At 58.3% G+C, this 57,009-nt stretch carries 55 protein-coding genes, 4 tRNA genes, 1 other RNA gene and 1 pseudogene (2 of these 61 running past the window's edge); 33 read left to right on the top strand and 28 right to left on the bottom strand.

What is annotated here, in order from left to right:
* The 14 genes from OKC44_RS07630 to hypA all read left to right on the top strand — a co-directional run.
* Positions 1–475, top strand: partial view of a respiratory chain complex I subunit 1 family protein gene (locus tag OKC44_RS07630; protein WP_270812007.1) — the 3' end only. It extends 479 nt beyond the left edge of the window; 475 of the gene's 954 nt are visible here — the last part of the coding sequence; its start codon lies beyond the left edge, outside the window; its stop codon occupies positions 473–475.
* 80 nt (positions 476–555) lie between these two features.
* Positions 556–2,274: a hydrogenase large subunit gene (locus OKC44_RS07625; protein ID WP_270812004.1), complete on the top strand. Its 1,719-nt coding sequence runs from the start codon at positions 556–558 to the stop codon at positions 2,272–2,274.
* Positions 2,275–2,283: 9 nt separating this feature from the next.
* A complete protein-coding gene (locus OKC44_RS07620) occupies positions 2,284–2,841 on the top strand; it encodes a formate hydrogenlyase complex iron-sulfur subunit (RefSeq protein ID WP_043168357.1) in 558 nt (185 codons plus the stop codon).
* Positions 2,841–3,656: an NADH-quinone oxidoreductase subunit B family protein gene (locus OKC44_RS07615; RefSeq protein ID WP_005301886.1), complete on the top strand. Its 816-nt coding sequence runs from the start codon at positions 2,841–2,843 to the stop codon at positions 3,654–3,656. The genes OKC44_RS07620 and OKC44_RS07615 overlap by 1 nt, the downstream gene beginning before the upstream one ends.
* A complete protein-coding gene (locus tag OKC44_RS07610; RefSeq protein WP_270812000.1) occupies positions 3,649–4,062 on the top strand; it encodes a formate hydrogenlyase maturation HycH family protein in 414 nt (137 codons plus the stop codon). The genes OKC44_RS07615 and OKC44_RS07610 overlap by 8 nt, the downstream gene beginning before the upstream one ends.
* The gene (gene hycI, locus OKC44_RS07605; RefSeq protein ID WP_049047273.1) at positions 4,062–4,571 is read left to right on the top strand and encodes a hydrogenase maturation peptidase HycI; all 510 of its coding nucleotides are present in this window, start codon (positions 4,062–4,064) and stop codon (positions 4,569–4,571) included. Before OKC44_RS07610 ends, hycI begins: the two co-directional genes overlap by 1 nt.
* Before the next feature lie 193 nt (positions 4,572–4,764).
* Positions 4,765–4,856, top strand: a tRNA-Sec gene (locus tag OKC44_RS07600).
* Positions 4,857–5,125: 269 nt separating this feature from the next.
* Positions 5,126–6,562 (top strand): L-seryl-tRNA(Sec) selenium transferase, encoded by a 1,437-nt coding sequence (selA, locus tag OKC44_RS07595; RefSeq protein WP_270811998.1) that lies wholly within the window; start codon positions 5,126–5,128, stop codon positions 6,560–6,562.
* A 4-nt stretch (positions 6,563–6,566) separates the two neighbouring features.
* On the top strand, positions 6,567–8,477 hold the full coding sequence (gene selB / locus OKC44_RS07590) for a selenocysteine-specific translation elongation factor (RefSeq protein ID WP_270811996.1): 1,911 nt from the start codon (positions 6,567–6,569) through the stop codon (positions 8,475–8,477).
* Positions 8,474–10,912: a carbamoyltransferase HypF gene (gene hypF, locus OKC44_RS07585; RefSeq protein WP_270811994.1), complete on the top strand. Its 2,439-nt coding sequence runs from the start codon at positions 8,474–8,476 to the stop codon at positions 10,910–10,912. Before selB ends, hypF begins: the two co-directional genes overlap by 4 nt.
* 5 nt (positions 10,913–10,917) lie before the next feature.
* On the top strand, positions 10,918–11,169 hold the full coding sequence (locus OKC44_RS07580; protein WP_005333341.1) for a HypC/HybG/HupF family hydrogenase formation chaperone: 252 nt from the start codon (positions 10,918–10,920) through the stop codon (positions 11,167–11,169).
* The gene (hypD, locus tag OKC44_RS07575) at positions 11,163–12,281 is read left to right on the top strand and encodes a hydrogenase formation protein HypD (RefSeq protein ID WP_270811992.1); all 1,119 of its coding nucleotides are present in this window, start codon (positions 11,163–11,165) and stop codon (positions 12,279–12,281) included. Before OKC44_RS07580 ends, hypD begins: the two co-directional genes overlap by 7 nt.
* Positions 12,278–13,282: a hydrogenase expression/formation protein HypE gene (gene hypE, locus OKC44_RS07570; RefSeq protein ID WP_270811989.1), complete on the top strand. Its 1,005-nt coding sequence runs from the start codon at positions 12,278–12,280 to the stop codon at positions 13,280–13,282. The genes hypD and hypE overlap by 4 nt, the downstream gene beginning before the upstream one ends.
* Positions 13,283–13,348: 66 nt before the next feature.
* On the top strand, positions 13,349–13,690 hold the full coding sequence (gene hypA, locus OKC44_RS07565) for a hydrogenase maturation nickel metallochaperone HypA (RefSeq protein WP_166463837.1): 342 nt from the start codon (positions 13,349–13,351) through the stop codon (positions 13,688–13,690).
* Here the strand turns inward: hypA and OKC44_RS07560 are convergent.
* Complete coding sequence (locus OKC44_RS07560; protein ID WP_270811985.1) at positions 13,668–14,042, bottom strand: hypothetical protein; 375 nt, start codon at positions 14,040–14,042, stop codon at positions 13,668–13,670. The genes hypA and OKC44_RS07560 overlap by 23 nt on opposite strands.
* On the opposite strand from OKC44_RS07560, the gene hypB reads away from it, so the two are divergent.
* Positions 13,929–14,801, top strand: a complete 873-nt coding sequence (gene hypB / locus OKC44_RS07555) for a hydrogenase nickel incorporation protein HypB (protein ID WP_270811983.1) — start codon at positions 13,929–13,931, stop codon at positions 14,799–14,801. The genes OKC44_RS07560 and hypB overlap by 114 nt on opposite strands.
* 381 nt (positions 14,802–15,182) lie before the next feature.
* On the opposite strand, the gene OKC44_RS07550 is transcribed toward hypB, so the two are convergent.
* The 11 genes from OKC44_RS07550 to hybO all read right to left on the bottom strand — a co-directional run bounded on the left by OKC44_RS07550 (position 15,183) and on the right by hybO (position 26,344).
* Positions 15,183–15,824, bottom strand: coding sequence for an ATP-binding cassette domain-containing protein (locus OKC44_RS07550; RefSeq protein ID WP_270811980.1), 642 nt, complete (start codon positions 15,822–15,824; stop codon positions 15,183–15,185).
* Positions 15,824–16,612, bottom strand: a complete 789-nt coding sequence (locus tag OKC44_RS07545) for an ATP-binding cassette domain-containing protein (RefSeq protein ID WP_270811977.1) — start codon at positions 16,610–16,612, stop codon at positions 15,824–15,826. The genes OKC44_RS07550 and OKC44_RS07545 overlap by 1 nt, the downstream gene beginning before the upstream one ends.
* A 100-nt stretch (positions 16,613–16,712) precedes the next feature.
* Entirely contained in the window at positions 16,713–17,525 is an 813-nt protein-coding gene (locus tag OKC44_RS07540) for an ABC transporter permease (protein ID WP_270811975.1), read from the bottom strand.
* A complete protein-coding gene (locus OKC44_RS07535; protein WP_442865708.1) occupies positions 17,515–18,519 on the bottom strand; it encodes an ABC transporter permease in 1,005 nt (334 codons plus the stop codon). The genes OKC44_RS07540 and OKC44_RS07535 overlap by 11 nt, the downstream gene beginning before the upstream one ends.
* Positions 18,504–20,135, bottom strand: coding sequence for an ABC transporter substrate-binding protein (locus tag OKC44_RS07530; protein ID WP_270811970.1), 1,632 nt, complete (start codon positions 20,133–20,135; stop codon positions 18,504–18,506). Before OKC44_RS07530 ends, OKC44_RS07535 begins: the two co-directional genes overlap by 16 nt.
* 107 nt (positions 20,136–20,242) lie before the next feature.
* On the bottom strand, positions 20,243–20,791 hold the full coding sequence (hybE, locus tag OKC44_RS07525; RefSeq protein WP_270811967.1) for a hydrogenase-2 assembly chaperone: 549 nt from the start codon (positions 20,789–20,791) through the stop codon (positions 20,243–20,245).
* A complete protein-coding gene (locus tag OKC44_RS07520) occupies positions 20,773–21,303 on the bottom strand; it encodes a HyaD/HybD family hydrogenase maturation endopeptidase (RefSeq protein WP_270811965.1) in 531 nt (176 codons plus the stop codon). The genes hybE and OKC44_RS07520 overlap by 19 nt, the downstream gene beginning before the upstream one ends.
* Entirely contained in the window at positions 21,303–23,006 is a 1,704-nt protein-coding gene (gene hybC / locus OKC44_RS07515; protein WP_130632195.1) for a hydrogenase 2 large subunit, read from the bottom strand. The genes OKC44_RS07520 and hybC overlap by 1 nt, the downstream gene beginning before the upstream one ends.
* The gene (gene hybB, locus OKC44_RS07510; protein ID WP_016351002.1) at positions 23,003–24,190 is read right to left on the bottom strand and encodes a Ni/Fe-hydrogenase cytochrome b subunit; all 1,188 of its coding nucleotides are present in this window, start codon (positions 24,188–24,190) and stop codon (positions 23,003–23,005) included. The genes hybC and hybB overlap by 4 nt, the downstream gene beginning before the upstream one ends.
* Positions 24,183–25,208, bottom strand: coding sequence for a hydrogenase 2 operon protein HybA (hybA, locus tag OKC44_RS07505; RefSeq protein WP_270811960.1), 1,026 nt, complete (start codon positions 25,206–25,208; stop codon positions 24,183–24,185). The genes hybB and hybA overlap by 8 nt, the downstream gene beginning before the upstream one ends.
* A 2-nt stretch (positions 25,209–25,210) precedes the next feature.
* Positions 25,211–26,344, bottom strand: a complete 1,134-nt coding sequence (gene hybO, locus OKC44_RS07500; protein WP_011706350.1) for a hydrogenase 2 small subunit — start codon at positions 26,342–26,344, stop codon at positions 25,211–25,213.
* Between the two features lie 721 nt (positions 26,345–27,065).
* Here hybO and OKC44_RS07495 point away from each other — a divergent pair.
* The 11 genes from OKC44_RS07495 (at position 27,066) to alr (ending at position 38,623) form a co-directional block, all read left to right on the top strand.
* The gene (locus tag OKC44_RS07495; RefSeq protein WP_043123505.1) at positions 27,066–27,434 is read left to right on the top strand and encodes a response regulator; all 369 of its coding nucleotides are present in this window, start codon (positions 27,066–27,068) and stop codon (positions 27,432–27,434) included.
* Positions 27,431–27,751: an STAS domain-containing protein gene (locus tag OKC44_RS07490; RefSeq protein ID WP_041217640.1), complete on the top strand. Its 321-nt coding sequence runs from the start codon at positions 27,431–27,433 to the stop codon at positions 27,749–27,751. The genes OKC44_RS07495 and OKC44_RS07490 overlap by 4 nt, the downstream gene beginning before the upstream one ends.
* Complete coding sequence (locus OKC44_RS07485) at positions 27,738–28,310, top strand: Hpt domain-containing protein (RefSeq protein ID WP_270811958.1); 573 nt, start codon at positions 27,738–27,740, stop codon at positions 28,308–28,310. The genes OKC44_RS07490 and OKC44_RS07485 overlap by 14 nt, the downstream gene beginning before the upstream one ends.
* A gap of 225 nt (positions 28,311–28,535) precedes the next feature.
* Positions 28,536–29,894, top strand: a complete 1,359-nt coding sequence (locus tag OKC44_RS07480) for a chemotaxis protein CheA (protein WP_270811955.1) — start codon at positions 28,536–28,538, stop codon at positions 29,892–29,894.
* 43 nt (positions 29,895–29,937) lie between these two features.
* A complete protein-coding gene (locus OKC44_RS07475) occupies positions 29,938–31,614 on the top strand; it encodes a methyl-accepting chemotaxis protein (RefSeq protein ID WP_442865707.1) in 1,677 nt (558 codons plus the stop codon).
* Between the two features lie 9 nt (positions 31,615–31,623).
* Complete coding sequence (locus OKC44_RS07470) at positions 31,624–32,151, top strand: chemotaxis protein CheW (RefSeq protein WP_139393645.1); 528 nt, start codon at positions 31,624–31,626, stop codon at positions 32,149–32,151.
* A gap of 2 nt (positions 32,152–32,153) precedes the next feature.
* On the top strand, positions 32,154–33,017 hold the full coding sequence (locus tag OKC44_RS07465; protein ID WP_270811950.1) for a CheR family methyltransferase: 864 nt from the start codon (positions 32,154–32,156) through the stop codon (positions 33,015–33,017).
* Complete coding sequence (locus OKC44_RS07460; RefSeq protein WP_130632193.1) at positions 33,014–34,090, top strand: protein-glutamate methylesterase/protein-glutamine glutaminase; 1,077 nt, start codon at positions 33,014–33,016, stop codon at positions 34,088–34,090. The genes OKC44_RS07465 and OKC44_RS07460 overlap by 4 nt, the downstream gene beginning before the upstream one ends.
* 2 nt (positions 34,091–34,092) lie before the next feature.
* Entirely contained in the window at positions 34,093–35,301 is a 1,209-nt protein-coding gene (locus tag OKC44_RS07455; protein WP_270811946.1) for an EAL domain-containing response regulator, read from the top strand.
* 111 nt (positions 35,302–35,412) lie between these two features.
* Positions 35,413–37,044: a methyl-accepting chemotaxis protein gene (locus OKC44_RS07450; RefSeq protein ID WP_270811945.1), complete on the top strand. Its 1,632-nt coding sequence runs from the start codon at positions 35,413–35,415 to the stop codon at positions 37,042–37,044.
* Positions 37,045–37,510: 466 nt separating this feature from the next.
* On the top strand, positions 37,511–38,623 hold the full coding sequence (gene alr, locus OKC44_RS07445) for an alanine racemase (protein WP_270811942.1): 1,113 nt from the start codon (positions 37,511–37,513) through the stop codon (positions 38,621–38,623).
* Between the two features lie 146 nt (positions 38,624–38,769).
* Here alr and OKC44_RS07440 read toward each other — a convergent pair whose 3' ends face one another.
* Positions 38,770–39,465 carry a B3/B4 domain-containing protein gene (locus OKC44_RS07440; RefSeq protein WP_270811940.1) on the bottom strand — a complete coding sequence of 232 codons (696 nt, stop codon included), beginning with the start codon at positions 39,463–39,465 and terminating at the stop codon, positions 38,770–38,772.
* Between the two features lie 43 nt (positions 39,466–39,508).
* Here OKC44_RS07440 and OKC44_RS07435 point away from each other — a divergent pair, with 43 nt between their 5' ends.
* Positions 39,509–40,111 (top strand): helix-turn-helix domain-containing protein, encoded by a 603-nt coding sequence (locus OKC44_RS07435; RefSeq protein WP_270811937.1) that lies wholly within the window; start codon positions 39,509–39,511, stop codon positions 40,109–40,111.
* Between the two features lie 331 nt (positions 40,112–40,442).
* Here OKC44_RS07435 and OKC44_RS07430 read toward each other — a convergent pair.
* From OKC44_RS07430 to dauA, 3 genes are all read right to left on the bottom strand, one after another.
* A non-coding RNA gene (locus OKC44_RS07430) (RtT sRNA) lies at positions 40,443–40,571 on the bottom strand.
* Positions 40,572–40,626: 55 nt separating this feature from the next.
* Positions 40,627–40,714, bottom strand: a tRNA-Ser gene (locus OKC44_RS07425).
* A 183-nt stretch (positions 40,715–40,897) separates the two neighbouring features.
* Positions 40,898–42,694, bottom strand: coding sequence for a C4-dicarboxylic acid transporter DauA (dauA, locus tag OKC44_RS07420; RefSeq protein WP_270811935.1), 1,797 nt, complete (start codon positions 42,692–42,694; stop codon positions 40,898–40,900).
* 495 nt (positions 42,695–43,189) lie between these two features.
* Here dauA and OKC44_RS07415 point away from each other — a divergent pair.
* From OKC44_RS07415 to OKC44_RS07405, 3 genes are all read left to right on the top strand, one after another.
* Positions 43,190–43,265, top strand: a tRNA-Asn gene (locus OKC44_RS07415).
* A gap of 2 nt (positions 43,266–43,267) precedes the next feature.
* Positions 43,268–43,343: transfer RNA gene (locus tag OKC44_RS07410), tRNA-Asn, on the top strand.
* Positions 43,344–43,646: 303 nt separating this feature from the next.
* Complete coding sequence (locus tag OKC44_RS07405; RefSeq protein ID WP_158653300.1) at positions 43,647–44,948, top strand: tyrosine-type recombinase/integrase; 1,302 nt, start codon at positions 43,647–43,649, stop codon at positions 44,946–44,948.
* Positions 44,949–45,459: 511 nt separating this feature from the next.
* Here OKC44_RS07405 and OKC44_RS07400 read toward each other — a convergent pair.
* From OKC44_RS07400 to OKC44_RS07365, 8 genes are all read right to left on the bottom strand, one after another.
* Positions 45,460–47,904 carry a DotA/TraY family protein gene (locus OKC44_RS07400; protein WP_100645648.1) on the bottom strand — a complete coding sequence of 815 codons (2,445 nt, stop codon included), beginning with the start codon at positions 47,902–47,904 and terminating at the stop codon, positions 45,460–45,462.
* 44 nt (positions 47,905–47,948) lie between these two features.
* Positions 47,949–48,401: a hypothetical protein gene (locus OKC44_RS07395; protein ID WP_041212895.1), complete on the bottom strand. Its 453-nt coding sequence runs from the start codon at positions 48,399–48,401 to the stop codon at positions 47,949–47,951.
* Positions 48,367–48,657, bottom strand: a complete 291-nt coding sequence (locus OKC44_RS07390) for a hypothetical protein (protein WP_129146665.1) — start codon at positions 48,655–48,657, stop codon at positions 48,367–48,369. The genes OKC44_RS07395 and OKC44_RS07390 overlap by 35 nt, the downstream gene beginning before the upstream one ends.
* Before the next feature lie 118 nt (positions 48,658–48,775).
* Positions 48,776–50,221, bottom strand: coding sequence for a relaxase/mobilization nuclease domain-containing protein (locus OKC44_RS07385; RefSeq protein WP_100645646.1), 1,446 nt, complete (start codon positions 50,219–50,221; stop codon positions 48,776–48,778).
* A gap of 2 nt (positions 50,222–50,223) precedes the next feature.
* A complete protein-coding gene (locus OKC44_RS07380) occupies positions 50,224–50,637 on the bottom strand; it encodes a plasmid mobilization protein (RefSeq protein WP_158653298.1) in 414 nt (137 codons plus the stop codon).
* A gap of 120 nt (positions 50,638–50,757) precedes the next feature.
* Entirely contained in the window at positions 50,758–51,192 is a 435-nt protein-coding gene (locus tag OKC44_RS07375) for a hypothetical protein (protein ID WP_100645645.1), read from the bottom strand.
* A gap of 59 nt (positions 51,193–51,251) precedes the next feature.
* Positions 51,252–51,608 carry a hypothetical protein gene (locus OKC44_RS07370; RefSeq protein ID WP_270811928.1) on the bottom strand — a complete coding sequence of 119 codons (357 nt, stop codon included), beginning with the start codon at positions 51,606–51,608 and terminating at the stop codon, positions 51,252–51,254.
* A 1,139-nt stretch (positions 51,609–52,747) separates the two neighbouring features.
* On the bottom strand, positions 52,748–53,245 hold the full coding sequence (locus tag OKC44_RS07365) for a PBECR2 nuclease fold domain-containing protein (RefSeq protein ID WP_227096358.1): 498 nt from the start codon (positions 53,243–53,245) through the stop codon (positions 52,748–52,750).
* A gap of 96 nt (positions 53,246–53,341) precedes the next feature.
* Here OKC44_RS07365 and OKC44_RS07360 point away from each other — a divergent pair.
* Positions 53,342–53,614, top strand: a pseudogene (locus OKC44_RS07360) (ISAs1 family transposase); the annotation flags it as partial.
* A 215-nt stretch (positions 53,615–53,829) separates the two neighbouring features.
* Here the strand turns inward: OKC44_RS07360 and OKC44_RS07355 are convergent.
* The 4 genes from OKC44_RS07355 to OKC44_RS22140 all read right to left on the bottom strand — a co-directional run bounded on the left by OKC44_RS07355 (position 53,830) and on the right by OKC44_RS22140 (position 55,646).
* The gene (locus tag OKC44_RS07355; protein ID WP_270811926.1) at positions 53,830–54,771 is read right to left on the bottom strand and encodes a hypothetical protein; all 942 of its coding nucleotides are present in this window, start codon (positions 54,769–54,771) and stop codon (positions 53,830–53,832) included.
* Positions 54,772–54,848: 77 nt separating this feature from the next.
* Positions 54,849–55,181, bottom strand: coding sequence for a transposase (locus OKC44_RS22150; protein WP_333563240.1), 333 nt, complete (start codon positions 55,179–55,181; stop codon positions 54,849–54,851).
* Positions 55,108–55,341, bottom strand: a complete 234-nt coding sequence (locus tag OKC44_RS22145; protein WP_333563239.1) for a transposase — start codon at positions 55,339–55,341, stop codon at positions 55,108–55,110. The genes OKC44_RS22150 and OKC44_RS22145 overlap by 74 nt, the downstream gene beginning before the upstream one ends.
* Positions 55,248–55,646: an IS5 family transposase gene (locus OKC44_RS22140; protein ID WP_333563238.1), complete on the bottom strand. Its 399-nt coding sequence runs from the start codon at positions 55,644–55,646 to the stop codon at positions 55,248–55,250. The genes OKC44_RS22145 and OKC44_RS22140 overlap by 94 nt, the downstream gene beginning before the upstream one ends.
* A 318-nt stretch (positions 55,647–55,964) precedes the next feature.
* Here OKC44_RS22140 and OKC44_RS07345 point away from each other — a divergent pair, with 318 nt between their 5' ends.
* Positions 55,965–56,627 (top strand): site-specific integrase, encoded by a 663-nt coding sequence (locus OKC44_RS07345; RefSeq protein WP_182927744.1) that lies wholly within the window; start codon positions 55,965–55,967, stop codon positions 56,625–56,627.
* Positions 56,627–57,009, top strand: partial view of a tetratricopeptide repeat protein gene (locus tag OKC44_RS07340; RefSeq protein ID WP_270811924.1) — the 5' portion only. It continues 532 nt past the right edge of the window; 383 of the gene's 915 nt are visible here — the first part of the coding sequence; it begins with the start codon at positions 56,627–56,629; the stop codon falls past the right edge of the window. Before OKC44_RS07345 ends, OKC44_RS07340 begins: the two co-directional genes overlap by 1 nt.

The following is a 57,009-nucleotide window of genomic DNA, read 5'->3' as shown; positions in this document are numbered from 1 at the left end:
GGTGGGCAGCTCGGATCTGGGCAACATCAGCAACTATGTGGCGACCCAGCCGCTGGCCGCGCCGGTCGCTACCCTTCTGGCTGGCGCCGCCTGTGCCTTTGCGGTGTTTGTCGAGATGGGCAAGCTGCCCTTTGACTGCGCCGAAGCCGAGCAAGAGCTGCAGGAAGGGCCGATCACCGAGTATTCCGGTGCGGGTCTTGCCCTGCTCAAGCTCTCCATCGGCCTCAAGCAACTGGTGGTGGTGCAGCTCTTTCTGGTGATTTTCCTCCCCTTCGGCAAGGCGGCTAACTGGAGTCTGCCCGCGCTCATCGGCGCGGCGCTGATCCTCGCCTGCAAGCTGCTGGTGGCCTTTTTGCTGGCTGGCATCATCGAAAACGCCATGGCCCGCACCCAGTTCGTGCGCACCCACAAGCTCACCCGCTACGGGTTGGGGCTGGCTCTGCTGGCGCTGCTCGCCTATCTGGTCGGGATCTGAATCATGCCCGCCAGCACAGCGACTTTTTCCGATTTCATCATTTTCGAATGCTCATTCCCGAACATTAAAGTGAGAACTGCATGACCATCGCCATTTCGGATCGCATCGGCTGCGACTACATCCAGCAGGTGCGAGCACAACTGCCCCACGCCATCGTCGACGAGGAGTGGCAAACCGCCGATCAGGCCACCATTACCGTCAAGCCCACCAGTCTGGTCGAAACGGCCAGCCTGATCTTCCATAAGTTGGGGGGCTGGCTTCCGCTCTCCTTTGCCAATGACGAGCGCAGCCTCAACGGCCACTTCGCCGTCTACCACGTCTTCTCCATGGAGGGCGACACCAAGTGCTGGATCACCGTCAAGGTGCTGGTGGATGCCGATACCCAGGAGTACCCCTCCATCACCCCCACCATTCCGGCGGCGGTGTGGGGCGAGCGGGAGATCCGCGACATGTACGGCCTGCGCGCCATCGGCCTGCCGGACGAACGCCGTCTGGTGCTGCCGGATGACTGGCCGGAGGATATCCATCCCCTGCGCAAGGACGCCATGGATTATCGCCAGCGCCCGATGCCCACCACCGACACCGAGACCTACCCCTTCGTCAACGAGCTCGGCAGTGATGCCAACCGCATCGTGCCGGTCGGCCCGCTGCACATCACCTCGGACGAGCCGGGCCACTTTCGTCTGTTCGTCGATGGCGAAGACATCATCGATGCCGACTACCGCCTCTTCTATGTCCATCGCGGCATGGAGAAGCTGGCGGAAACCCGCATGGGCTACAACGAAGTGGCCTTCCTGACCGACCGGGTCTGTGGCATCTGCGGCTTTACCCACAGCGTCGCCTACACCACCTCGGTGGAGAACGCCATGGGTATTGTGGTACCCGAGCGGGCCAAGATGATCCGCGCCGTGCTGCTGGAGGTGGAGCGCCTGCACAGCCATATCCTCAACATCGGCCTGTCGAGCCACTTCACCGGTTTCGACACCGGCTTCATGCAGTTCTTCCGGGTGCGGGAGAAATCCATGACCCTGGCCGAGCTGCTCACCGGTGCCCGCAAGACCTATGGCCTCAACCTGATTGGCGGGGTGCGCCGCGACATCTTCAAGGAAGATCGCATCAAGGGTGCCCAGCTGGTACGGGAGCTGCGTGATGAGTTGAAACCGCTGGTGGCTATGCTGCTGGATACCGCCAACATCTCCTCCCGCCTGATCGGTATCGGCAAGCTCGACCCGCAAATTGCCCGCGATTTCAGCTGCGTCGGCCCCATGGTGCGGGCGAGCGGCTTCAAGCGCGACGTGCGCCGGGTCCACGACTTTGCCGGTTACCGCGAGCTGCCGATGGAGATCCAGACCAAGGCGGGTTGCGACGTGCAATCCCGGGTGCTGGTACGGATCCACGAGCTCTACGACTCCCTCGACATGATTGAGTTCGGCCTGGAGCACCTGCCGGAAGGGCCGCTTTTGACCGAAGGCTTCACCTACCAGCCGGGCAAGTTTGCGCTGGGCTTTACCGAAGCGCCCCGCGGCGAGAACGTCCACTGGAGCATGACCGGGGACAACCAGAAGCTGTTCCGCTGGCGCTGCCGCGCCGCCACCTACGCCAACTGGCCTGCTCTGCGCTACATGCTGCGCGGCAATACCGTGGCGGATGCGCCGCTCATCATCGGCAGTCTGGATCCCTGCTACTCCTGCACCGACCGGGTCACCCTGGTCGACCCCAAGAAGGGCAAATCCACCGTGGTCTCCTACAAGGAGATCGAGCGCTACGGCATCGATCGCAAAAACTCTCCGCTGAAATAAGGGGTCATCATGATCAAGCTGTTCAAGACCATCCTCAAGGCGGGCACCCCGACCGCCAAGTACCCCTTCGCACCCATTGATGTGAACCGGGATTTTCGCGGCAAACCGAAATATCAGGCGGATCAGTGCATCGCCTGCGCCGCCTGCACCAAGGCCTGCCCGGCCAACGCGCTGGTGATGGAAGTGGACATGGAGACCGGCGAACGGCGCTGGGAGATCTCCATGGCGCGCTGCATCTTCTGCGGCCGCTGCGAGGAGGTCTGCCCGACCCGCGCCATCGCGCTCTCACCCGAGTTCGAACTGGCGGTGACCAACAAGGCCGATCTCTATGAGGAGGCCCGCTTCGCGCTGGCCCCCTGCACGCTGTGCGGCACCTATTTTGCCCCGAGCAAGCTGGTGGCGCTGGTGGAGGACACCCTCAAGCAGGCAGGCACGCCGCTGGCCACCCCGGAGCGACTGCACCACTGCCCCGACTGCAAACGAAAACAGAGCATGCTGAGCCAGCCTGACTCGGCCCTGATCGCACCGGTAGCCACACCGATGGCCGCACAACAGGAGTGGATGTGATGAGCAAGATCAAAGGCATAGAACCGGTTGTCGGCCATGCCCATACCCGCGCCGTGCCGCTGGCACAAGATCCCGAGATCACCAAACTTAAAAAAACTCTGCTCAAGGACATTCGCCGCTCGGCCTATGTCTACCGGGTCGATTGCGGCGGCTGCAACGCCTGCGAGATCGAGATCTTCGCCACCATCACCCCGCTGTTCGATGCCGAGCGTTTCGGCATCAAGGTGGTCGCCTCTCCCCGTCACGCCGACATCCTGCTCTTTACCGGCGCGGTGACCCGGGCGATGCGGGTACCGGCCCTGCGCGCCTACGAGGCGGCGCCCGATCCCAAGATCTGCATCGCCTACGGCGCCTGCGGCTGTGACGGCGGCATCTTCCACGATCTCTATTGCGTCTGGGGCGGCACCGACAAGATCGTACCGGTGGATGTCTATATCCCGGGCTGCCCTCCGACACCGGCGGCTACCATCTACGGCTTTGCCGTGGCGCTCGGTCTGCTTGAGCAGAAACTCAAAGCCACCAGCCACGAGGTGCAACCGGGTGAGCGGGTCGAGCTGCGCCACACCGGCATCCCCAATGAAATCCGGGTGATGATCGAGCGTGAAGCGCGCCGCATGGCCGGTTACCGGCAGGGGCGGATCATCGCCGACGAGTTCATGGCCCTGCTCGAAGGGGCGACCCAGCAGGATGTGGATCTGCGCATCCAGAGCTACCTCGATCAGCACGACGATCCGCGCCTGGCGGAGATCGTCAACAACCTCGCAAACGCCTGTCTCAACCGGGCGGCCGGCAAGGGAGAGGCGGTGCATGGCTGACAAGGTTTTCTTCTATCGCCTCTCGCGCAAGTTCGTCGACGAGCAGTTCGACGTGCCGGAAGAGGCAAAGGAGGTGATGTACTACAGCCTCGCCATCGGCCATCACCTCGGCATCGTCGATTGCCTGCGAGCAGACCTGGTCTGCTCGCTGACCGGTTATCGCGACTGGGTAGCCAAGCTGCCAGAGGGGAGCGAGGCACGCCGCAAGATGGAGGGTTTTCTCACCTTTGGCGAGATCACCATCTATCGCGAGCACTGCCATATGCTGGCCTGCGCCTTCGACCGGCTGCGCAAAGCCGACAACGTGCTCGATGAGCAGGAGCTGGGCTGGACCAACACCTTTATGGATCAGCTCACCGCCCTCTTTAACGACCCCCATATGTACCTGATGGTAAGGAGCCGCTGATGGGCTGCAATCTCGTGTTGACCGTGGGCAATGCCATGATGGGGGACGACGGTGCCGGCCCCTATCTCGCCGACAAACTGCAGGCCGCCCCCCTGCCCGGCTGGATCCATATCGACGGCGGCATCGCCCCGGAAAATGTGGTCTACAAGGTGCGGGAGCTGCAACCGGCGCGGGTGGTGCTGGTGGATGCCGCCGAGATCGGCGAGAAGGCGGGCACCCTGCAGGTTATCCCCCCCGAGACCATCGCCGAGATGTTTATCTTCTCGACCCACAACATGCCGCTCAATTTTTTGATCGACGAGCTCAAGACCTTTGTCCCCGAGGTGATCTTTGTCGGGGTGCAACCCGCCATCGTGGCGTTCTCCTTCCCGATGACCGAGATGGTAAGTGGGGCCATGGATTATCTCTACGATCATCTGGAAGAGGCCAAAGATAGCGAGTTGTTAATAAACCGGCTGGCCCAGTGGAATATCACCAATGCGGCCACCGATTATTTGCCGGCTTGTTAACGGCAGCAGTCTGCGCTCCCTCTAAAGGCATATATAAACGCCCGATGTTAAATTAAAAACATCGGGCTAATTGCCATGAAATTGATATAAATCAACGCGCGGACATTTTTCAGAAAATCGGCCAACTCGCTATTTTTAAACATAAAAAAGCGTTGCCAGTCACAGAAAATTGCCACAAAATGGTGGCCATTGCGGAAGCTGATGGGGTCTGGTGGCCTCCTCGGTCTTCAAAACCGATGAGAGCCGAGAAGGCTTTGGCAGGTTCGATTCCTGCCTCTTCCGCCAAATTTCATATATTGGAGAGAAACCGTCAATTATGTTTCACGCTGGTTGGCGACTGTTTCACATATTGTTCTAAAAAGGCGCCTGTCGCATTGCCAATATAATCTGAATGCGCTCCGACCACCTTATTTATCTGCTCGAACATTAATTTATCCATTCGCCTTTTTTATTAATTCATGAATGGCAAAAAGCAGCAAATAAGCAGCGTCGCAGCGGCCTTCCCCCGGCAAGGCGGCGTGCATGTCACTCCCACGCACAGCCCGGGTCATCCCATGCCAACTCCGTCTGACGTATCCTCCCTCGCCCCCAGCGCCTCTTATGCCGCGACTCCAGCAAATCAGCGTCGCTTGCCGCAAGTGGAACAGCTGCTGCAGCAACCTTTTCTCGCTGGGTTTATCGATGAACTGAGCCGCCCGCTGGTGACCCAGGCGGTGCGCGACACCCTGAGTGAACTGCGCCAGAGCGAGGCGTTTCGCCAGCATGGCGTTGCTCCCGAGCACATTGAGGCGCTGATTGCCAAACGCTGCCAACAGCAGTTGCGCCAGCGTCAGACCCGGGTGATCAACGCCACCGGCACCCTGGTGCACACCAATCTGGGGCGCTCGCCGTTAAGTGCCGATCTGTGGGACGAGGTGCGCGACCTCAACACCGGCTACAACAATCTGGAGCTGGATCTCGCCACCGGCAAGCGCGGCGGGCGCAAGGGGCTGATCGCCCCCCTGCTCCGTTGCCTCACCCAGGCCGAGGATTCGCTGGTGGTCAACAACAATGCCGCGTCCCTCTTCCTGCTGCTGCAAGAGATAGCCAAGGGGCGCGAGGTGATCGTCTCGCGCGGCGAACAGATCCAGATTGGCGGCGGCTTTCGCATTCCCGACATTCTGGCCCTCTCCGGCGCCAAGCTGGTGGAGGTGGGCACCACCAATATCACGACCGCCAAAGATTACCTCGATGCCATCACGGATCAGACCGCGCTGGTGCTGATGGTACACAGATCCAATTTCGCCATTCGCGGCTTTACCGAATCTGCCGACATCGGCGAGCTGGCCCGCGCCCTGCCCGAGCACGTGGTGCTGGCGGTGGATCAGGGCTCGGGCTTGACCACCGAAGAGTTTGCACCGGATGAAACCTCGGTGCGCCAGTACATCAAGGCGGGAGCGGATCTGGTCTGCTACTCCGGCGACAAGCTCTTGGGTGGCCCGCAAGCGGGCATCATCAGCGGCCGCAGCGACCTTATCAAGCGGCTGGAAAAACACCCCATGATGCGCACCTTCCGCTCGAGCCGCATCATTCACTCCCTGCTCGAACGCCTGCTCATCCACAAGCTCAACAAATCCCCCGTCGGCGAGGGCATAGCCCAGCAAGTCTTAAGCAACCCGGCCGCCATGCAGGCCAGGGCCGATCAGCTGATGGCCACCTTGCCCGGCTGCTTTGTGCCGGTCCCCGCCCAGCTGGTGGTGGGCGGCGGCACCTTGCCGGACGAATTCTACCCGGCGCCTGCGCTTGAATGCACCGACCCGCGCCCGGCCCAGCAACTGCTCGACGCCCTGCGGGAATTGCCGGTGCCGGTCATCGCCACCGTGCGCCAGCAGAAGGTGCTGCTCAATATGGCGACCCTGCTGCCGGCGGAGATGGAACTGCTGATAGCCCAACTCAATGAGCTGCTGCTGCCCAGCCCGTTCAATGCAACAAATGCGACCGAGGAGCCCTGATCCCATGACCCACTATCGCGCCGTTATCGGTCTTGCCGGCCACGTGGATCACGGCAAGACCTTGCTGATCAAGGCGCTCACCGGCATCACCACCGCCCGCGCCCACGAGCAGGCCATCGGCATGACCCAGGATCTCGGCTTTGCCCACTTTGACGACGGTCAGGGCAACACCATAGGCGTCATCGACGTGCCCGGCCACGAGCGCTATATCCGCAACATGGTGGCGGGGCTCTGGAGTCTGGATCTGGTGCTGCTGGTGATCGCCGCCGACGAGGGGTGGATGCCGATGACCGGCGATCACCTGCGCCTGCTCAAGGCGATGGGGGTACCACGCCTCTTGGTCTGCATCAACAAGTGCGATCTGGTCAGCGCCGACGAGCTGGCCCTGCTGGAAGAGAGCCTGCTGGAGCGGGTGATGGACGAGAGCGGCATGGTGCCCGACATCGTCAGCGTCAGCGCCAAGACCGGTGAGAATATGGCCGCCCTGCACACCGCCATCGTGCGCCAGCTTGCCGATCTGCCTGAATCACATATAACCCGCGAACAGGGCGCCCCGCGCCGCTCTCGTGAAGAGGCGCCACCGCGACTGTATGTAGACAGGGTCTTTACCGCCAACGGCACCGGCACAGTGCTCACCGGCACCCTGCAACAGGGCCGCCTCAAGGTGGGGGACAAGCTGCGCCTCTACCCCGCCGATCGGGAAGTGCAGGTGCGCTCCCTGCAGGCCTATCACCAGAGCGTCGACGAGATCGGCGCCGTCTGCCGGGTGGCGGTGGGATTGAAAAAAGTGCCCCACAAGGAGGTGGCACGCGGCCACTGCCTCACCAGCGCTGCCGGTCAGTGCGAGGCGGCGACCCACCTTATTGTGCGACTCAACGCCGAGAGCCTGAGCGGCAAGGCACTGCGCACGCAGGAGGTGGAAGTGGCCCTCGGCAGCTGGCATGGCCGGGCCCGTTTTGTGCCCATCAAGGACACCCGGCTGGCACGGCTGATCTTTGCCAGCCCCATCCCCTGCTTCTTCGGCCAGCCGCTCGCCATCATTCGCCACGGCAGCAGCGAACTGCTGCACGGCGCCCGCATCGTCTGGTGCGGTGACATCCACCCCGCCAGACGCAAGGCGCTGCACGCCCTGCTGAGCGAGCTGCCAGATGAGCTCGAGTACTACAACCCGGCCACCCTGCAGTTGGGGCTCAATGGCTATGTGCTGGCCAGCCGCTTTGACCAGCGGCCCGATCAGGTCACCCCCCTCGCTGACTGGCTGCTGGACAACCACTGGCTGGCCCAGAGCCGCGACCAGCTGCTCGCCACGCTGGCCAGCGAACCGCTTAGCGCCGCAGAGCTGGCGACCCGCTTTGGCATCGCCCTGCCGGTCACTCAAGCCCTACTCCAGCAGCTCAAAAGCGAGCAGCTTGTTCGCCTGCACCATGACAAGTGGCAACCGGGCAGCGGCGAGTCGGAAGATGATTTGGGGGAAGAGGCGCAGCTGGTGCTCAAGGTGGTGCGAGATCAAGGCAAGGAAGGTTACGAGCCCGGTAAACTGGGCCCCGGCGGCGTTGAGCTGGATCCCTTTATCACCCGCAAGCTGCCCGCAGCCCTGCAGCAGGGCTTGCAACAAAAAGGCGCCCTGCAAAAGCAGCTGCGCAATCTGGCGCGACTCAAGTATCTGGTGCAGCTCGATGGCCCCATCTACTACGACGCCGCCCTTTACAACCAGATGGTCGCCGCCGTGCTGGCGGGCCAGCAGGTGGGAGATCTGATCGACATGGCATCCTTCAAGGAGATCACCGGTTTGTCGCGCAAATACGCCATTCCGTTCTGCCTGCGCATGGAGATGGATGGCTGGGTGCGGCGCGAGGAGAACGAGCGCCGGGTGCTGCGTCTGCCAGCCACTCAAGATGAGATGGAACCGGCATGAGCGCTGCCACCGCCCCCTCTAGCTCCCCCAATCCTGTGGCCAGCCGGCTGCGCCGCGAATTTCATATCGACGGCATCGTACAGGGGGTCGGCTTTCGCCCCTTCGTCTATGGACTGGCACTGCACCACGGCCTTGCCGGCTATGTGTTGAACGATGCCAATGGCGTCACCATAGGCGCAGAAGGTTCCCCCGAGCAGCTCGCCGCCTTTGCCCGCGAACTGCGGGAATTGGCGCCGCCGCTGAGCCGCATCGATCATTTCAGCGAACGGGAACTGCCCCTTGCTCATGATCCCGACTACGACGGCCAGTTCCATGGCCAATTTCGAATTAAAGCCAGCCAGCAGCAGAGCGCGGCCACGGTCGCCATCTCGCCAGATCAGGGGATGTGCAAGGCGTGCGCCATGGATGTGGCCAACCCCGCGGATCGCCACCACCGCTACCCCTTTACCAACTGCACCCACTGCGGCCCGCGCTACACCATCATCCGCCGCCTCCCCTACGACCGCCCCCACACCGCCATGGCGGGCTTTGCCATGTGCCCGCGCTGCGCGGCGGCCTATGAAAACCCGCTGGACAGACGCTACCACGCCCAGCCGGTGAGCTGCCCCGAGTGCGGGCCCCATCTCAGCTGGCGCAGTGGCCGCGGCGATGTGCTGGCCGAGCGCGAGGATGCGCTGCAAGCTGCAGCAAGCGCTCTGCAAGCGGGGGCGCTGATTGCGGTCAAGGGCATGGGGGGTTATCACCTGATGTGTGATGCCCGCAATAAACAGAGTGTCGCCAGATTGCGAACACTCAAGCGGCGCGAGCGCAAGCCGCTGGCGGTGATGATGGGCTCCCTTGCCGAGGCCAAACTGCATGTCACCGGCTGCGAGGCAGAGTGGCAGCTGCTCGCCTCTCAGGCCAGACCCATCACCTTGCTGCGCAAGCGCAAAAACGATGATCGACCGTCAAAATCCCAACTGACAACCGCGCCGCTGGCCGAGGGGATCGCCCCCGGCATCCCCTACCTCGGGGTCATGCTCCCCTATACCCCGCTCCATCAGCTGCTGCTGGATGCCTGCGCCATGCCGCTGGTAGCCACCAGCGCCAATGGTCGCGGCAGCCCAATCCTTATCGAGTGCGAGGCGGTGATCAGGGAACTCGGCCGCGAGATTGACGGCATTCTGGATCACAACCGCCCCATACTGCACCCCTGCGACGACAGTCTGGTGCAGTGGGCGGGGGGACGGCGCCAGACGTTGCGCCTCGCCCGGGGCTATGCCCCCAGCACCCCCAGCCTGCAAGAGGCGGTCAAGGTGCCGCTCTTGGCTGTCGGGGCGCAACAGAAGAACCAGCTGGCGCTCGCCTTCGGCCGCCAGCGCATCTACAGCCCCTATATCGGCGATCTGCACAGCCTGCCGATGCAGGAGCACTTCGAGCAGACCCTGGCGACCTTTCGCGATCTCTACGATCTCAAGCCAGAGCTGCTGGTCTCGGACTGCCACCCCGGCTACCTCAGCCACCAGTGGGCCAAAAGCTATTGCCAGGAGCAGGGTGCAACCCATCTCGAGGTGCAGCACCATCACGCCCACCTGTTGGGGGTGATGGCCGAGCACGACATTATGGGCCCGGTGCTGGGTGTTGCCTTCGATGGCACCGGCCTTGGCGATGACGGCACCCTCTGGGGCGGCGAGCTGCTGCTCGCAGACGTTAAGGGATTTGAGCGGGTTGCCCACCTTGCCCCCTTCAAGCTGATCGGCGGCGAGGCGGCCATTCGCGAGCCGGTACGTCAGCTGCTGGGGCTGCTGTTTGAATCGCACAGCCCTGAAGAGATCAGCGCCCTTGATATTCCGGCGATCAGGCAACTGCCCGCTGAGCGGATCCGCAATCTGCACCAGCTCTGGCATCTCGGTCGCAACGCCCCCTACACCAGCTCCATCGGTCGGCTGTTCGATGCGGTGGCGGCGCTGCTGGGGGTGATCAACACCCCGGATTACGAGGGCGAAGCCGGGCTCCTGCTGGAGGCGGCTGCCTTGCAACTGGCCCCCGATGAACAGCCCTTCCCCCTCGCCTTTGACCTCAGCCAATCAGCGGAAGGGCCACTGCAGATCGAGTGGGCCGAGCTGCTCAACACCCTTGTCAGCGAGCGGCGTCAAGGCACCTCAACCGCCAGCCTGGCCGCCGGTTTTATCCGCGCCATCAGTCATCTGGTGGTTGCCCTTGCCGAGCGCTTCCCCGGCTATCCGGTGGTACTCGGGGGCGGCGTCTTTCAAAACCGGGTGCTGATGGATCAGCTGGTGCCCGCTCTCGAAGCAGCCGATCGGCAGGTATTGACCAGCGAAACCCTGCCGCTCAATGACGGTGGCATCGCCGCCGGTCAGCTCTGGTTTGCCATCCACCATCTTGCCACGCACCGCCCAACCACAGCCGGCTGTGCCACCTTGTCGGAGTCCTGAAATCCATGTGTCTATCCATCCCCTCTCAGGTGGTGCAACTGCACCCCGAAGATAACTGCGTCACCGTCGACACCCTGGGGGTGCAGCGGCGCGTCAGCTGCATGCTGCTCGAAGAGCCTCTCAACATTGGCGACTATGTGCTGCTCCATATCGGCTTTGTGATGAGCAAGATTGACCAAGAGGAGGCGCAGGCCAGCCTCGAGAGCTTCCGCCAGATGGTGGCCCTGATGCCCAAACAGGATATCTTGCCATGCTGACCTTGAATGACCTGTTCCAGGGCTTTCGCCAGCCCGAGGTGATCCGCGCCCTCGCCGCCCAGATCACCGAACTTGCCAAAGATCTCCCCGAACCGCTGCGGGTGATGGAGGTGTGCGGCGGCCATACCCACACCATCATGAAGTACGGCCTGCACCAGCTGCTGCCGGCCAGCATCGAGTTCGTTCACGGCCCCGGCTGCCCGGTCTGCATCATGCCCAAAGAGCGCATCGATCAGGCCATCGAGCTGGCGAGTCAACCGAATGTCATTCTGGTCACCCTGGGAGACATGATCCGGGTGCCGGGCTCCAAGGGTACGCTGGCACAGCAGCGGGCCAAGGGGAGCGATATCCGCCCGGTCTATGACCCCCTAGACGCCCTGCGTATCGCCAAAGAGAATCCGGAGAAAACCGTGGTCTTCTTCGCCATCGGTTTCGAGACCTCTACCCCGATGACGGCCGCCTTGCTGGCTGCCGCTGAAGAAGAAGGGGCCCTGAACCTGCTGTTTCATATCAACCATGTGCTGGTGCCCCCCGCCATTCATGCGGTGATGGCCGACGGGGTGGCCAAGGTAAACGCCTTTATCGGCCCCTCCCACGTCAGCGTCATCACCGGCGCCGATATCTACCTGCCCATCGTCGATCGCTATCAGGTGCCGGTGGTGGTGAGTGGTTTCGAGCCGGTGGATGTGATGGAGGCGCTCTTGATGATGGTGCGCCAGAAGGTGGAGGGTCGCTACGCGCTGGAGGTGCAATACAGCCGCGCCGTCACCGCCAGCGGCAATAAAGCCGCCCAGCGGCTGGTTGAGCGCTTTTTCGAAACCCGCGAGCACTTTCGCTGGCGAGGTCTGGGGGATATCAACGCCTCCGCCCTGCGCCTGCGCGATGCGTTTGCCAAGCGCGATGCGGAACGTCACTTTCAACTCAGTGAGACCCCCATCGATGACCACAAGGCGTGCCAGTGCGCCGATATCCTGCGCGGCTTGGCCAAGCCGAACCAGTGCAAGGTCTTTGGCCGGGGCTGCACCCCGACCCAGCCCATGGGCAGCTGCATGGTCAGCTCCGAGGGGGCCTGCAATGCCTACTACCGATATATGGGGATCCAGGAACGATGAGAGAAATCCAACTTAGCCACGGTGGTGGCGGTGTGGAGATGAATCAGCTGATCAACCAGCTCTTCTTTCGCCACTTTGGCAACGAGATCCTGCTACGCGGTGAAGATGCCGCCCTGCTGCCGGTAAACGGCCCCGTCGCCTTCACCACCGACAGCTTTACCGTCTCGCCGCTCTTCTTCGAGGGGGGCGATATCGGCAAGCTGGCCATCGCCGGCACGGTCAACGATCTCGCCATGATGGGGGCCAAGCCCGAGTATCTGAGCTGCAGCTTTATCATCGAGGAGGGCTTCCCCTACGCCGATCTGGCCCGCATCGTCGAATCGATGGCGGCCGAGCTTGCCAACAGCGGCGCCCGCATCGTCTGCGGCGACACCAAGGTGGTGCCCAAGGGGGCCGCTGACAAGATCTTTATCAACACCAGCGGAGTCGGCACTTTCCCGCTGCCTGAGCAGAGCCGGGGCATCTCGGTGCGCAACCTCAAGGCCGGTGACGTCATTCTGGTGTCGCGGGATATCGGCAGCCACGGCGCCTGCATCTTGATGGCCCGTGACGCCCTGCAACTGGGATCTGATCTCAAGAGCGACTGCACCACCCTCTGGCCGCAGGTAGAAGCGCTGCTAAAAGCTGGCATTACCCCTCACGCCCTGCGCGATGCCACCCGCGGTGGCCTCGCCGCCGTGCTCAACGAGTGGAGCAGCGCCTCCGGCGTTGCCATCGAGCTGGAGGAGTCCGCCATTCCGGTCTGCGATCCGGTGCGGGGCCTGTGCGAGCTCTACGGTTTCGAGCCCCATGATCTCGCCAACGAAGGGACCATGGTGCTGGCTCTGCCCGCCGAACAGGCGCAGGACGCGCTGGGCATCTTGCGGCAGTTCAACCCAGCCGCCAGCCAGATCGGCGTGGTGCAGGCAAGCGATCGCCACAAGGTGATCCTCAATAACCCCTGGGGCAGCCGCCGTTATCTGGAACTGCCGCAAGGGGAACTGCTGCCGCGGATCTGTTGAGCGGCCATGCCGTTCCGTCAATTACAGGGGGGAGTCACTCCTCCCCATAACGGTTAAGGAGCCACCATGCACGAAATGTCTCTGGCCATGGCCGCCATCGATCTGGCGGCCGAGCAGGCCACCCAGCGGGGCTTTACCAAGGTGACCGCCCTCTGGCTCGAGGTCGGCAGCTTCTCCTGCGTCGACCCGGACACCATTGCCTTCTGTTTCGAGGCGGCCGCCAAGGGCACCGCCGTCGAAGGGGCCCAGCTGCACTTTCAGCACCAGGTGGCAGAGGCCTGGTGTTACGACTGCAACCAGACGATCACCCTCACCGAGCGCGGGCAGGCCTGTCCCGAGTGTGGCGGATACAAATTACGAGTCGCGCAGGGTGATAGCCTGCGCATCACCGACATCGAGGTAAGTTGATATGTGTAGCGTATGCGGATGCGGTCAGGCGCGGATCGCCGGCCATGAGCACGATCATGAGCATCATCACGAGCATGAACATCACCATGAACATGGTCATGAGCACGACCATCATCATGCTCATGACGCCCATCACCATCATGACCACGAGCAAAGCGCGCCGCGCACCCTGATCATTCACCACCACTACCACCATCAGGGGGATGTCCATCACCACTACCACGGGGTGCGGGCTCCCATGAGCCATGAGGGGCATGATCACCCACACGATCACCACCATGATCACCCCCACGACCATCATCATGAACATGGCCACTCTCATGATCACGGCCATTCCCATTCGCATCCCCATGATCACAGCCATGACCATGACCATGACCATGACCATGACCATGACCATGACCATCAGCAGGGTGATCTGCACTACGGCAAAGGGGAAGCGGGATTGTCGGTGCCCGGCATGGGGCAGCGCCAGCTGATCGCCATCGAGATGGATGTGCTGGCCAAGAACAACGCGCTGGCGGCCCACAACCGCGAACACTTCGACGAAGCGGCCCAGCTGGTGCTCAACCTGGTGTCGAGCCCGGGTTCAGGCAAGACCACCCTGCTGTGCGAAACCCTGCGCCAGCTGGCCGACAAACGCCCCTGCGCGGTGATCGAAGGGGATCAGCAGACCAGCGCCGATGCGGATCGCATTCGTGCCACCGGCGTCCCTGCCGTGCAGATCAACACCGGCAAGGGCTGCCATCTGGACGCCAAGATGGTTCACGACGCCTGCCACCAGCTGCCTGCCAATGAAGGGGGCATCCTCTTTATCGAGAACGTGGGCAATCTGGTCTGCCCCGCCAGCTTCGATCTCGGCGAGAAGTACAAGGTGGCGATCCTCTCCGTTACCGAGGGGGAAGAGAAGCCGCTGAAATACCCGGACATGTTTGCCGCCGCCCAGCTGATGGTGATCAACAAGATTGATCTGCTGCCCTACGTCAGCTTTGACGTGGCACGCTGCATCGAGAACGCCAAACGGGTCAACCCCTATATCCAGGTGATCCAGGTCAGCGCCACCACAGGCGAAGGGATGGATGCCTGGCTTAACTGGCTCGCCAGTGCCTGAACCGGTTAAACGCCGCTGATAACGGTAGAAAACAAAAGAGGGAGGCTGATGCCTCCCTCATCTTTATCTGCGAAATCTGCGAACCTTGTCAGCCGTTCTATCTGCCCAGAATGGGCAGCGTCGCACACTCGCGTCCCCTCACCCTGGCCCTCTCCCCAGGGAGAGGGAACCCATTTGTGGATGCTGCACTCCTCCCCTGTTTCAACAGAAAAAGGGGAGCCTGTTCATGGATGCAGGCAATATGCTCGAAGTACGCGCAGCCCCCCGGAGAGTCTGCGAGCATAACAACCAGCATTGTGCCCCCCCAAGCTTGGGGAGAGGTACCTTCCGCCCCCTTCTCCCCTTGCGGGAGAAGGGTTGGGGATGAGGGGGAACCAACTCTCAAGCTGCGCTTTCGGTCAGCTCCCCAGATTCGGGCTGCATCTCACCAAAGCGCAGCACCCGATGACAGATCTGGCGCAATAATGCCTGCTGGTGACTGAAGACAAGCATGCCAAGCCCGCGCTGCTCGCATTCAACCATCAGCTCCCGCCAGAGTTGACGCTGAATTTGCGGATCCAGCTGGGCGGTCACCTCGTCGGCAATCAACAGACGGGTCCGGGGATCGAGGGCGCGCAGCAACGCGATGCGGGCCAGCTCGCCGCCGGAGAGCTGGCCGGGTTTACGACCAAGCCACGCAGGCTTGACCATAAAGCGGGCCAGCATGGCGTCATCGGGGCACCATACATCCCACAGCGCCTGTCCGGTAGTGCGATAGGGATTGAAGGTGAGCTCCGGGTGCTGGGGCACCAGCTGGATGGGGTTATAACCTTTTACCCGTTCAGGCACAGGCTGCCCATCGAGCAGGATCTGCCCACCCGTCCGAACCGGTTGCCAACCAGCCAATACCCGCCCCAGGGTGGTTTTGCCATAACCGCTCGGCGCAGAGATGCCGAGCCGCTCGCCCGCTTTCACCGTCAGTGACAACCCCTGCCAGAGGGGACGTTCCCCCTGGGCGATGGTGAGATTTCGTACTTCCAGCATCAGGAAACCTCCGGCATAGAGAAAAGCGCGTTGAACTCCGGCAGCGCCTGCCAGTGGGCTCTGAGCATCTCGCTCCCCTGCCCCTGGCGCAGATGGTGACAGCTCAAGGTGTCGCTCACCTGCCCCTGATGCAGCGCCACGATGCGATCGGCAAAGCGGGCAGCCAGCGCCAGATCGTGGGTCACCCAGAGGATACCGCTGCCCTGACTGGCCAATTCACGCAACTGGCTGAGCAGCTGGCAGGCCAGCCCCTCGTCGAGCCAGGCGGTGATCTCGTCCGCCAGAATGTAGCGGGCACCGCCAAGGGCCGCGGTGCAGGCCAGAATGCGCTTGGCCATGCCGCCGGAGAGCTGGCGCGGATAGCTGTCCAGGGTGGTGGCGGGCAGCTGGTAGCGCAGCAGTTGCTGGCCGAGCCGCTCGCGAGAACCATTCTGGCCGCACAGACGCGCCGCACGGCCCAGCTGACGCTCCACCGTCAGCAACGGATTGAGGGCGCTCACCCCCTGCGGCACATAGCAGAGGGTATGACCGCGCAGTCCGGCACGGCTTGCATCGCACAGAGGCGTGCCATCGAGGGAGATGGCGCCGCGCATGCGCAGATTGTCCGGCAGCAGGGTCAGGGCGCTTTGCAGCAGCAGGCTCTTGCCCTCACCGCTCCCCCCCACCAGCGCCACGATTTCGCCGGGCGCCAGTTGCAGGCTGATATCGGTCAGCAGGGGCTGCCAGCTGCGCCGTCCCAGCCAGGAGTAGTGAGCCGCCTCTATGGTCACCTGGTCGAAGCTCAGCATGCTTCACCTCCAAACCAGAGTTGTTGCAGGGCGCGCGAGTCACCTGATCGAACAGCGGCGCCAGCCAGACTGTGCTGACGCCAGATGGCGCTTTCAAAACTCAGCATGGTTCTCCCCCAAACCAGAGTTGTTGCAGTGCTCGGGTAGCCTGATCAAACAGTAAAACCAAGGTCAGCAGCATCAGACCGGGGAAGAGAGCCAGCCACCAGCCGCCGCCGGCCAGATAACGCAGGGCATCGGCCAGCAGCAGACCCAGCGAGGCCTCGTGGGCCGCCAGGCCAAAGCCGAGAAAGCTCAGCGCCGCGCTGTGCAGCACCGCGTGGGGGAACATCAGCAGGGTGCCGATAAACCACTGGGGCAACAGCCCCGGCAACAGGTGGGTGCGCCAGCGGCGCAGCGCCCCCATCCCCTGACAGCGGGCCAGCACCACATAGTCGCTGCTGGCGATCCGCCGCGCCTCGGCGCAGAGAATGAGCGCCAGCTTGGGCCAGTGGGTGAGCGCCACCGCCAGGATCACCCCGCGTATGCCGCCCCCCACGGTGAAGCAGATCAGGATCAGCAGCAGCATATGGGGCAGCGCCAGCATGGCGTCGATCACGAGGCGCACCGCCGCATCACATCTGGGGTGAATGAGCGAGACACTGGCCGCCACCATGGCCAGCAGGCCACTGCACAGGGCCGTGCTGATGCCCAGCTCCAGACTGGTGAGGGTGCCCTGAAAGGCCCGCAGCCAGAGATCCCGCCCCATCTGATCGGTGCCGAACCAGTGAATCAGCGAGGGGGGTTGCTGGCGCGCCAGCAGATCCATTGGCACATCCTGAGCCGACAAGCTCCAGCCGTAAGCGGCCAGCAGCGCCAATCCAAGCAGGGCAAAAACCAGCCGCAGTATGGAGGGGAACGGATTAAACAGCATGCTCACCCTCCCAGCCCCGATTGATGCGCGCCAGCAGCAGGCTGGCCACCGTATTGCCAATAAAGACCAGCAGGGTACAGAAGAGCACTATGCCCATCAGCAGGGGGATATCCCCCCGCAGCCCCGCATCCACGGTGGCCTGCCCGAGCCCCGGATAGGAGAAGACCTTCTCTGCCAAGAGCGATCCGCCGATCAGCTCACCGAGCGAGGCAAACTGCAGACAGATGGCCGGGGTCAGGGCATGACGCAGCACGTGAAAGCGCAGCATGGGCCAGCCGCCATCCCCCTGGGCGCGGGCGTAGCGAATAAAATCGCTTGCCAGCACCTCGGCCACCCGCTCCCGGGTGTGCAGCGCGATATTGCCAAGCCCCAGCAGGGTCAGGGTTGCCACCGGCAGCAGCAGATGACGCAAGCGCATGGCCCAATCCGCCTCATCGGCAGCCAGTCCCGGTGTCCAGGCACAGCAGACCGGCAGCAGTGGCAAGTGCACCGCAAACAGCGCCAGCAGCAAGAGGCCGACCCAGAAGGTGGGCAAGGAGGCGAGCAGGTAGGCAAAGCGGCAGATCAGGCGATCGGGCCAGCGGTTGAGATAGCGACCGGCGCAGAGCCCAAGCAGGATGCCGAAAAAACCGGAGAGCAGCCAGGCTCCCGCCAGCAGCAGGAAGGAGGCAGCAAAGCGCTGGCCAATGACCTCACCCACAGGCGCGTTGTAGAGCATGGAGTAGCCGAGATCCCCCCGCAGCACCTGGCTAAACCAGTGCCAGTAACGCAGCCAGAGCGGCTGATCCAGCCCCCAGCGGGCGGCTATGCGGGCGTACTGCTCGGGCGGCACATGGAGCAGATCGTTGCCGATATAGGCCTTGATGGGATCGATGGGGGAGTAGCTCAGCAACACAAAGGTGGCAACAGAGACCAGACAGAGCAGCCCTGCCAGACGCAGCAGGGCTTTCAGAGTGGCAGTCATCATGGTGGACGAACTTAACGGCACGTCCACCGCCAATCCTGCAGGTTGTTGAGCAGTGACCAGCTGCCGTGAATTTCCGGCACCCCCTTGCCAAGGTCGATGCAGCGGTTGGCGAGATAAGTGTGCTGCACGTTGAGCAGCCAGGCCCAGGCTGCATCCCCCTGCACTCCGGCGCCACGCTTGCCATCCCACTCCACCTGCTGCCAGAACGGCACGGCCGCCTGCCAGTCGGGGGCATCCAGCGCCTGCTTGAGGTAGCCATCCACCACCGGATTGCTGTAATAACCCGGGTTGTAGAACTCCACGCCGGCGGATCCGCTCTGGTAGTGGTGATAGAGCTCCATGGGATCCAGACTCCCCCACCCCATCAGCACCGGGTTGGCGTGCATCTCGCGCTCCACCTGCTCCCAGCTGCCGGACTTGAGGCTCACCTCAAGGCCGATGGGCTTGAGCATGGCCCGCACCGCTTCCGCCAGATCCCGGCGGGTGCTGTCACCGCTGGTGTACCAGAGGGTAAAGGCGGCGCGCAGGTCGCCCTTGTGGCGAACCCCGTCACTGCCCATCTTCCAGCCGGCCTCATCGAGCAGGGCGTTGGCGTGGGCCGCATCCCCGTCCTTGAAAGCGGTGGCTTTATTCAGCCAGGGCAAGCCTTCTACCGCGCTGTAAGCGGGGATGGCGTGCCCTTCCAGCAGTTGATCAGCCAACAGTGTGCGGTCGATGGCGTAGTTGATGGCGCGACGCACCGCCACATCCGAGGTCACGTCGTTGCCGATGGGATAACCCTTGGCATCTTTTTTACCCGCTGGAGGAATGGGGAAGACGATGCCACGATTCTCCACGCTTGGCCGCACCCACAGCTTGAGGGAGGCAGGGACTGTGGGTGCCAGCGACGGAGCGATGCGCACCAGGTCGAGCTGGCTGCTCTGGGCGGCGGCATAGGCGCTCTCTTCATCGATAAAGACAAACACCAGCCGTTTGAAGTCATTGCTGCCACCGGCGTAATGGGGGTTGGCCTCCACCACCAGCTGCTGACCGGGCAGGAAGCTCACCAGCCGGTAAGGGCCGGCACCAACCGGTTTTTGGGCATAACGCTTGGGATCGTAATCCCGCTTCGACACTATCCCGAGCGATCCCAGCACGTTGACGAAGGTACTCTGGGGGGCGCTTAAAGATATGGCAACCTCGGTGGGCGAGAGCACCTTGGCCGAGACAAAGTTGCCCATGTCGATCTTGCCGCCACCCTGGGCTGCGCTGTTGTAGGTAAAGGCGACGTCTTCGGCGGTGAGCGGCGCGCCGTTGGAGAATGTCAGATCCGGCTTGAGGCGGATAAGCCACCCCTTGCCATCCTGGTTCGGAGTCACCGCTTGGGTGAGCAGGTTCTGCCAGCTGAGGTCGGCGTTTTGCTTGAGCAGCGGGCTGTGCAGCAGCAGGTAGCTGCCGTGGCTCCAGCCAAGCAGCGGGTCGAACCCTTCGGTGGGCTCACTGCCGATGGCAAGCTTGAGTTCGGCGGGGACGGGCTGGGCCGCCAGCGCCATGGAAGAGAAACCGCCCGAGAGCAGGGCCAGCAAGGCGGCCGCCGTGACAGAGAGGCCTTTGCGGCGGCCGGCGTTGCTGCCCGAGTGGCAGCCAAAGCATTGAATGGTCATAAGATCCCTTGTTCGTTTTACCACTCACTACCCAAAAAACAGGGGCACGACAGAAGCGAGTGAGGGGCCAAAACGGCCCCTATTCTAAACCTGATTGCAGATGAGACCTAGCGCTGGGTGTCGCCCAGAGCGTCACCGCGCCGGCCGCTGAACAGGCGGCGCCGGCTCAAGTTCACGCCGCCCTCCCCCTGCTGCACCGGAAGCGAAAGCAACATCTTGAGAGTGCTGCTCACCAGCGCGCGCCCCTCGTCGGCCACCAGATGCGGGTCGATGGGGGACATGAGCGAGCAAGCCAGCAACTGCCCAGCCTCGGGCAACTCCCCCACCATAAAGGTCAGGTTGCCGCAGGGGAGTTGCAGGGCGAGCCGATCGCTGCTGCTGCGCACCGGCCAGAGCTGATCCGGCCCCGGCAACACCACCACGCTCAGCATCCAGGGGGTGAGCACGCAGCCAAGCCACTGCCCTTCAAACAGGGTGCACTCGGCCACGATGGGCATGGCCGGGTGGTAGAACGGCAGGGCCTGCATCTCTTCTCTGGCGATCCGCTCGTACTGGGCTACCAGCAATGGCGCGGGATTCGCGGCAAAACCGGCAAATTCCAGCACCGACTCTTGCGCGGCTTCGTTCACAGCTTCTTTCACAATGGATTGCGCCATACGCCCTCCCGCGCTCGCTCGGCCTTCTCCTGCTCAGAGAGCGGGATGGCCGGAGATCCCAGGCTGGCCAGCAGGGTCAGGATCCGATCCGTCGCCTCCCCCAACGCCGCCGCCACCACCGGAGTGAGGCCGATGCGGGGCTCGAGGGATTCAGGCTCGACCCCGATCAGAGTGAGCCGCCTGGGGGATTCCCCCGTCATGTGCAGCGCCGAGAGCACGTCCGCCAGCCCCAGCTGATGGGGGGAGATCTTGCGGCCGAACAGGGTCGGGATCTCCTCATCTTTCAGGGTCACCACGGTACCCGGCGGATTGCCGCTGCGCACCGCGTCCGCCAGTATGATGTGGTCGCGACTGGCCATCGCTTCGAGCAGCTCCATGCCGGCAGTACCGCCATCGAGCAGCTCGATGCCGGGGGCGAAGCGGTAGTCGCGCTCCAGCCCCTCGACGATACGCACGCCGACGGCCTCATCGCTCAACAGCAGGTTGCCCACGCCCAGGATCAGGGTGTTCATCACAGCACCTTCACCTGAGTTGTTTCACCGCTCTGGGTATCCACCACGTGCACCGCGCAGGACATGCAGGGGTCGAACGAGTGGATGGTGCGCACCACCTCCAGCGGCTTGGCCGGGTCGGCCACCGGGGTGCCCACCAGGGATTGCTCGTAGGGGCCGGGTTCGTCGTTGAAGTTGCGCGGGCCCGAGTTCCAGGTCGATGGCACCACCGCCTGATAGTTCTCGATCTTGCCGCCCTTGATGACGATCCAGTGGGAGAGCATGCCGCGCGGCGCCTCTTCAAAGCCCACCCCGCGAAACTCTTTGTCCGCCGGGATCTCGGTCTTGATGTAGGCGCTGAAATCACCCTTGCCGATGTTGTCGACCAGCGCCTTCCACTGATGGGACAAGGTGTCTTTGAGCACGCAGCAGCGTACCGCCCGGCCGATGATGCGGCCCAGGGTGGAGTGCAGCTGTTCGGTCTTGATGGCCGAACCGGTGAGCGTTTTATAGAGACCGTTCAGCTGATCGAAGTGCGCCACCGTCTCCGGGTGCTTGGCGGCGAGCTTGACCAGAAGGTCTGCGAGCGGCCCCACCTCCACCACCTTGCCGTAGAAGGTGGGGGATTTGACCCAGGAGTACTTGCCGTCATCCTGCCAGCCGGTGTAGTTGGGCTCGGTCTTGCCCTCCCAGGGTTTGAGGGGTTCGTCATCCTTGTACCAGGCGTGCTTGTTGCTCTCGGCGATGCCATCCATCAGCCAGGCATCCTGATGGCTCTCGATGGGGCGATAGCCGGCCAGATCGCCGTTCTCGATGTAGCCACCAGGCATCAGGAAGCTGCCGCCGTCACCGTCGGTGGGCAGCTCCGGCACGCTCAGGTAGTGCTTGGCCCCCTGCCCCAGGTTCAGCCACTCGGGGTAGTGCGCGGCTATGATGGCGGCATCCACCTTGTAGACCTGCTCGATAAACTCGCCGAGCCGGTCGATGAAGCTCTTCACGTAGAGCAGCCGCTCCAGGTTGAGCACGCTCGGCGCATCCAGGTTGATGGGGTTGGCCACGCCGCCCACCGCCAGGTTCTGGATGTGGGGGGTCTTGCCGCCGAGGATGGCGACGATGCGGTTGGCATCGCGCTGGCACTCCAGTGCCTGCAGATAGTGGGCCACGGCGATGAGGTTCACCTCCGGGCTCAGTTTCATCGCCTTGTGGCCCCAGTAGCCGTTGGCAAAGATGCCGAGCTGGCCGCTCGCCACCAGGGCGCGGATCTTGTCCTGCACCTTGGTCAGCTCGTCGGCGCTGTTGAGGGACCAGGTCGATACCCCCTTGAGCAGGTCGGCCGCTTTTTGCGGATTGGCCTGCAGGGCGGCGGTGATGTCCACCCAGTCCAGCGCGGAGAGCTGATAGAAGTGGACGATGTGATCGTGGATGTTGTGGGCCGCAATGATCAGGTTGCGGATGTACTGGGCGTTGACCGGCACCTTGGCGCCGATGGCATTCTCCACCGCCCGCACCGAGGCGATGGCGTGAATGGAGGTGCACACCCCGCAGATGCGCTGCACTATCATCCAGGCATCGCGCGGGTCGTTGCCCTTGACGATCTCCTCCATCCCGCGCCACATGGTGCCGGACGACCAGGCCTTGGTGACGACGCCGCCTTCGATTTCACAGTCGATACGCAGGTGACCCTCGATGCGGGTGATGGGGTCTATGGTGATACGTTGGCTCATACGTTGGCTTTCCCTCGGGCCTGATAATCTTGGTGAACACGTTCAAGTGATGGCAGTACCGGCAGCAGCCGGATCAGCAGCAAATAGGCACACACCTCGATGGCGACGAAGCCCAAGGAGATCAGCACTTCCGCCGCGGAGGGGAAGTAGTGGTAGCCATTGCCGGGGTTGAAGGCGAGCAGGGAGTAGTCCAGTCGCCAGAGGGCGGCGCCCAGCAGCATGCTGAGAGCCCCCAGGAACAACATGCGCGAATCGCGGCGGCTCTTGTCCCAGTGGAACACCAGCAGCGGGAAGATCATCAGCGCGATCTCGCTCCAGAACATCAAGGCGTAGCGATTCCACTGGGAGAGGTACTCCGACTTGTCGTTGATGACGATCTCGGCAAAGCGCAGCGCCACAAACAGGATCAGGAAGATGTCGATCACCTGGGTCAGCTTGTAGAACAGCGGCTTCTCGTTGGGACCGCGTCCCGCTAGCCCCGCCTGCACCAGGGAGCCTTCAAACACCACGATGGAGAAGCCCATGATGAAGGCGGTGAGCAAGGAGAAGACCGGCAGCAACTCGTAGCTCTGCCAGAGCGGATGGATCTTCTCCCCCGCCACTATCATCAGGGATCCCATGGAAGATTGGTGCATGGTAGGCAGCAGGGCCCCCAGCGCCAGGATGAAGAACATGACCTTGTTGATCCGCGCAAGGGAGACCTTCCAGCCGAACTTCTCCATCAGCACGGGGGCAAACTCCAGCGCCATCACCCCGATGTAGATGGTCATGCAGACCGCCGTCTCGAACAGCACCGAAGAGGTGTTGAAGAAACCCGGAATGTAGAAGTAGGGCAGGTTCCAGTAACGGCCGACGTCGATGGTGATGGAAAGTCCACCCAGCGAATAGCCGAACAGGCTGGCCAAGAGCGCCGGTCGCACCAGCGGGTGATACTCGCCCCGGTTGAAGACGTAGACCGCCCAGGCTAGCGCCCAGCCGCCGCAGGCGAAACCGGTGCCGATCAGCAGATCGAACGAGATCCAGAGCCCCCAGGGATAGCCACCGTTCAGATCGGTGACCGAGCCCAGCCCGAAGATCAGGCGTTTGAGGATCAGCATGCCGCACAGGATGACGAACGGCGCCAGCACCATGACCGGCCAGCTGACTAGCCTGCCCCCCAGCGGATGTGCCTTGTGATTACTCATGATCCTTGCCTCCCGATTGCTTGTCATGGCCCGTGTGCGAGTCATGATCGTCGCCATCCTGATGGTCCTTGGTGTTGCGGCGAATGAGCACCGACAGCCCGGTCAGCACCACCAGCGGCAGCACCATCCCCTTGTAGAGGGTGTGCTGGATGTGCTCGGAGCGCGCCCCGGAGGAGAGCTCCGGCAAGTCAGGCATGTCGAGCTTGGTGTAGGGCACCCCGGCCAGCACCAGCACCTGGGTGCCGCCCCCCTCCTTCTCGCCATAGACGTAAGGCTGGTAGTTGGGCACCTCGTGCAGGTAGGGATCGTTGGCGCTGAAGGTCTGGCGCGGGTAGGCATATTCGCTGCCCGGGGTGGCCAGCAGCCGGCGCTTGGCCTCGGCCATCAGCGCCTCCCGGGTGCCGAAGATGACGGCGCCGGTGGGACACACCTCGACGCAGCCGGGCAACTTGCCCTGATCGATGCGCTCAAGCCCTTTCTGGTTGCAGAGCTCGCACTTGTGGATCGCCCCGAACGGGTTGTCGTAGTCATATTTGGGCACGTCGAACGGGCAGCCCACCATGCAGTAGCGGCAGCCGGTGCAGACGTCCGGGTCGTAATGGACGATGCCGGTCTTGGGATCCTTGGTCAGCGCCTGCACCGGGCAGACGGAGACGCAGTTGGGATCGACGCAGTGCATGCACTGCTTCTTGATGTAGGCATAGCCATCCACCAGCTGATCCTTGTGCTCACCCGTGCCGCTCTTCCACACCTGAATGATGTTGTTGGTGTAGGGGCTCAGCTTGTCGTTGTTGGACCAGGTCGCGTCCCCGGCCGGATTGGCCGGGTTGCCGTTGAGGCGCTGACACTCCGCCACGCAGGCCTGACAGCCGATGCAGAGAGTGGAGTCGTAGAGCATGCCGAGGGCGCCGGGAATGGGCGGCTTGTTCTCGGCCGCCGCCAGGGCAGTGCCGGAGACGGTGGTGCCCGCCGCCAGCGCACCGACGGAGGCGAATTTGAGGAAATTTCGTCTGTTCACGGTCACTCCTCCCGTGAGGTGTGCTGCCCGGCTTCATGGCGCTTCTGCTGGCGACCGAGCTCGCGCACCGTCATCAGACTCACCCCGACCAGCACCCCGAGCGCCCCACCGATGAGGCCGGTGGCGGTGGGCGACATGTGTCCTCCCTCCTGGATGGCCACGTCGGGCTTGTTCACCCGCGGGGTGGGATTCTCCACCTTGGCGAGCTGGAAGATCCCCTTGCTGAAACCCACGCCCTGCTCGTTGCAGCCGTAGCAGGGGTGGCCGATGCCCACCGGCCAGATGCCGCCGCCCACGTCGCAGAACTCCAGGGTCGAGCAGTTGCCGTAGGTCTCCGGCCCCTTGCAGCCAAGATGGTAGAGACACCAGCCCTGACGGTGGCCCTCGTCGCCGAACTCCTTGGCGAAGCGGCCGGCATCGAAGTGCGGACGGCGCTCGCAGTTTTCATGGATCAGCCGTTCATAGGCAAACAGCGGCCGCTTCTTGGCATCGAGCGCCGGCAGCTTGCCGTAGGTGATGTAGTAGGCGACCGTGGTGAGGAAGTTGTGGGGGTTGGGCGGGCAGCCCGGGATATTGATAATCGGCGTGCCGAGGTTGCCGAGGGCCTCTTCCAGGCTGACGGCACCGGTCGGGTTGCCGCCGCTGGCAGGCACCCCGCCCCAGGCGGCGCAGGAGCCGATGGCGATGACGGCAGCCGCATCGGCAGCCGCGCGGCGAATATGGTCGACGATGGGTTCACCGGCCACCATGCAGTAGATGCCGCCATCCTTGAGCGGGATGGAACCATCCACCACCAGCACATACTTGCCCTTGTAGCGTTCGATGGCATTGTGCTTGTTCTCTTCGGCCTGATGCCCGAAGGCCGCCGAGAGCACCTCGTGGTACTCCAGCGAAATGGTGTTGAGGATCAGGTTCTCGATGGTGGGGTGGGTGGCGCGCAGCAGCGACTCGGTGCAACCGGTACACTCCTGCGCCCCTATCCAGATCACCGGTGGCCGCTCGGGGCTGGTGAGCGCGGTGGCCATCTTGGCCACGGCATGCTGGCTTAATCCAAGGGTTGCGGCCATCCCGGCGCACAATTTCATAAAGTCACGGCGATTAATTCCATGAGCCGATAAAAAAGTATCCTCGACCATTCTTTTTATTCCCGTAGTGAGCACTTGTTTGATAAATGCTTAATAGCGGAAATGCTAAGTACTCCCCCCCTGCCCCGCGTTGATCTCCATCAAGTGACGGAACATTATTCAAATAGAAAACTCATCAGCATGGATTTAAAAATTTCATATGTAGCATAGACTTAGAAAGCATAGCGCCAACCACTAAAATACCCACTAGGGGGTATTTTAGTGTGTTAATGAATTTAATTCATTTAAATTACCCGTTAATTCGTGATGTTAAATAATCAGAATGAAAGCGTTGTCACACTATTTGACCCGGTCTTTATGTTACCAGCCATAGGCTATTTTACCTCGCCGAAAGTGGCTGATAATATATACCTTTATATTTGTATGATTATATGTGAACAAGTGGAATGGACGTGCGAACGATATTTATTATCAGCCTCTCAAATAGGCTCCTCTACCTATTTCAAGAAATATCTCCCTTGCTTGATTAATTAACTGTCATCAACAGGGTATCTGCATTTCCCCCTCTTGCGATAGGTGGCCAGACCCCTCCTTCCCGGCCCGGCGGCGCCACCTGGCCCGTACAACTGGCGCCATTTGTCTCTATTAGTCAGTGATGACATAAAAATCTCTCCAACATCAAGCTGTTGAACAACAATTATCACTGAGCCCTGTGCGAGCTCTGCCCTTGGCGCTAAGGGCAAGGAACCCATGAAGTCGATGAGGATGACCGATGAGCAAAACCATACTGGTGGTGGATGATTCCGTGGGGATCAGGGCGGCCATCACCATGACGCTCAGCAGCGCCGGTTTTGAGGTGATTGAGGCCGGCGACGGCGAAGCCGCCCTCATCGAACTGGATCAGCGGCGGGTACACCTCATCATCTCCGATCTCAACATGCCCGGCATGGATGGCATGACCCTGCTAAGACGGGTCAAGGCCCAGCAGACTACCCGCTACCTCCCCTTCATCATGCTGACCACCGAAGACTCCGAGCAGATCAAGCGGGAAGGATTCGAGGCCGGCGCCCGGATCTGGCTCACCAAGCCGTTCGAACCGCTCAAGCTGCTGGACGATGTCTGCAAGGTGGTGCAGCCATGAGCCTGGCGATCGACACCCGACAAACGCCGGTGACCGCCACCCTGAGCGGCGAGCTCAGCGTCATCACACTGGGGGATCTGCAGGATGATCTGTTCGGCCTGCTCAATTTCTCGGTATTGACGCTGGATCTCACCCCGCTGGAGATGCTCGATGGCTGCGGTGCCCAGCTCATCGCCATCCTGCAGCAGGAGGCCGGCCAGCAGGGCAAGCAGCTGCGCCTCGAGGCCGCTGAAGGCAGCCAGGCCCGCCATGTCTTGAGCCTGATGGGATTGTGGCCAGCCGACCATGGGGAGGGCCGCGCGGATGGATATCAATAAGGCCCGCGCCCTCTTCTTCGAGGAGGCCTACGAGCAGTGCGACAATCTGGAACACGCCCTGCTGGATCGCGACACCTATCCGGCCAACCCCGACACCTACAACCTGATGTTTCGCACCGCCCACACCATCAAGGGCTCGGCCGGCATGCTGGGGCTGGCCATGCTGGTGCGCTTCGCCCACGCCATGGAGAACATGCTGGAGCGGCTGCGCAGCGGCGAGATCGCGCTGGACGAACACCTCATCAACCTGCTGCTGGCCTGCAACGATCAACTGCGCGACCTGCTGCAGGGGGCCGAACACAACCCCGAGCTGCAACAGACCGAGACCCAGCAGATCCTGGCCCTGCTCTCCCAGTTGCAAGGGCACCAGACCCTGCCCAGCCAACCGCTGATCATGCCGGCTCCCGCACCGGTCAATCAGACGGATCGGCGTGCCTGGCACCTCTCCCTGCGCTTTTATCCCGCCCTCTATCAGGACGGTTTCGATCTGCTGGCCTTCATTCGCTACCTCGGCAACCTGGGGGAAATCCGCGTCATCCAGCCGGTCTGGCAGGAGTGACCCCCGCTGCAACTGCTCGATGCCACCGAGTGTTTCCTCGGCTACGAGATTGGCCTGCTCAGCGCCGAACCGGCCGAGCGGATCCGGAGTACCTTTGATTTCGTTGCCCACGCCAGTCTTATCTGCCTGCTCAGCCCCCATCAGGATCTGACGCAGTTTTCAGAACAGGGGCAAAAGCTGGCGGCCTGGCGCAATGAGCCGCTCGCGGCCCAGCTGCAGCGCTGGGTGCAAGTCGGCGCGCTGAGCGAAGCGGAAGCGGCCTGTATCGCGCGGGGCGAACTGACGCCCGGCGCGGCAAGCGCCGAACCGGTCCCCGTGGCTACCACCCACTCAGCCCCCCCGCCGCAGGAGGCCCCCCAACAACAGACCAGACCCGCACCGCTGCGGGCGGAGGGGCACTACATCCGCATCGAGGCGGCCAAGCTCGATCGGCTGATCAATCGGGTCGGCGAGCTGGTGATCGCCACCTCGGCCACCACCCTGCAGGCGAGGATGAGGGGCGATGCGGAGCTCATCGAATCAGTCGCCATCGTCAACACCCTGGTGGAAGGGATCCGCGACGACGCACTCACCCTGCGCATGGTGCCCATCAACGAGATCTTCAATCGCTTCCCGCGATTGGTGCACGAACTCTCCCAACAGACCGGCAAGGCGATCCAGCTGCAGATCCGCAACGCCGATACCGACATCGACAAGTCGATGGTCGAGAAGCTGACCGACCCCCTGATGCACCTGGTGCGCAACGCCGCCGATCATGGCCTCGAAGAGCAACAGGCTCGGCTCGCCGCCGGCAAGCCGGCGCAGGGAACCATCACCCTCAACGCCTATCACGACGCCGGCGCCGTGGTAGTGGAGGTCAGCGATGACGGCCGCGGCATCGACCGCGACAAGATCCTCGCCAAGGCCCATGGCCAGGGCCTGCTGCCGGAAGGCAAGGTATTGAGTGAACAGGAGATCTTTCAACTGCTGTTTCTGCCCGGCTTCTCGACGGCGAGCGATGTCAGCGATCTCTCCGGGCGAGGGGTCGGGCTCGACGTGGTCAAGCGCAATCTGGAGTTTCTGCGCGGCGAAACCACCATCGACAGCCGGCTGGGGCTGGGCACCACCTTCAGGCTGAGACTGCCGCTCACCCTGGCCATCATCGACGGTTTTCGCATCGAGGTGGATCACGCCTCCCTGGTGATCCCCCTCGACATGATGGTCGAGTGCATCGATCTGCCGCCGGATGCCCTGCTCACCCCGGCCCGCCAGATCAACGTGCGCGGCGAGTGGGTGCCCTTCATCGTCCTGCGCGAGCTGTTTGCCCTGCCCCCTGCCGACGAACCCGAATTCGTGGTGATGGTGGACTATGCCGACCATCGTGCCGGCATCGTGGTGGATCGCCTGATTGGCGAGGTGCAGGCCGTCATCAAGCCGCTCGGCGAGCTGTTCAAGTCCCTGCGCTACGTGAGCGGTTCCACCATTCTTGGCAACGGTCAGCCGGCGCTCATCCTCGACGTCCCCCAGCTCATCCAGCTGGCCTGGCGGCGGGAACAACATGCGCTCCGGCAACAGGCCGATGCCCTTTACAGCCTCAGAGATTGACCACAAACCTTAAGCACATCAACGGAATTGACGGAGTCAGACCATGGACTGGTTTCACAACTTGCAAGTCAGAACAAAGCTGGTGTTCTCGTTCTCCATCCTCATGGTGCTGCTGGTGGTGTTGTCGCTCACCAGCTACTACTCCACCAGGACCATGGTGCAGCTGGTCAGCAACATGCACGCCAACCAGCTGTTGCCGATCAAGGACATCGCCAACGCCAACATCTATGCGGTCTACCAGAACCGGGCCCTCTATCGCTACATCGGCGAGATCGACCCGGATCTCAAGGCTCAGGCGTTGGTCAATGTCGACAAGTTCGAGAAGGGGATGTGGGATTTTCTGGCCAGCTACCGCAAGACCTATCTCACCCAGCGGGAGGTGGACCTGCTGACCCGCTTCGATCAGGCCTGGACTACTTACAAGCAGTACGCCAGCGAGATCCTGAAGCTGGCTCAGACACCGGGCCAGGATGGGGAGCCCGAGCGCAACGCCTTTCGGCTGATGGGGGACAAGGGGCGCCCCGCCTTCGACATCGCCGATGCCCTGCTGAGCGATCTGGTCAAGGTGAATGCCGAGCTGGCCACCCAATCCATGGATGAGAGCCAGAACATCTATCAGGACAACCTGCAGATCCTCATCGCCATCGCCAGTGCCGCCTTTCTCATCTGCCTCATCCTGGCCCTGCTGGTGACCCGCAGTATATTGCGCCAGCTGGGGGGCGACCCTTCCTACACGGTGCAGGTGGTGGCCCGGGTCGCCGAGGGGGATCTCTCCACCCCGGTGCTGCTCAAGGCCGACGACACCTCGAGCCTGCTCTATGCAATCAAGAGCATGGCCCACCGCCTCTCCGACACCCTCAACGAGGTGGGCGCCATGTCGGAAGCCATCGGCTCCGCCTCCGAGCAGGTGGCCGCCACCGCCAATGCCCTCTCCCAGACCTCTTCCGAGCTTGCCTCCAGCGTCGAGCAGACCAGTGCCTCGGTCGAGGAGATGACCGCCACCGTCAGCCAGAATGCCGACAATGCCAAGGTGACCGAGAACATCTCCACCCGGGCGGCCAGCAGCGCCACCGAAAGCGGCAAGGCGGTCGGCGAGATGGTGCACGCCATGAAGGAGATAGCGTCGCGCATCACCGTCATCAACGACATCGCCAACAAGACCGACCTGCTGGCCATCAATGCCGCCATCGAGGCGGCCCGCGCCGGCGAGCACGGCAAGGGCTTTGCCACCGTCGCCGCCGAGGTGCGCAAACTGGCCGAACGCTCCCAGACTGCCGCCAAGGAGATTGGTGAACTGGCCGGGCGCTCGGTCAGCGTCGCCGAGCAGGCGGGATCCTTGCTGCGTGAAATGCTGCCCGGCATCGATCAGACCGCCACCCTGGTGCAGGAGATCGCCTCCGCCTCCCGCGAGCAGCGGGCCAGCGTCTCCCAGATCAACATCGCCGTGACCCAGATAAGCGACGGCATGCAGGCCTCGGCCGCTTCGGCGGAAGAACTGAGCTCCACTTCGGAAGAGCTGAGCTCCACCGCCCTGCAGTTGCAGGAGCTGATGCAGCAGTTCACCCTGCGCGGCGGCAACACCCGCCAGCCCTATACCCCGCACGGCGGTGCCCATGTCATCCGGCGCAGCAAGCCGAAGTCCGCATTCTCCCGCCCCTACCCTTTTCATGAAGAGGATCTGGAGCGAGAGATAGACGATGGCAAGTTCACCAACTACTAGGAGCCGGCGATGAGAGACAAGCTTGCCCCTGATACCAGCGCCCACTTTCACTGCGTCACCTTCATGCTGGGCGGCGAACTGTACGGCATCGACATCGGCTGCATTCGCGAGATCATCGAGTTCGAGGGGATGACCCCGGTGCCCATGATGCCGCGCTTCGTGCGAGGCATCATCAACCTGCGCGGCGCCGTGGTGCCAGTGATCGACCTCTCCATCCGTTTCGGCCGGGGCCAGACCCTGCTGCAGCCCACCACCTGCGTCGCCATCCTCTCCCTGCCCAACAGCACCGGCGAGGAGCAGGAGATCGGCATGCTGCTGGATGCGGTCTGCGAGGTGCTGGAGATCCGCAGCGACGCCATCGAACCGGCCCCCACCTTCGGCACCCACATCCGCGGCGACTTCATTCAGGGGGTGGTCACCATCGATCAGCAGTTTGCCATCCTGCTCGACATGCACAGGGCCCTCTCCATCGCCGAGCTGAGCGCCATGGCCGAGGCGGCCACCGAGCAGCAGTTCTCTGCGGAACAGGGCGGCTGACCATGGTGGCGCCCCCCTTCACCGCCGAACTCACCCCGACTCTCAGCCAGAGCGAGTTCGATCTGTTTCGCCGCTTCATCCTGAATTCGGCCGGCATCGATCTTGCCCCCTGCAAGCGGGCGCTGGTGCAATCCCGGCTCGCCAAGCGGCTGCGGGCGCTGCACCTCACCAGCTACCACTCCTACTGGGAGCGGATCAATCAGTCCGTCGATCCCCACGAGCGGCAGCTCGCCATCAACCTGCTCTCCACCAACGAGACCTATTTCTTTCGCGAATCCCAGCACTTCAGCTGGCTCAAGCAGCATGCCGAACAACTGCTTGCCACTCGCCGCCAGCCGCTGCGGATCTGGTCCGCCGCCTGCTCCACCGGGGAAGAGGCCTACTCCGCCGCCATGGTGCTGGCCGAACAGCTCGGCATCAACGATCGCTGGAGCATCCACGGCACCGACATCAACACCCGGGTCATCCCCTTTGCCCGCCGCGCCGTCTACTCGGTCGAGCGGGCCCAGCACGTGCCACCCCATCTGTGGCTGCGCTATTTTCAGCGCGGCCATGACGAGTTCGCCGGCAAGATCCGGGTCAAACCGGAGCTGGCCGGCAAGGTCACCTTTGCCAACCTCAACCTGCTGACATGCGGCGATTATCCGGAGCGCAACTTCGACGTCATCTTCCTGCGCAACGTGCTCATCTACTTCAATGACGAGACCAAGGCCCAGGTACTGACGCAGCTCTGCAACCTGTTGCGCCCGGACGGCTACCTGCTGGTCGGCCACTCCGAGATCATCCGCCAGCAGGATCTGCCGCTGGTGCAGGAGGCCCCCTCCCGCTACCGCTGCCTGCCCCTTCAGCCCAAGGAGCTGCCATGACCATACGGGTGCTTATCGTCGACGACTCGGCCCTGGTACGAGAGGTACTGACCCAGATGCTGAGCAAGGCGGAAGATATCGAGGTGATCGGCGCTGCCTTCGATCCCATCTTCGCCATGCAACAGATGAAGAAGTGCTGGCCCGACGTCATCATCCTCGACATCGAGATGCCGCGCATGGACGGCCTCACCTTCCTCAAGAAGATCATGGCCGAGCACCCCACCCCGGTCATCATCTGCTCCTCCCTCACCGAAGAGGGGGCCATGATCACCCTGGAGGCGATGTCGGCGGGGGCCATCTCCATCGTCACCAAGCCCAGCGTCGGCATCAAGAGCTTCCTGCAGCAGTCCGCCAACGACTTCATCCAGGAGATCCGGGGCGCCGTCGGCGCCAAGCTGCGCAATCTGCTGCCCGGTGCCGCCCCGCTGCCGGTCACCCCGAGGCACAATGCCGACGAGGTACTCTCCCCGCCGGCGGAGCGGATCTCCTTTCGCACCACCGAGAAGATAGTTGCGCTCGGCACCTCCACCGGTGGCACCCAGGCGCTGGAGTATCTGCTCTCCCGCCTGCCCGCCACCTGCCCGGGGATCGCCATCGTCCAGCACATGCCGGCCCGCTTCACCGCCTCCTTTGCCGAGCGGCTCAACGGCCTCTCCCAGCTGGAGGTGAAAGAGGCCGAGACCGGCGATCGCCTGCTGCCCGGGGTCGCCATCATAGCGCCGGGGGGCAAGCACCTGCTGATCCAGCGCAGTGGCACCCAGTATCTGGCGGAAGTCAAAGAGGGGCCGCCGGTCTCCCGTCACTGCCCCTCGGTGGACGTGCTGTTTCGCTCGGTGGCGGTGAGTGCGGGGCGCAACGCCCTCGGCGTCATCATGACCGGCATGGGGGATGACGGCGCCCGCGGCATGCGGGAGCTGCACGACACGGGCGCTCGCACCATTGCCCAGGATGAAGCCAGTTGCGTGGTGTTCGGCATGCCCAAAGAGGCCATAGCCCACGGCGGAGTGGATGAAGTCATGTCCCTCACCCACATTACCCAGACGCTCAGCCGTCCGGATCTACGAGGCGTGTAATTATGTCATTGGAAAAATGGCAAGGCCGCAGTGCCATGGTGGTGGATGACTCCCGCACCCAGCAGTACGAAGTGACCTGTCTGCTGCAGGAGCTGGGGTTCGGCCAGATCCACGTTGCCCATGATGGCCAGGATGCCCTGAACAAACTGCAGCAGCTCGAGCGCATCGATCTGCTGCTGACCGACCTCAACATGCCCGGCATGGACGGAGTCGAGCTCATCAGCAACCTGGAGAAGAATACCCACTACCGGATGTTCGTGGCCGTGATGAGCGGGGTGGAGCGGGACGTGCTGGACGTGATCCACGCCATCGCCGATGCCAGCACTCTGGAGGTGATCGGCGTGCTGTCAAAACCGCTGCGACAAAGCGATCTGCGCAACATGCTGCAGCATTGCGATCCGCTGGCGCACAGGGAAAACAAGAAGTGGATGCAGCTCACCTTCACCGCCGAGGATGTACAGCAGGCGCTGGACAACCGCCAGCTGATCCCCTTTCTGCAGCCCAAGGTGCTGATGGCGGACGCCAGTCTCTACGGCTTCGAGGCGCTGGTGCGCTGGATCCACCCCGAGCACGGGGTCATTCCCCCTATCTGCTTCGTTCACCACCTGGAAGAGGGGCAGCTGGCACTCGATTTCTTCTACCAGTTTCTGCACGCCACCTGCGAGGCACTCACCATCCTGGGCCCACTGTCCGAGCACCCCACCTGCTCCATCAACATGCCGGTCAGCCTGCTGCTGACGGACAAACTGGTCGAGAACATGATTGCCATCGTGCAGGCCCATCAACTGCCCTGCAGCGCCATCATCATCGAAGTCACCGAGACCACCTTCATGTCCAACCTCGCCATGTCGCTGGGCACCCTGGCACGATTGAGACTGCGGGGATTTGGCATCGCAATGGATGATTATGGCACCGGCTACTCCTCCATGAAGCAGCTATCTCGCTGCCCTTTCACCGAGATCAAGATTGACAAGGAATTCGTGCACGACGCCCATAGCAGCCCCAAGAAGCTGGCTATATTGACCTCAGCGATCGTCATGAGCCAGAAGCTCAACCTCAAGACGGTCGCCGAGGGAGTGGAGACCGAAGAGGACTGGAAGCAGCTGGCACTGCTCGGCTGCGAGCTGGCGCAAGGCTATTACATCAGCCGACCGCTGCCGGTCGATCAGATTGAAAAATGGTTTGCCGAATGGCAGGCCAGAGCGACCTGAATCGTGTCCCTTTGCGCTATTGAGGAACCCCGCTCTGAGAGGGCGGGATAACAACAACACCGGCAGTATCGACATCGCTGCATGGACGCTTGAAACAAGCATGAGGCTACCATGAACAACCTACTTCGCCAGCTCTCCATCAAGACGCGGCTTATCGTCTCCTTCCTGTTGCTGAATCTCATCCTGATCGGGGTCGGGCTCTACGGCAAGCAGAACACCAACACCATCAATGACATGCTCAATGACATGTACCTCAACATCCTGACCCCCATCACGGATGTCGCCAACGCCAACATGCAGGCCATCTATCACAACCGCTCGCTGTTCGATTACGTCATCGAGCCGACCCAAAGCGGCATGGACAAGATTGCCAGGGATATGGATCTGCACGAGCAGAAGATGGCCGCCCTGCTGGACAAGTACCGGGCAACCCAGCTGAGCGAACCGGAGAAACTGGCTCTGGCGGACTTTGACCGCGCCTGGCCGCTTTACAAGGAAGCGGCACACAAGGCGATGGCGGCAAGTTACGCCAACGACAACGACAGCGCCATCAAGCTGATGAAAGGCGAGGGCGCCACCACGTTTCAGGTGGTGGACGATCTGCTCAGCAAGCTGGTCGACATCAACCAGGGGCTGGGCAAACAGGCCTTTGATGAGAGCGACGTGATTGCCAGCGACATCACCACCGCCACCTACACCATACTCGCCATCTCGGTGCTGCTCTCCTTGCTGCTGGGCTGGTTGCTCAGCGGCAGCATCAACCAGCCGCTGCTCGCCATCATGCAGGATCTGCAGCAACTGGCGCAGGGCCGACTCACCGCCCCGGATCAGGCCGAGGGCAACGACGAGCTGACCCGCATGCAGCAGGCGATGATCAGCACCCGCCGCAGCCTGCGCGACATCGTCTCGACCATGCAGCATGCTGCCGAAAGCCTCACCGCCAGTGCCTCCCAGCTGGGGGCGGCGGCCGAGCAGGTCAATACCAGCTCCCAGCAGCAGTCCCTCGCCACCGCCAACACGGCCGCCTCGGTCGAAGAGCTTACTACCTCCGTCTCCCAGCTCTCCTCGTTTGCCAATCAGGCCAACAGCGTGGTGATGCAATCCGGGGAGATAGCCCAGGCTGGCGAGAAGCAGGTCAAGCACGCCTCCCAGGAGGTGCTCAGGGTCACCACGGCGGTCAACGACTCCGCCAAGCAGGTGCAGGGACTGTTTGACGACATCACCCGCATCAGCCAGATCTCGGTGATGATCCAGGGGGTCGCGGATCAGACCAACCTGCTGGCGCTCAACGCCGCCATCGAAGCGGCCCGGGCCGGCGACATGGGCCGCGGCTTCGCCGTGGTGGCCGACGAGGTACGGACCCTGGCGGCGCGCACCACCCAGGCCACCCAGGAGATCAACGAGATGCTCACCTCCATCCAGCAGGGGGCCACCAGCGCGGTCAAGGGGATGAACGCCTGCTCCGACAGCATGAGCACGGTGCGGGAGACTACCGAGGGATCCAGCGAAACCATGGCCCAGGTGGATCAGAGCTCCCGCAAGGTGGTGGAGCTGATCCAGGAGATAAGCTCCATGCTCCATGAGCAGGCCGCCGCCAGCCAGCTCATCGCCCAGTCGGTGGAAGAGATCACCCAGATGTCGCTGGAGAACGTCTCCGCCGCCGAGAGCGTCAATCACGACGCCTCCCAGCTGACCACCATCATCCAGCAGCTCAACCAGGGCATCGGGTTCTTCAAGGTATAACCACGACCTGCCCGGCCATGGGCCGGGCGGGTCCCTCCTCCTTATCCTGCCATCAAGCTCCCATCTTTACCCTGCCTCTTTGCCACGGGCTCACGACGGCCGGCGCTGGAGTGCCGACATCAGAGCGGTATCCGCTCAACCATCCATCAGAAATGGCCCAAAACAGCCTCATTCCCCTCCCGTTTGGAGGGACAAAACCAGTGATAAATACTGGGGCCTAGGGAGCCAGAGAAAGCGTTGGCAGGCAAATTTATACAGAGGAATATCCCGTATTTTGCGCATTTTCATATTCCCATTCGCCACATAATTTACCAACCAAAAAACAACTGATAACATCTTTTTACATTTTAAAGCATATAAAACAACATGATTCAGTGACCCCCCGTTTGCTCGTCGCGGCAGCCAGGATCACCGGATCAGGATTGAAACCAGCAGCCAACTTCTCATCGAGCAGACACCCGACCCCATGATGAACACAGTTACGGCCAGTATCGATATCGATGCACTCCAGCACAATTTCGCCGTGGTGCGCCGCCATGCCCCCCACAGCAAGATCATCGCGGTACTCAAGGCCAATGCCTATGGCCACGGGCTGCTGCCGGTGGCCCACGCACTCGCCCAGGCCGATGCCTATGCGGTGGCCAGGGTCGAGGAGGCGCTGCTGCTGCGCGTCAACGCCATCACCAAGCCCATTCTGGTACTGGGAGGCTTCTTCAGTGCCGAGGCGCTGCCGCTGCTGGCGAAACACGAACTGCAAACCACCTTGCATACCTGGGAGCAGCTGGCACTGCTCGAGCAGGCCAGTCTGCCCGCCCCCATCAAGGTGTGGCTCAAGCTCGATACCGGGATGAACCGGCTCGGGCTGCGCGCCGAGGAGTTGCCCGCCTTCATCGAGCGGCTGAGCCATTGTCGCAACGTGGTGCAGCCGTTCCATCTGATGACGCACTTCAGCCAGTCCGATGAGCAGGATACCCAGGCCACTCAGTTGCAGATCGAGGAGTTCAACCGCCTCTCTGCCCATCTGCCGGGCGAGCGGGCCATGGCCAACTCCGCCGGCATCCTCGCCTGGCCGGCATCGCGCAGCGACTGGATCCGGCCTGGCCTCATGCTCTACGGCGCCTCCCCGTTTGCCGGTCAGCTCGCCGTCGACCATGACCTGCGCCCGGTCATGACCCTCAAGAGCCAGCTCATCGCCACCCGCGCCTGCGCGCAGGGCGAAGCGGTCGGCTATGGGGGACACTGGGTGGCGGATCGCAATACCACCCTCGGCGTGGTGGCGGCGGGCTACGGGGATGGCTATCCGCGCATGGCACCCGAAGGGACCCCCATGCTGATCAATGGCCGCCGGGTACCCATCGTGGGTCGGGTTTCCATGGACATGATCACCGTCGATCTGGGGCCGGTGGCCAGCGACAAGGTGGGAGACGAGGTGACGCTGTGGGGGGAAGGGCTGCCGGTGGAACAGGTGGCCGAAAAGATAGGCACCATCCCCTACGAGCTGCTGACCCGCCTGACCAGCCGGGTCCATCTCAGGCACTGCGACAAACACGAACAGATGCCGCTGTTGAAGCTGGCCTGAGCAAGCGGGGACGGGCCTGCGATGTGGGCCCTGTTATGCCGTCATCAGGCAATAAGTTGGCCTCTCCTCATGGCGGGAGCTGCAATACCGCGGCAGGAACGCCCTTCCTCCCAGCGTTGGAATGAAGGGCGCCCCTGCTGCCGGGTTCAAGGAAGATCGAAGCCGACCAGGCTCTGCTCGATGCGGGCGTCAGGCATCATGCGCCGCAGCCCGTTCACCAGCCTGGTAGCGGCCTCCTGCAACGCCGCCAGCGGCATCTCGGGCAGGCTCTCCAGAATGAACCACATCTGTCTGGCATCGCTATCCAGGCGCGTTCTCACCCCCTGACGCCAGTTCCAGCGCCGGCAGGTAACGCCCAGATCGTCGCGCCAGATCACCTCGCCCGCCTCCGGGCACTCCTGCGCTGGCGCCCCCTCTTTCATGGTGTCAAAGGCTTCGCTGCCATCGGCAATGACCAGCCGGGGCGTCCCGACATAGGCGGCCAGGTTTTCCCCGCCGACCGGGAGGGCGTAGGCGAGGCTGATGGCGTTGTAGAGATCCACCACGGGATTGATGCTCGGCAGAGCGCCATCACGCAGCACCCGCTTGCGCAGGGCATCCGCCGAACAGGGAGTACGCTGGGGCTTGGCGCCAAACCCCTTGAATACCTCGGCCCAGGCGGTCAGATGCGCCTCGGTCCAGGGTGCGGGGTCGTGCAGAACCCGCTGGCAGGCCTGTGCCAGCTCATCGACGGCGATGGCCGGATTGACGATCTCGTCGGTCTGCAGGGTAATGCTGATAGCCCGAAATCCCGGAGCCAGCGTCGCCAGCGCGGGATCGATTGACGGTTGTACCGATCTCATGGAATATCCTTATATCGACTATTTTATTTCATGATAATGACCGATGACCAAGAGAGTCAATATAACGACCGATGCCGGCGCCGACGTGAAGCATGTCACCGCCGCCGTCTCCCGCCGGCTCAAGGAGTACAGACAACAGGGCCGGCTGTCGCTCGATGAGCTCTCGCGCCGGGCCGGGGTGAGCAAGGGGATGCTGGTCGAGATCGAAAAGGGGGCGGCCAACCCCAGCATCGCCATCCTGTGCAAGCTGGCCGCCGCGCTCGGGGTATCGGTTGCCGATATCGTCGACGTGGCCAGCACCCCGACGCTGCACCTGATCGAACCGCAAGCCATCCCGACCCTGTGGCAGGGCCCGCTCGGCGGCTCGGCCCGCCTGCTGGCCGGTACCCGGGGACCGGACATGATCGAGCTGTGGCACTGGCAGCTGCACCCGGGCGAGCAGTTTGACTCTGACGGGCACCCGACCGGCACGGTGGAACTGTTTCACGTTGAGCAGGGTACCCTGCAACTGCAGTTGGGAGAGAGCGAGTTTGCCGTCACTCAGGGTTGTTCGGCCGTGGCCCGCACCGACCTGCCCCATGCCTATCGCAACGCGGGCGACAGCGTGCTGCGCTTTACCATGACGGTGGTGGAACCGCACGGCTGAAGCTGACCGCTGCGAGGTGACAAACCGTATCCTGATAAACAACGCCTCCTGACAAACAAAAAGGCCCCATCTTGCGACGGGGCCTTTGCCAATTGGTGGCGAGCACGGATATTGCTGCGCCCAAAACAAAAAACCGACCATCAGGTCGGTTCTTCAATATGGGCGATGGGTCGGGATTGACTCACGCCATCCCTGGCGCTCGCCCTGCGGGCGGCCTCTGGCCGTCCAGATGGGCTATCCTGCCCACCTGTCGAACCAGGGCTCGAACCGAGCCGCCCGTCACCGGATAAAGTAAAAGGGCCTGTCTTACGACAGGCCCTTTTACTTTATTTGGCGGTGAGGGAAGGATGATTCGCCACTGCGTGGCTCACCCCTTCGGGGCGGCCTGCGGCCGTTCATCGCAGCAAGCTGCTCTGCTCGAACCCGGCGAGGGTTCTTACCCTCCCTCTTCGACATGAGCTGATAATTCTTCCCCCAAAGCAAAAAACCGACCATCAGGTCGGTTTTTTGTAATTTGGCGGTGAGGGAGGGATTCGAACCCTCGATACGTTGCCGTATACACACTTTCCAGGCGTGCTCCTTCAGCCACTCGGACACCTCACCAAATTTTGGTCTGCTGTTTAACGTGCTCAGCCAGCACTATGTTCGCTGCGCTGTTGCGCTGGAACGGGGCGTAATGTACGGGATACGACGGCATGCGGTCAATGCAATTTTTCACTTTTTGCGTTCGTTTGCTCATTATCCGAACCAAGTGACTAAAAACATGCCGTTTTGTATCCCTTTCCATCAATTTCCAGTCGCTTCGTGCAAGTGCTCGCCTTTGAGCGCCTCTTCCAGCGAGCCGTAAAACTCCAGCTGACCGGGCACCGGACGCACCTTGGCGCGCGCCAGGGTCTTGAGCGGCTGGAACTGCAACTCGGCGACACGCAGTTGCACTCCCGCCTTGGCCATCTGCTTTTCAAACTGCAGGAAGGCGGAGAGCCCGCCGGCGTCCAGGATGGAGACCGCCTCCATCTGCAGTACCAGCAGCTTGTGGCCCTTGACCTGGGCTACCAGCTCGCCGAACACCCGCTCGGCAGCGGCAAAGAACAGCGGGCCGTTGATCTTGTAGAGCAGCGCCTGCTCCGGCACTTCATGGGCATAGCGCTTGTGATCCGCCAGATCGTGCAGCTTGGTCATCTTGGCAATCTCGCGCATGAACAGCAGGGAGGCAAGGATCACCCCGAAGGTGATGGCGATGACCATGTCGAAGATCACGGTCAGCGACAGACAGACCAGCAGCACCAGCACGTCGGATTTGGGGGCACGCCGGATCAGCTCCACCACCTTGTGCGCCTCGCTCATGTTCCAGGCGACGATGAGCAGCAGGGCCGCCATGGCCGAGAGCGGCAGCCAGGAGAGCCAGGGCGCCAGCACCAGGATGGCCGCCAGCACCACCAGCGCATGCACGATGCCGGAGATAGGAGAAGTTGCCCCGGCCCGCACGTTGGCGGCGGAGCGGGCAATGGCGGCGGTGGCGGTGATGCCGCCGAAGAAGGGGGCGACGATGTTGCCAAGCCCCTGCCCCACCAGCTCGGCGTTGGAGCTGTGCTTGCGACCTGTCATGCCGTCCAGCACCACGGCGCAGAGCAAGGATTCGATGGCCCCCAGCATCGCCATGGAGAAGGCGGCGGGCAACAGGCGCTCGATGGCTGCCAGGTTCCACTCCACCGGCGAGCCATCCGGCCCCGGCAGGGCCCAGGGCATCACCAGGGTCGGCGCGATGGGCGGGATCCCCATGCCCTGACTGCCGTCGGCCAGGGTATAGCTGAACTTGCTGCCGATGGTGGCGACTTCCACCCCAAACTGATGCAGGCCAAAGCCAAGGCCCACCCCCACCAGCACGGCGGGCAGGTGGCCTGGCACCGGCAGCCGCAGCCGCGGCCAGAGCAGCAGCACCGCCAGGGTCGCAACCCCGACCAGGGTATCCCCCCACTGCCAGCTGGGCAGGGCATGGACCAGCGCCTCGACCTTGCCGATATAGGTTTCCGGCATCTCGGGCACGTGCAGGCCGAAGAAGTCCTTGATCTGCAGGGTTGCAATGACGATGGCGATACCACCGGTGAAGCCCAGGGTCACCGAAGGCGGAATGTACTCGATGAGGCGTCCGAGCCGGGCCACCCCCATGGCCACCAGAAAGAAGCCCGAGATCAGGGTCGCCATCAACAGGCCGCCCACGCCGAACTGCTGGGCCACCGGATAGAGGATCACCACGAAGGCGGCGGTCGGCCCCGAGATGGAGAAGCGGGAGCCGCCGGTCACGGCGATCACGATGCCGGCGATGATGGCGGTATAGAGACCGTGCTGCGGTGGCACGCCGCTGGCGATGGCCAGCGCCATGGCCAGCGGAATGGCGATGATGCCGACCGTGATGCCGGCGATCAGGTCGCGGCCGAAGCGGGGAACGCTGTAGGGTTCGTCAATACAGGATTGGCGTAAAGCAATGGCCAGCTTCACGCTTTGCAAAGGTGCTTGGTTGTGCATGTATTCGTAATACCAGAAGAGGGAGATAAAGGCCGGATTGAACCGGCGCCCGATCATCATCAAGGGCCGGCAGAGCTGTCGACACGGCGATGGTATCCTGGCCAACCATACCCCAGCCGATGAAATATTTCGATGGGCGGGATCAATGAATGGCCGTTACCACGCAGAATTACCGTTTATTGTCAGCATATCGACCACTTTTCTCACCATTACGCAGCACTATCACTTCGCCTGCTAACCAATTTATTCCCCCCTTATGCATGCCCCTACCCCTCCCCTCCTTTATGTCTGCCATTGCTCGGCCCTAAGACAGCTGCTTATCCCGCACCATGCCATCCCGATCATCGGCATATCCTCATCCATCCCCTCTTCATTCCATTAAGCCGTCTCACTGAGCCCGAGATGCCAACGCCAAGCTGCTGATTGTGCTGAAAATAGTCCGCAGCGGCCAAGTTTTGGGCAAACGGGCCAAAATCCCCTTTTTGCAGCGGATCGCGGGTTGACACCCGGCGGATGGGCCATTAATATCCGCACCGTCTCGACGAGACAGGCAATTCCTCCTTAGTTCAGTCGGTAGAACGGCGGACTGTTAATCCGTATGTCACTGGTTCAAGTCCAGTAGGAGGAGCCAATTCCCTCGTAGTTCAGTCGGTAGAACGGCGGACTGTTAATCCGTATGTCACAGGTTCAAGTCCTGTCGAGGGAGCCAAATTCTAAAGCCCAGCCTTTTGGCTGGGCTTTTTTTTATCCCAAACAATCCAAAAACACTACGTAACTACATGATAATTTGAGATTTTAAATAAAATTAAAATTGTCTTGACAATGCCAAATTCCATACCACTCCAAACCAATCCAACCTAGGCCAGACTTTTTTGGCCCATTATTAGGCCCATTGGCAATACCGCCCCTCTAGCACGCTGACACATATGGCACTAAGATGACCCAATGATGGTACAGCATGATGTACCTAACTGGATTCTCGATGTACCTATGGTGGATAAGGTGGTGCTGGATGACTGAAAAAATGGTGGTGAGTAGGAACACATCGATAAATCGCTTGAGGGATAAAGCAATCACAGATTGCAAGCCCACGAAGCTCCATGTGCTGGCTGACGGTGGAGGTCTAGAGTTAACCATCAAACCCATTTTTTCTACCAACCAGGCATCAGGCGAAAAAGTTGCAACAAGCTGGAATCGCGTTTGGTCGTACCGATTTATCAGGCCAGAGGACGGAAAACGTACAAAAATGGGCCTCGGCAACTACCCTACTGTCACGCTACAGCGTGCACGTGAGTTGAAAAGATCGGCTCAGGAACTACTATCTCAGGGCATTAACCCGATAACTCACAGGGCTGACACACTCTCTCAGCGCCGAGCAAAGGAGACAGAGATCCCAAATACCTTCCTGCGTAACGCAACAGACTGGTTTGAGTTGCAAACGAAAAATGTCAAATCTCGTACCGCTCAGAAAACATGGAGTTCATTAGAAAAACATGTTTTCCCAAAATTAGGGAATTTACCCGTTGCTGAGATCAGAAATCCATTGATCCGGGAGGCACTGAGCGAACTGGCAACCCAGGGTAAGATCGAAACTATCGAAAAATTATGTCGAGCGATCAATTCTATCCTGGAGCATGCTGTTGTCATCGACAATTTAGACGAAAATCGATGCCAGCGAGTTCGGCGGTTGTTCCAGAAAAAGAAGGTCACTCATCAACTAACGCTCCAGCCGTCCGAGCTACCACAACTGCTGATTGATGTCGCAGCCAGCTCGATGACTGACGTTACACGTGCATTATTTATGTGGAGTCTCCATACTCTTGTTCGTCCTGGCGAGGCTGCTGGCACACGCTGGGATGAAATCGATCTGCCTAACAAGATTTGGACAATCCCCGCTGAACGAATGAAAATGAAGGAGGAACACACGGTTCCTCTCTCTAGTCAGGCAATTGACATTCTCGACAAAATGCAAGAAATCCGCCGAGGAGAGTTTGTTTTTCCTGGAAATTTTAAAGCGAAAGATCGGCCCATGTCCTCCCAAACAATCAATATGGCGCTGGGCCGAATGGGGTATAAAAACCGGCTGGTTTCGCATGGACTCAGAGCCCTCGGTAGCACGATCCTAAACACTGTCGATAGCGAAAATGGGGAGCAGCGTCGATTTGACTACTATGCGATCGAGGCAGTTCTCAGCCATGTTGATGATAATGAAAACGCCCGCGCCTATAACCGTGGAGGTAAATACTTTAATCGTCGTGTGGAGCTGATGGACTGGTGGTCAAAACACATTGAAGCGGCAAGTTTTAAAGAATAAAAAAAGAGGCCAGTATAAACTGGCCTTTTTTTATCAATTGAAATTCAAAGAAGCGATTAATAGCGAGCTAGTTCATGCTGTAACCTGATGTATTTATGGCGAAAAATCAGCATGATCACTATCGCTATGGGGTATGACATAACAGCAATTACAGCACCTATATCAACTAATACTCCCTTTGCATAAAAGGGAATAATTTGAAATTTCGATAACTCAAAAAAAACCAACCCAATGAGCGGTAAAATTACAGTTCCTAGGAGGCCCATTGATAACGCATAGAACATTCCTATGTGGTGCCGGAAATGAAACAGGATTGATTTCATGCGAAGTCCATTTATCAAAATTTCAATACAAAAATCATATCAATTGCATTGTATAAAGTCAATTAACGAATGACGTTAAGAGGACAATAAAGGCGCATTAGTTTTTGCTGTTAATAAAAACCGATTTTCAACCTGTTGAAATTGTCCACAACATTATTTTTGTTGTGGACAATAGGGTTTATTAATGGCTATTTTGAATTTCTCTTTTGCTCTGTTAATCGCCTTTTTTCTGCAAGTCTACCTACAATTCCTTGTGCTACAGAGCCAGCTCCAGATCTCATATTTCCTAGGGACTCTCCGATGACGGCGGCGGAGTCGCTCTCACCAAACTGACGGCCAACGCCTGAGCTGAACCAGTCCAGAATCTGATCTGACAGTTTGTACATGATGCCGATACACAATTTGCACAGTGTCATTGCCATGATGCAGTACACAAAAATAATGGCTAGAAAATCGAGAATACTACCGCTCAGAGATGATCCTGCTGCCTCGAAAAAAAACAGGTTCATCATGCCAAAACTCACATAACTGAGAGTTATAGATGCGATCAGCCCGATAATGAGCAAGCTTGGTTTGAGAATTGCCATTGCAATAAGCTGCATAGACCGTTCTAGTCGTGTTCCTGAGATCCCCTCCCCCTCTGGAGTTACCATCAGAATGATTGCTAGTGGTGCAGCTATACATGACTCAACTGCCGTTAGGAGATAACCAGCAACCAGCTGAACCCAAGTAATGACAGGTAGAAATGGGATTAGATATGACAGAATAAAACCCGCGCTCATCAGAGGTATGGCGATAGCGAGAAGTACCGTTTTCAGATAATCCAGCGTACCCGCTGAAACACCGCCCAGAATGTTGTTTAACCCCAATGTTGCGATTGTCAGTGCGGTGCCAGAAATCCCGCTATTTCCCTGCTTGATCGTCTCAGAGGAGGCGAATGCGGCAGCCGATCCAGCGAGAGCCAATGTGGCAGCTCCATTGAGTTTACGTCCTATCGCCGTTACTGCCTCAAATGGGTTTGCCATCCCGCTAGTATCTGATACCCGATCATCCCATCGACTCAGAGAGGTTTGCGATAATAGATTTAGTATTCCCCTAGCGGCATCACGATGAATACTGTTAAATGTGTCCTCAGTCGCAGAGCATGAATTTGAGTCCTGGCATGAGGCGCTGAGTTTATCGATCACGGTAACGTTATTCGATACCCCCTGCATGCTCGTGATATATCCGCTGGAAATCATACCTGCCAATTTCATCGTTGCAAAAGCATCTTTATTCTTGTACTCACAATCTCCGGCATTAACAACCGCACCAGTGCAAATAGTTAGATCTGGTGCTGCAACAATGCCACTATTTATATCTGAGATAGTTTGAGATGATTGACTAGAAAAGTTAGATATTTCATGGAACCATGTTCCAGCCTTTATCCACCCCCCATTTTTTAGCTTCTCTGACCACTCGCTAGCCGCTGATTTACTGCCCGATAATTTTTCATGAATTCTCAGGACAATATCACGTGAGTAATTCGAACTAGCGATACCAAAATCGACTACTGCCTGCCTGTAAATTTCAATATTGTTTTTAGAATTTTCAGTATCCCCTGAATATAATGCCTCTCTAATCCCAATCGGGTTCGCCTCAGAGCTTTTTAGACTGCGTACAATTGGCGCGAGTCGATCAATGGTTGCTGATATGACATTCCTAGCTCCGGTAAGGGCTTCTGCTCGCTGTTTTTTTAAAAATACATCATCATTACCAAATTTTCTTAGCTCATCAGCCGCATTATCGAGCGTGTAATTCCCTATGCTGATATTGCCACAACGTCCCGCATCGGCAAACGACACGTGTGTAGCCTCATACTGTTGGATAAACGAGCCAATTCCACTCTGAGGTATCCTAAATTGCAGATTCTGCATTTCACCCTCAATACTAGCGGGCATTTTATGAATTTTTCCATATTGATCCGTAACCTCGATCACGACTATATCAGCAGCAGCGGCAGTTTTTTTGTTGAGAGTGATATTCCTGATATATGCGTCCGTGCATGCAAGCATTTTTAACATGTCACCAGTTGGTTTCACGCCAGTTGTAAATTCAGCAGAAACCATTGGTGTTCCTACACCGATCATGTCAACAGTTTTATTCCATAGAACAGTCGCTGCATTTGATCCCAGCACCATCAGCCAGATAATAAATATCTGAGCGACAGAGATTACTCCTCCGCCAATGCCTGCCGCTGGCATGATTAACCCGAACCCGAGCGCGGCTCGAATTGGCACCCATACTGCGCTCCAGTTCCTACCCAACGTCTCGCCAGAATGTGCTGTCTGTATGGCCCCACCGATCATCACGTAGAAGATAATTACCATCCCCAGGAATAACGCCAGAATATTGGTGAAACCGATGGCATGAGCCAGCAGGGTGACACTATCCGCCTCTCCCTGCCCCCAGGGTAGGAAGATGAAAGAACCAAAAATATCAGAAAAATACTTGTGCGCGAGCTCAGGACTGGTGCCAGAATATTTTATGCCCATTCCTACGATCTGATTCATTATACCTGCGGCCTCGGAGTCATTCGCCGCGAATGACGGAGCAGCGAGCAATTGCAGGCATATAATCAATAGTTTATTCATGAAACCACCATTTGTTATTATTATTATCGTGATTGTTGTTGTCGTTATTTACTTAGCCCAAACCTGACTAAAATAGCCGGATCTCCGTAGACTGCCTTGATAAAATCCATCATCGTTTTTTCGTTTGGTTTGTGCCTGTTATCCCAATCCCTATAAACCCCCTGCGCAAGCCATTTTAGGTATTGATTTTTAAATAAAATCACTAGGGGTATACACGAAAAGACTAATAAATTCACACCGATCATGACATTTAAGTGTGCAAAATTTATCATTGATGAGGTTAAGCCGCCTACCCAAAAGATCGTCAGAATAAGCATGTTCAGCATGAGGTTAGCGTAACGTTTTTTAAACTCTTCTTTTGAGGTTTCTGGGGAAACAGCTGGGGCAGTATTGGGCATCCAATTTTTATTTATTTTTTCCTGCTCAGCCTGCTCCGCTCTGAACCAGCTGAAAAGGTGGCTTTTAAACTGGCTGCGAACAATGAAATTCTTTATCATGACAATCTTCCTTTTTATTATTATAGTTTTGTTCTTCTACTTTAGTCTCGATGCTCAATACTGAATATATCTCGTCAACAGCTGTGGTAGTCCCATTTCGGATGACATCGATGACTTTTTTGGCAGCATAATATTCACAGTCCGTTGCGTAAAAGGCTCGTGGATATCGGCCTGACATTATTTGATTTTTCTTGTATCTATCCTCTCGAATTTTTTTCAAAATCTTCTGACGTTCATCGTAAACCCTGACAGCCATATATGCCTCTTGTTATCATTATAGTTTTATATTAATCCTGCATTATTATTAATGCAAATGACTTTTCATTTCATATTAAAAAATAAATGGAATGGCAATAATTACATTATTTAAAATGTCATAAGCCCTTCAACACCGCAGATCTGGGATTAACCCCCCTCTCGTGTTCTAGTGCCCGTATGGCTCGTAGAATTATCCAGGCAGTATCGGAATCGGAATGTCCGCACTCAACCAATGCCTGCTTTATCTGCTGTCTCGAATAATCATCCTCCTTCAACATAGTGAGACACATCCTCTCAGCGCTAGCTGTATCTAGGATATGAGCTTTTGCAGTACTGGCTGTAGCACGATTAGCAGCGTCGTGAGCTGTAGTGCGATCAGATAAATTAGCCCGCTCCTGTATTTTTTCGGCTGAGCCTCCGTGATCAGTTTTGCCGACCTCAATACGGATTTTTTGATCCTGCTCTCTGCACCCGACAGGATCAAATCCATCGCCTCTCTCGTCACAACGACCCGCTCCAGCCGTTCTATTACATCGTTCGTCTGCCCTGCCAGTACCGTTATCTGGTTGCCCTGCACCTGCTGATTCTCGTAGGCGCGCCTCAATACCTCGATCTCTGTCCTGATTGCTTCCTGACTCTCGATAATCTCCATGAGCTGAGGTTGGATTGATTCCTGTGCCTCCTGCTGCTTCGTCTGAGACTCTCTTGTAGATTCTATTATCTTGGCTATTGATTGCCTTTTTTCGCTCATTAAGGAGCTCAATGTCTCTCTTTTGTTCATATTGAAGCCCTCTAGATATTAAATTTTTTAATGTGTATTTTTTACCAAGACTTGAGCCTTTAAATGGAACTCCATTATATTCAAATGAGAATCCATTGAATGTGGTGTTGGTACAGTTCGGCTTAGCGGTTATCCCCACCTCTTCTAGCCTTTCAATGAATGCGTGTACAGTCACCCTCTCTCCAAGTGCCAAATCTATCGCCTGTTGAATAACAGCCCTTGGAGCTAACTCATTCGTTCTCATGCTCATTTCAATTTCATTTTTCGTCAGGCTTTTCACATCATTTTTTGAAAATCCTTTTGTGATTGTTAGCCCATACCTTATTTCTAGCCGCTGAGTTATTTCAATGGCTTTATAAACATCACGACTATCGCTCCAGAGCGAGCCATCATATCCGATCCGACTAGTCGCGATATGAATATGTTGATGTTCAGTATCGTGATGTCTAAATGAAACAACGGGCCTATTTGTTGGTTCTAACCCCATCTCCTCTAGAAAATCTATTGCTAAACGTTGCCACATCTCATCGGAAATATCATCGCCAATTGGTAAGGAAAGTGATATTTGATAAATGTGGTTATTACAATTTCGCCTTAGCTTTTGCATATCATTCAGCGCTTTGGCCTGATTGACTGGATCCATTTCAGGAATATTGCAATAAATTAATTCTGCACATTTCAATCCCGCTCCTTTCTCCTTAGTATCTGACAAATACCTTAAAAGTTGTAGCGCAGTTCTTGATTTACCACTCACCTTCTGCTTTGTTATTTTGGCCTTCATACTTAACCACCCAGAAGATAATTTTTCATTTTTACAATAATGACCAAAAGTTCTTTACATGCTATGTCTATTTGGCTTGATTCGTTATTAGCTGCATGAGCATGAACCAGCCTCATTGCCTGGTTTAAATTATTGGACATGCTGCCAATTATTTTTATCATTTCTATATTGCATGAAGGCACAGATCTATTATGCGCAATAGGTTGATTTAGTGCAGCCTGGCGAATGAAATCTGACATTTGCCGAGCTGTTTCTTGACTAGTGTTAACTGTATTATGCTCACCAATAGCCGCAAGCCTGATTTGTTCGAACTCTGACTCTGAAAGATATAAACTAAATCGTTTCAAACGACGAAGTTCTGGTCTGGCTATCCGGCCATTCTTTTTGTTGTATGTACACTTATTGGCATCTGTCATATTATTATTCTTATTATATTTATGGTTAGCAGCCCCCCAAGCAGAGCGAGAGGGGGTGAGGAAGCGTAGCGACCGAAAGGGAGTTCTCGCGGAGCGAGAACATACCTCGCAGGTTTAATTTTACGCTACAACTCCAGCGTTTATTTCACAATTGAAATCCAGCTCTTGGCCTAAAGATAACGCGTATTTGTCTGAAAATGCGAGCCACTTCAATTCATGCTCAACATGCTTAATTATTTCTAGTGCCGCCTTCTCAAGATCATAATATTGTGCACTAAAAAGGTAGCTATCTGAACCTAAGTGAGCATTGTAAAAAAATGTTTTTATGTCCATAGTGCTGTTAAAATAGATAATCACATCGATACAGAAATCTATATATTCGTCATCTGTTAATGTTTGCTCAGGGAAAAAACTATTCTTTACTTGGCATGTGTTAATGTCTGAGTTTTCAGCCAAGATGTGTTCTGCTACTGTTATGATATGGCTATCTGTCATCATGTTGGTCTGAGGTTGGCATCCATCGACTAACTGGATTACATAAAAGAATTTACTCATTGCGTATCCTTTTTATTATTTTTATTTTAAATTCTATCAAAAAGTACAACTTCGTTAATCTATGTAACCTTAAAATGTTTAACGGCAATCCTGATAAATGAGCTGTTCATTAGATCACATTCAATACGACATTGGTCAGAAACATCCTGTAGTTCCTTAGCTAAGGACTTAGTTTCATCATCCGTTTCCTGAGCAGACGTAACAATGTCATATGCAATATCTCTATATTTCTCATGCCGAGCTCTAAGCAAATAGAATTTCGATTTTAAAAGCCTGAACTCCCTTTCTACTACATCAGTATTTTCCTCTCCAACGTCCCTAATAACATCCATATTTAACGTTAACAACCTAATGTCTTTTTTTAATTGCTTCAAGTACTTAGTTGCGATGTTGATTTTCTTTGTTATTATCATCATTAACACTCTCTAATTAAGCCTATGTATTCATTATAAGATCAGCATTATGAATAATGGAATAAAAATGTGCATGCATATTAGAAAGTAATTGCAATGTCATATAAAACTGGCCATATTTCATCAACAACGTTGATGGAATCATAAAAAAGAATCTTTAACTGCCTCTCTTGTTCACTAGATTTTGTTCGTTCGCTACGCTCTCTCACTGGTTTGTGAACAAAAGGAAAAGATCTAGATTGAATTTTTTGCTTTTAAAAAAACTATCTGTTATGAATTTACTGATCTACGACAACCTATGGTTGTCGTGTTATGTATCGAATTATTTATATAGAGAATCACTAAACAGTGATGATGATGATTGCTCCTCATCACAGTCTTTTTATATAGGATGATGAGTTGATGAATCTAAACTAAGTCCAAAGTTGGGCCTGCTCCCCCTGCTCTCCTCTACCTCACTCAATCCACAATGACGACTAAGGAGCAGGTGATAGCAACCTTTGAATCAGGCAACATGTGTGACGTGTGCAGCAACTTCGAGTAGACCCGAGAGACCCTGCCCTGTGCGATTACCGGTGCTTAGGGGAGAGTTGCAACTTGCCTGGATGACTGACCAGACACAGAGAGATGCGATGGAAGTTCTGAACATATCATAAAGGAACATCCGCAGACCTGATCTCGCGGCGTGCTGGCTGCTGCACTCACGTCAGCTTGCAACACTCGCTACGCAGTGTCACTTCTCGATGTGTCAACGAGGCGTGATGACGATGGTAAGCGACTGATTGGATCACTCAGGAGCCTGATTACTCGAACGATGTGCAGAATCAGGAGCTCCAACGACCTAGGATGCGAGGATTAATCCGCTGGAGGAGGAAATCAACGGGATTGAGTTTCGCTGCTGGGCTTTGTCCTGACTTGCACCGAGTTTTGAGACATCATTTTTGAGTAAAATGGTTGACCGGCGCGTCGAAATCCGTAGACTAAAAGTGAGCGAGAAGCTGACTGCTATAGGGAGCAATAGTCAGTGGAAGGACCCCAGAGTGACCCTATTCACTGTGTCGGGTGAGACCTCCCACCTTAACCTGAGGGTGGAAAATTATTCAGGATCGAAAATTAAATTAACCGCCCATTGGGCGGTTTTTTTATGGGCGTTTGTAAAGAAGATTGCCACATCGATGCTTGTTGAGAGACTTTATCTCTGTTTGCATGAAGTTCCACAGCACGCGGCCATCCCAGGGGGCTACGACGACAAGCATTTGATATTTCTGAGAATAGACGCCGATGAATGTGTAACGCACCTTGTCATCATCATACATAGCTTCCCAAATTTCGTAGGGATGATTGAGGGTATCCAAGGCCGTTGTTACATAGCGCTCTCTCGCATCCCTCCTCTTCTCAACAATGTGCGGCAGGCTGTCGCGGAGGACTCTCATTGGCCAAAGCGGCGTATTTACTTGAACGACCTTCATTCCTGATTCCAAAAAACCAAGATGCTGCTCCATAATCGAAATAGCGCCTTCGTATGTATCTGAAGCTGGAATTTCTTCGATCGCAGGTCTTAGCATTTCTGCTTCCAAATACCTCAAGTTCGGCAGCTCCAACTCCTGCCAATTTGTTAACCCAGGGATTACTTTCGACACGCCCTTACGATTCCTTCATTCAACCCTAAGCTACTTATTTTACCACAAAAAAAACGCCCCTAAGAACCTATCCCAAAAGGAGTTGTCAGACACGAAGAGCAGTTTGCCAAAGCCGTGCGCGGTCATTGGGGTATAGAGAATCAGTTGCACTGGGTATTGGACGTGACGATGAAAGAAGATGCATGCCCGATCTATCGTGGCGACGCGGCTCAGATATTGGCAACAGTGCGACATATGGCGCTGAATATGCTGCGAGCAGAGAAAGGCAAATGCGCCAGCATCAGACGCAAACAGAAGATAGCCGCCATGAATAGTGACTATCTGGAACAGGTCATTTTGGCTGGAATTACAGCAGTGGTTGAAAAATGAACATTCATGCTCTCACCCTGGCAAGCCTCCCTCGTTAGCTGCGGCTATAGTTCTGGGTGACCGCCTCGGACTGTAGCTGACAACAAAAACCGCAAAGCTTTACGCTATACTGGATTCTTGGCTTCTTCGTTCCTGCTCGCAACATTGTTTGGTGGGGCTGGGGCAATTCACCCGCACCATGACCCCAAATTTTGGACGCCAGTTCAACTTCCTGATCATCCGCGTCGCAGAGCCTTGATGAGTAGGCCAACGACCACTACGGCAATGATGATCGGCAGTGTTACCGCATTGATTGCAGCAGTGACCGACAAAAGGAACGTCCCGACCAATGACCAAAAGACCAAGATCCCTGCGAGGCCTGCGAATTGCCCGGTTACCTTAATCGCCTGGCCAGCCTTCTGAGTTCCCGTCAGAGCCGGTGCTGGTGCCTGTGCCGTTGTAGGTTGAATACCCCAGGCGTCAAGCTGAGCACTGCATAGATTACGGACCTGTTCACTTTGCGATTTAGTTCCGGCTATAAATAACTCACGCGCTTTTCTGTATGTGGGGCCTGAGTAATCACTACCGGTGACTCCTTCTGCATAGAACAGTGCGAGGTAAATATAATCCATGCCTACAATGTCTAAGGACTCCGAAAACCCATTAACTAATTCAAGATCCTCACATGAGATCTCGTGAATAAAGAAATGCTTCACTATGTATGAGGCGGCTTCTCTTCGTGCGAGCGAAGTAACAATAGAATCCTTCGAATTTCGACTAAGATCGCGGAATATGGCCATTGCTCGTTCAGGGTCAGGGGGAAGAACTGAGGCAAGCTTGTCATCCCCCATCAAATAGCACGCCAAATACCAGCGAGCCATGTCATGACCATTCTCGATTGCTAGCTCAAGATAATGAAGGGCCTTCTTGGGGTCGGCGTTAACAGCCCAGCCGCGACGGTAGCAATCAAGAAGTATCATATGCGCTTCGGGTATAGGAAGCGGGCCTTGTGCAACTTTCTTTACGGCATTGAAGTGAAAACGAGCAACATCTTCATCACCTCTCATCCTGTGAGAGAGTATTTTTGCGCTCAGATTTGTTGCTTTAATGTTTCCGTTCCCTTCACGCCAAGCTTGCAGCAAGTCACATCTCAACTTGTCTTCGTATTGAACATCCATGTTTGAAATCCTGCATCAATTGTTGTGATAGGGATCGTATTGCAGAGCGACTAACTCCGGCCCAGCTTACTAAGAGCCTATCCCAATAGGGTTTTGTTCCACACAATAATGCCGCAAGCGAAATGCAGCATCGCTTCATAATTCTCGACTTTCTTCTCCCAGCGAGTCAGCACACGACGGAAGCGATTCATCCAACTGTGAGTCCTCTCTACCACCCAACGGTGCGCTTTAAAATCAGTGTTTTTCATGGCTTCAGATTCTTCTTTACGCGATTGAATGTGAGGTTCGTAATAGCGGCTCTTCAGATATTCTTCCAGCCATTGTGCTTCATAGCCTTTATCCAGGCAGAGATGGAGCCTCCGGCCAGGCCTGAAGACTGTCAAGCGTGTCAGCAACCAGCTTGATGTCATGCGTATTTGCCCCCGTGACAACCAGTGATAGCGGGAGCCCGTTCGCATCAGTGAGCAGACTGCGTTTTACCCCTTGTTTTCCTCTGTCTGTGGGGTTGTGTCCCGTTTTTTTGAGCCCGCCAAGGGAGACTTCGTGATACAACCGTCCATCGACAGCCATGACCAGTCGATGGCGCCCTGCTTTGCGCAATCAAGTAAGCCATTTTGCCAGAACCGCTCAAACACCCCAGCATCACGCCACTCTTGAAAGCGTCGGTGAGCAGAACTGGATGAGCAAATGCCGGTAGCATTGAGGGCATTCCATTGGCCCCCCGTCCTAAGCACAAAGAAAATTGCATTCATCGCGGCACGATTATCCACCCGCTTGCGATGCCTCCCCAGCGGGTGGTTGGTTTTGTGTTCTGGAAGCAATGGTTCCATTTTTGCCCAGAGCTCATCACTAATCAGCCAGTTATCGCCCACCATACGCCCCTCAGAAATTGTTACACAACACTATTTTTGTCTGACAACTCCTTTTGGGATAGGTTCTAAGTATCAGCGAACAACCAAACCTTTAGCTGCCATCTAGCGCCCCCTGGGGGGGCCAGCAGCGGCCATCTCTTGATTGCTGTCTATGTGGGATGAAACTTGTGTCATCTTTGAAAATAGGGAGTCAACCTTGAAAATTAAGTCTCACTCTACTTTCCGTGAACCACCGACCAGAATTGAACAAGGGGCCTTTATGGCCCCTCTCTTTTTCTATAGTCTCTCTGTTTAGAGTCGATAATCGAGATTATACAGTTAATGCCTAAGGCTATTGTTGTTGAAGATCCGCAACTGGCCCATGCCGTTGCAGTGGCCAAGGCATCGAGTCCAGAGAACGGGACCAGGGATGCCGCCTTGCTGCTCTGCTGCTTTGGTACTGGCATGAAGCCAGCCGAACTGGCGCAGTTGCGGGTCAGTGATTATCTCTCCCCAGGCGGTGACCCGCTGGCCGAGGCAGTGATCAGGCCAGAGATCGCATTTAACGGGCAGGCTCGCCCATTGTGCTGGGTCAATAAGAAGCTGATCGCCGCTATTGATGAGCACTTGGCCGACCGCCTCCGGCGCGGCCATGGCATCACCGGCAGGCTGACAGCCTATCGTGGGCTCGACCCGCATAACGGTCTGTTTATCTCAGGCCGCACCGGCCAGCCGCTCAAGTTGACGCGCATCGAGCGGGATGGTCGGGTGAGTTATCGGGCTGACCAGCTGACGGCCCTGATTGCTCGCCTGTTCGCTCAGGCTGGCATTGAGGGGGCTACGGCTCAATCTGCCCGCCGAACGCTGGCTGTGAAGCTCAAGCGCCAGGGCATAGACGAACGCCACATAGGCGAGATCTTGGGCATGACCAGCATAAAGGCCATTAAGACATTGTGCGACACCGATCCGGTTCGCCTAGGTGATTTGATTAAGAGGATTGTTTGATGACTGACATCATGCTGAATCGTTGCCGCACGTTAACGCGTGCCATGAGCTTGGTCAGTTGCTTACTGTTAGCGCCTGCAAGCCAAGCTGTAAACACCCCCAACACAGTATCAGTTGCTAATCTTCAACATCGCGCTGAGCAGGGCATTGCCGAGGCGCAATATCGCCTTGGGTGGAGTTACGCCATGGGCGTCGGCGTGGAACAGGACTATCAACAAGCACTGGCTTGGTATCGCAAGGCGGCAGAGCAAGGGTATGCCGAGGCGCAATTCAACCTTGGGCGAATATACACCCTAGGCCAAGGTGTTGCGCCAGACAATCAACAAGCCGTGGCATGGTATCGCAAGGCAGCTGATCAAGGGATTGCAGCGGCTCAAGTGAA

Origin of the sequence: Aeromonas sp. S41-2 (genome assembly GCF_027705845.1) — a bacterium.
GTDB classification, from domain to species: Bacteria; Pseudomonadota; Gammaproteobacteria; order Enterobacterales; family Aeromonadaceae; genus Aeromonas; species Aeromonas hydrophila.
Note: the sequence above shows the minus strand (reverse complement) of the source record. Positions and strands in the feature narration are given on the sequence as shown.

Coding starts and splice junctions, on each gene's coding strand:
- OKC44_RS07625 (WP_270812004.1), top strand. CDS start 556: ATGACCATCGCCATTTCGGATCGCATCGGCTGCGACTACATCCAGCAG.
- OKC44_RS07620 (WP_043168357.1), top strand. CDS start 2,284: ATGATCAAGCTGTTCAAGACCATCCTCAAGGCGGGCACCCCGACCGCC.
- OKC44_RS07615 (WP_005301886.1), top strand. CDS start 2,841: ATGAGCAAGATCAAAGGCATAGAACCGGTTGTCGGCCATGCCCATACC.
- OKC44_RS07610 (WP_270812000.1), top strand. CDS start 3,649: ATGGCTGACAAGGTTTTCTTCTATCGCCTCTCGCGCAAGTTCGTCGAC.
- hycI (WP_049047273.1), top strand. CDS start 4,062: ATGGGCTGCAATCTCGTGTTGACCGTGGGCAATGCCATGATGGGGGAC.
- selA (WP_270811998.1), top strand. CDS start 5,126: ATGCCAACTCCGTCTGACGTATCCTCCCTCGCCCCCAGCGCCTCTTAT.
- selB (WP_270811996.1), top strand. CDS start 6,567: ATGACCCACTATCGCGCCGTTATCGGTCTTGCCGGCCACGTGGATCAC.
- hypF (WP_270811994.1), top strand. CDS start 8,474: ATGAGCGCTGCCACCGCCCCCTCTAGCTCCCCCAATCCTGTGGCCAGC.
- OKC44_RS07580 (WP_005333341.1), top strand. CDS start 10,918: ATGTGTCTATCCATCCCCTCTCAGGTGGTGCAACTGCACCCCGAAGAT.
- hypD (WP_270811992.1), top strand. CDS start 11,163: ATGCTGACCTTGAATGACCTGTTCCAGGGCTTTCGCCAGCCCGAGGTG.
- hypE (WP_270811989.1), top strand. CDS start 12,278: ATGAGAGAAATCCAACTTAGCCACGGTGGTGGCGGTGTGGAGATGAAT.
- hypA (WP_166463837.1), top strand. CDS start 13,349: ATGCACGAAATGTCTCTGGCCATGGCCGCCATCGATCTGGCGGCCGAG.
- hypB (WP_270811983.1), top strand. CDS start 13,929: ATGAGCCATGAGGGGCATGATCACCCACACGATCACCACCATGATCAC.
- OKC44_RS07560 (WP_270811985.1), bottom strand. CDS start 14,042: ATGGGGATGCGAATGGGAATGGCCGTGATCATGAGAGTGGCCATGTTC.
- OKC44_RS07550 (WP_270811980.1), bottom strand. CDS start 15,824: ATGCTGGAAGTACGAAATCTCACCATCGCCCAGGGGGAACGTCCCCTC.
- OKC44_RS07545 (WP_270811977.1), bottom strand. CDS start 16,612: ATGCTGAGCTTCGACCAGGTGACCATAGAGGCGGCTCACTACTCCTGG.
- OKC44_RS07540 (WP_270811975.1), bottom strand. CDS start 17,525: ATGCTGTTTAATCCGTTCCCCTCCATACTGCGGCTGGTTTTTGCCCTG.
- OKC44_RS07530 (WP_270811970.1), bottom strand. CDS start 20,135: ATGACCATTCAATGCTTTGGCTGCCACTCGGGCAGCAACGCCGGCCGC.
- hybE (WP_270811967.1), bottom strand. CDS start 20,791: ATGGCGCAATCCATTGTGAAAGAAGCTGTGAACGAAGCCGCGCAAGAG.
- OKC44_RS07520 (WP_270811965.1), bottom strand. CDS start 21,303: ATGAACACCCTGATCCTGGGCGTGGGCAACCTGCTGTTGAGCGATGAG.
- hybC (WP_130632195.1), bottom strand. CDS start 23,006: ATGAGCCAACGTATCACCATAGACCCCATCACCCGCATCGAGGGTCAC.
- hybB (WP_016351002.1), bottom strand. CDS start 24,190: ATGAGTAATCACAAGGCACATCCGCTGGGGGGCAGGCTAGTCAGCTGG.
- hybO (WP_011706350.1), bottom strand. CDS start 26,344: ATGGTCGAGGATACTTTTTTATCGGCTCATGGAATTAATCGCCGTGAC.
- OKC44_RS07495 (WP_043123505.1), top strand. CDS start 27,066: ATGAGCAAAACCATACTGGTGGTGGATGATTCCGTGGGGATCAGGGCG.
- OKC44_RS07490 (WP_041217640.1), top strand. CDS start 27,431: ATGAGCCTGGCGATCGACACCCGACAAACGCCGGTGACCGCCACCCTG.
- OKC44_RS07485 (WP_270811958.1), top strand. CDS start 27,738: ATGGATATCAATAAGGCCCGCGCCCTCTTCTTCGAGGAGGCCTACGAG.
- OKC44_RS07475 (WP_442865707.1), top strand. CDS start 29,938: ATGGACTGGTTTCACAACTTGCAAGTCAGAACAAAGCTGGTGTTCTCG.
- OKC44_RS07470 (WP_139393645.1), top strand. CDS start 31,624: ATGAGAGACAAGCTTGCCCCTGATACCAGCGCCCACTTTCACTGCGTC.
- OKC44_RS07465 (WP_270811950.1), top strand. CDS start 32,154: ATGGTGGCGCCCCCCTTCACCGCCGAACTCACCCCGACTCTCAGCCAG.
- OKC44_RS07460 (WP_130632193.1), top strand. CDS start 33,014: ATGACCATACGGGTGCTTATCGTCGACGACTCGGCCCTGGTACGAGAG.
- OKC44_RS07455 (WP_270811946.1), top strand. CDS start 34,093: ATGTCATTGGAAAAATGGCAAGGCCGCAGTGCCATGGTGGTGGATGAC.
- OKC44_RS07450 (WP_270811945.1), top strand. CDS start 35,413: ATGAACAACCTACTTCGCCAGCTCTCCATCAAGACGCGGCTTATCGTC.
- alr (WP_270811942.1), top strand. CDS start 37,511: ATGATGAACACAGTTACGGCCAGTATCGATATCGATGCACTCCAGCAC.
- OKC44_RS07440 (WP_270811940.1), bottom strand. CDS start 39,465: ATGAGATCGGTACAACCGTCAATCGATCCCGCGCTGGCGACGCTGGCT.
- OKC44_RS07435 (WP_270811937.1), top strand. CDS start 39,509: ATGACCAAGAGAGTCAATATAACGACCGATGCCGGCGCCGACGTGAAG.
- dauA (WP_270811935.1), bottom strand. CDS start 42,694: ATGATGATCGGGCGCCGGTTCAATCCGGCCTTTATCTCCCTCTTCTGG.
- OKC44_RS07405 (WP_158653300.1), top strand. CDS start 43,647: ATGACTGAAAAAATGGTGGTGAGTAGGAACACATCGATAAATCGCTTG.
- OKC44_RS07400 (WP_100645648.1), bottom strand. CDS start 47,904: ATGAATAAACTATTGATTATATGCCTGCAATTGCTCGCTGCTCCGTCA.
- OKC44_RS07395 (WP_041212895.1), bottom strand. CDS start 48,401: ATGATAAAGAATTTCATTGTTCGCAGCCAGTTTAAAAGCCACCTTTTC.
- OKC44_RS07390 (WP_129146665.1), bottom strand. CDS start 48,657: ATGGCTGTCAGGGTTTACGATGAACGTCAGAAGATTTTGAAAAAAATT.
- OKC44_RS07385 (WP_100645646.1), bottom strand. CDS start 50,221: ATGAAGGCCAAAATAACAAAGCAGAAGGTGAGTGGTAAATCAAGAACT.
- OKC44_RS07380 (WP_158653298.1), bottom strand. CDS start 50,637: ATGACAGATGCCAATAAGTGTACATACAACAAAAAGAATGGCCGGATA.
- OKC44_RS07375 (WP_100645645.1), bottom strand. CDS start 51,192: ATGAGTAAATTCTTTTATGTAATCCAGTTAGTCGATGGATGCCAACCT.
- OKC44_RS07370 (WP_270811928.1), bottom strand. CDS start 51,608: ATGATGATAATAACAAAGAAAATCAACATCGCAACTAAGTACTTGAAG.
- OKC44_RS07355 (WP_270811926.1), bottom strand. CDS start 54,771: ATGGATGTTCAATACGAAGACAAGTTGAGATGTGACTTGCTGCAAGCT.
- OKC44_RS22150 (WP_333563240.1), bottom strand. CDS start 55,181: ATGACATCAAGCTGGTTGCTGACACGCTTGACAGTCTTCAGGCCTGGC.
- OKC44_RS22145 (WP_333563239.1), bottom strand. CDS start 55,341: ATGGCTGTCGATGGACGGTTGTATCACGAAGTCTCCCTTGGCGGGCTC.
- OKC44_RS22140 (WP_333563238.1), bottom strand. CDS start 55,646: ATGGTGGGCGATAACTGGCTGATTAGTGATGAGCTCTGGGCAAAAATG.
- OKC44_RS07345 (WP_182927744.1), top strand. CDS start 55,965: ATGCCTAAGGCTATTGTTGTTGAAGATCCGCAACTGGCCCATGCCGTT.